Annotated in this window: 36 protein-coding genes and 1 pseudogene; 18 read left to right on the top strand and 19 right to left on the bottom strand. The window is 47.2% G+C overall.

Annotated features, from left to right (window positions below):
• Positions 1-4: 4 nt before the first annotated feature.
• Positions 5-298 (bottom strand): hypothetical protein, encoded by a 294-nt coding sequence (locus O3C43_13380; protein MDA1067485.1) that lies wholly within the window; start codon positions 296-298, stop codon positions 5-7.
• A gap of 192 nt (positions 299-490) precedes the next feature.
• Here O3C43_13380 and nadC point away from each other — a divergent pair, with 192 nt between their 5' ends.
• The 11 genes from nadC (at position 491) to amaP (ending at position 13,807) form a co-directional block, all read left to right on the top strand.
• Complete coding sequence (nadC, locus tag O3C43_13375) at positions 491-1,414, top strand: carboxylating nicotinate-nucleotide diphosphorylase (GenBank protein MDA1067484.1); 924 nt, start codon at positions 491-493, stop codon at positions 1,412-1,414.
• Positions 1,415-1,417: 3 nt separating this feature from the next.
• The gene (locus tag O3C43_13370) at positions 1,418-2,413 is read left to right on the top strand and encodes a biotin--[acetyl-CoA-carboxylase] ligase (GenBank protein ID MDA1067483.1); all 996 of its coding nucleotides are present in this window, start codon (positions 1,418-1,420) and stop codon (positions 2,411-2,413) included.
• Positions 2,414-2,486: 73 nt separating this feature from the next.
• Positions 2,487-3,542, top strand: coding sequence for an ABC transporter ATP-binding protein (locus tag O3C43_13365; protein ID MDA1067482.1), 1,056 nt, complete (start codon positions 2,487-2,489; stop codon positions 3,540-3,542).
• Positions 3,543-3,768: 226 nt separating this feature from the next.
• Positions 3,769-4,521, top strand: coding sequence for an ABC transporter permease (locus O3C43_13360; GenBank protein MDA1067481.1), 753 nt, complete (start codon positions 3,769-3,771; stop codon positions 4,519-4,521).
• Between the two features lie 9 nt (positions 4,522-4,530).
• Positions 4,531-6,015, top strand: coding sequence for a GldG family protein (locus O3C43_13355; GenBank protein ID MDA1067480.1), 1,485 nt, complete (start codon positions 4,531-4,533; stop codon positions 6,013-6,015).
• 11 nt (positions 6,016-6,026) lie between these two features.
• Complete coding sequence (locus tag O3C43_13350; protein MDA1067479.1) at positions 6,027-7,940, top strand: DUF4340 domain-containing protein; 1,914 nt, start codon at positions 6,027-6,029, stop codon at positions 7,938-7,940.
• A 61-nt stretch (positions 7,941-8,001) separates the two neighbouring features.
• The gene (locus tag O3C43_13345; GenBank protein ID MDA1067478.1) at positions 8,002-10,761 is read left to right on the top strand and encodes a hypothetical protein; all 2,760 of its coding nucleotides are present in this window, start codon (positions 8,002-8,004) and stop codon (positions 10,759-10,761) included.
• 195 nt (positions 10,762-10,956) lie between these two features.
• Positions 10,957-11,427 (top strand): acetyl-CoA carboxylase biotin carboxyl carrier protein, encoded by a 471-nt coding sequence (gene accB, locus O3C43_13340; GenBank protein ID MDA1067477.1) that lies wholly within the window; start codon positions 10,957-10,959, stop codon positions 11,425-11,427.
• Between the two features lie 12 nt (positions 11,428-11,439).
• Positions 11,440-12,825 (top strand): acetyl-CoA carboxylase biotin carboxylase subunit, encoded by a 1,386-nt coding sequence (gene accC / locus O3C43_13335; GenBank protein ID MDA1067476.1) that lies wholly within the window; start codon positions 11,440-11,442, stop codon positions 12,823-12,825.
• 2 nt (positions 12,826-12,827) lie between these two features.
• Positions 12,828-13,271 carry an Asp23/Gls24 family envelope stress response protein gene (locus tag O3C43_13330; protein MDA1067475.1) on the top strand — a complete coding sequence of 148 codons (444 nt, stop codon included), beginning with the start codon at positions 12,828-12,830 and terminating at the stop codon, positions 13,269-13,271.
• 104 nt (positions 13,272-13,375) lie between these two features.
• A complete protein-coding gene (gene amaP / locus O3C43_13325) occupies positions 13,376-13,807 on the top strand; it encodes an alkaline shock response membrane anchor protein AmaP (GenBank protein ID MDA1067474.1) in 432 nt (143 codons plus the stop codon).
• Here amaP and O3C43_13320 read toward each other — a convergent pair.
• From O3C43_13320 to O3C43_13305, 4 genes are all read right to left on the bottom strand, one after another.
• A complete protein-coding gene (locus O3C43_13320; GenBank protein MDA1067473.1) occupies positions 13,804-14,706 on the bottom strand; it encodes a 50S ribosomal protein L11 methyltransferase in 903 nt (300 codons plus the stop codon). The genes amaP and O3C43_13320 overlap by 4 nt on opposite strands.
• A gap of 32 nt (positions 14,707-14,738) precedes the next feature.
• Entirely contained in the window at positions 14,739-15,887 is a 1,149-nt protein-coding gene (dnaJ, locus tag O3C43_13315; protein ID MDA1067472.1) for a molecular chaperone DnaJ, read from the bottom strand.
• A gap of 2 nt (positions 15,888-15,889) precedes the next feature.
• Positions 15,890-16,510 (bottom strand): nucleotide exchange factor GrpE, encoded by a 621-nt coding sequence (gene grpE, locus O3C43_13310; GenBank protein ID MDA1067471.1) that lies wholly within the window; start codon positions 16,508-16,510, stop codon positions 15,890-15,892.
• Positions 16,511-16,614: 104 nt separating this feature from the next.
• Positions 16,615-17,568: a class I mannose-6-phosphate isomerase gene (locus tag O3C43_13305; protein ID MDA1067470.1), complete on the bottom strand. Its 954-nt coding sequence runs from the start codon at positions 17,566-17,568 to the stop codon at positions 16,615-16,617.
• 293 nt (positions 17,569-17,861) lie between these two features.
• Here O3C43_13305 and O3C43_13300 point away from each other — a divergent pair, with 293 nt between their 5' ends.
• Together O3C43_13300 and O3C43_13295 are read left to right on the top strand one after the other, a co-directional pair.
• Positions 17,862-20,414 (top strand): DNA translocase FtsK, encoded by a 2,553-nt coding sequence (locus tag O3C43_13300; GenBank protein MDA1067469.1) that lies wholly within the window; start codon positions 17,862-17,864, stop codon positions 20,412-20,414.
• Between the two features lie 98 nt (positions 20,415-20,512).
• Complete coding sequence (locus O3C43_13295) at positions 20,513-21,343, top strand: helix-turn-helix domain-containing protein (protein ID MDA1067468.1); 831 nt, start codon at positions 20,513-20,515, stop codon at positions 21,341-21,343.
• A gap of 6 nt (positions 21,344-21,349) precedes the next feature.
• Here the strand turns inward: O3C43_13295 and O3C43_13290 are convergent, their stop codons facing one another.
• The 4 genes from O3C43_13290 to O3C43_13275 are packed head-to-tail and all read right to left on the bottom strand — an operon-like array spanning position 21,350 to position 25,012.
• Positions 21,350-21,943, bottom strand: coding sequence for a hypothetical protein (locus O3C43_13290; GenBank protein MDA1067467.1), 594 nt, complete (start codon positions 21,941-21,943; stop codon positions 21,350-21,352).
• A gap of 15 nt (positions 21,944-21,958) precedes the next feature.
• Positions 21,959-22,999, bottom strand: a complete 1,041-nt coding sequence (gene floA, locus O3C43_13285) for a flotillin-like protein FloA (protein MDA1067466.1) — start codon at positions 22,997-22,999, stop codon at positions 21,959-21,961.
• Positions 22,996-23,460 (bottom strand): hypothetical protein, encoded by a 465-nt coding sequence (locus O3C43_13280; GenBank protein ID MDA1067465.1) that lies wholly within the window; start codon positions 23,458-23,460, stop codon positions 22,996-22,998. Before O3C43_13280 ends, floA begins: the two co-directional genes overlap by 4 nt.
• 1 nt (position 23,461) lies before the next feature.
• Complete coding sequence (locus tag O3C43_13275) at positions 23,462-25,012, bottom strand: hypothetical protein (GenBank protein MDA1067464.1); 1,551 nt, start codon at positions 25,010-25,012, stop codon at positions 23,462-23,464.
• 102 nt (positions 25,013-25,114) lie between these two features.
• Between O3C43_13275 and O3C43_13270 the strand changes: the two genes are divergently transcribed.
• Positions 25,115-26,041: an aldose epimerase gene (locus O3C43_13270; GenBank protein ID MDA1067463.1), complete on the top strand. Its 927-nt coding sequence runs from the start codon at positions 25,115-25,117 to the stop codon at positions 26,039-26,041.
• Between the two features lie 130 nt (positions 26,042-26,171).
• Here O3C43_13270 and O3C43_13265 read toward each other — a convergent pair whose 3' ends face one another.
• Both O3C43_13265 and O3C43_13260 read right to left on the bottom strand, forming a co-directional pair.
• On the bottom strand, positions 26,172-28,775 hold the full coding sequence (locus tag O3C43_13265; GenBank protein MDA1067462.1) for an ABC transporter permease: 2,604 nt from the start codon (positions 28,773-28,775) through the stop codon (positions 26,172-26,174).
• Positions 28,772-29,449, bottom strand: a complete 678-nt coding sequence (locus O3C43_13260; GenBank protein ID MDA1067461.1) for an ABC transporter ATP-binding protein — start codon at positions 29,447-29,449, stop codon at positions 28,772-28,774. Before O3C43_13260 ends, O3C43_13265 begins: the two co-directional genes overlap by 4 nt.
• Before the next feature lie 185 nt (positions 29,450-29,634).
• On the opposite strand from O3C43_13260, the gene O3C43_13255 reads away from it, so the two are divergent.
• A complete protein-coding gene (locus O3C43_13255) occupies positions 29,635-30,171 on the top strand; it encodes an arylesterase (GenBank protein MDA1067460.1) in 537 nt (178 codons plus the stop codon).
• A 386-nt stretch (positions 30,172-30,557) separates the two neighbouring features.
• Here the strand turns inward: O3C43_13255 and O3C43_13250 are convergent, their stop codons facing one another.
• From O3C43_13250 to O3C43_13220, 7 genes are all read right to left on the bottom strand, one after another.
• Positions 30,558-31,334, bottom strand: coding sequence for an ABC transporter permease (locus tag O3C43_13250; GenBank protein MDA1067459.1), 777 nt, complete (start codon positions 31,332-31,334; stop codon positions 30,558-30,560).
• A complete protein-coding gene (locus O3C43_13245; GenBank protein MDA1067458.1) occupies positions 31,331-32,380 on the bottom strand; it encodes an ABC transporter permease in 1,050 nt (349 codons plus the stop codon). The genes O3C43_13250 and O3C43_13245 overlap by 4 nt, the downstream gene beginning before the upstream one ends.
• A 79-nt stretch (positions 32,381-32,459) precedes the next feature.
• Positions 32,460-33,440 (bottom strand): transposase, encoded by a 981-nt coding sequence (locus tag O3C43_13240; protein ID MDA1067457.1) that lies wholly within the window; start codon positions 33,438-33,440, stop codon positions 32,460-32,462.
• Positions 33,441-33,635: 195 nt separating this feature from the next.
• Positions 33,636-34,232 (bottom strand): c-type cytochrome, encoded by a 597-nt coding sequence (locus O3C43_13235; protein MDA1067456.1) that lies wholly within the window; start codon positions 34,230-34,232, stop codon positions 33,636-33,638.
• Between the two features lie 8 nt (positions 34,233-34,240).
• Complete coding sequence (locus tag O3C43_13230; protein MDA1067455.1) at positions 34,241-35,821, bottom strand: ABC transporter substrate-binding protein; 1,581 nt, start codon at positions 35,819-35,821, stop codon at positions 34,241-34,243.
• A 20-nt stretch (positions 35,822-35,841) separates the two neighbouring features.
• A complete protein-coding gene (locus O3C43_13225; GenBank protein ID MDA1067454.1) occupies positions 35,842-36,249 on the bottom strand; it encodes an OsmC family protein in 408 nt (135 codons plus the stop codon).
• Positions 36,250-36,411: 162 nt separating this feature from the next.
• Positions 36,412-37,140, bottom strand: a complete 729-nt coding sequence (locus O3C43_13220) for a helix-turn-helix domain-containing protein (GenBank protein MDA1067453.1) — start codon at positions 37,138-37,140, stop codon at positions 36,412-36,414.
• 392 nt (positions 37,141-37,532) lie between these two features.
• Here O3C43_13220 and O3C43_13215 point away from each other — a divergent pair, with 392 nt between their 5' ends.
• The 3 genes from O3C43_13215 (at position 37,533) to O3C43_13205 (ending at position 40,859) form a co-directional block, all read left to right on the top strand.
• Positions 37,533-39,671, top strand: coding sequence for an anthranilate synthase component I (locus tag O3C43_13215; GenBank protein ID MDA1067452.1), 2,139 nt, complete (start codon positions 37,533-37,535; stop codon positions 39,669-39,671).
• Positions 39,672-39,675: 4 nt separating this feature from the next.
• Positions 39,676-40,215 carry a DUF420 domain-containing protein gene (locus tag O3C43_13210; protein ID MDA1067451.1) on the top strand — a complete coding sequence of 180 codons (540 nt, stop codon included), beginning with the start codon at positions 39,676-39,678 and terminating at the stop codon, positions 40,213-40,215.
• Between the two features lie 236 nt (positions 40,216-40,451).
• The gene (locus tag O3C43_13205) at positions 40,452-40,859 is read left to right on the top strand and encodes a response regulator (protein MDA1067450.1); all 408 of its coding nucleotides are present in this window, start codon (positions 40,452-40,454) and stop codon (positions 40,857-40,859) included.
• 4 nt (positions 40,860-40,863) lie between these two features.
• Here the strand turns inward: O3C43_13205 and O3C43_13200 are convergent.
• Positions 40,864-41,004 (bottom strand): annotated as a pseudogene (locus O3C43_13200) (TIGR00266 family protein).
• Positions 41,005-41,267: the final 263 nt, after the last annotated feature.

Raw genomic sequence — 41,267 nt, 5'->3', positions numbered from 1 at the left:
GTAGCTAGACACTTTCAAGCCCAAAATAAAGGGTTTCAGCGATACGGAAAGAATTTGTCCTGCACCCGCCAGTCTCGGGCACTTCGTTGTCATTCGCCAAACTGTACTTTATTTTGGCCTTCTTGAAAAATGGTGGAAGCGTGGCAATCTGCTTTTCGGGAAGCCCGCATTCGGCCTTTATGTTGTCCGCGATAGCATCGGGATTTGACCATTCAGCGACTGGCGAGACGAGAAGTTCGCCAAAGGCTGTTGATACGATTGAAGAGATCAAAAGGAGGAAGATTAGCGATGATTTCATTTTCCTTCTATACGTAAAACTCCAAATTCATACAAGACATTTATCTCTAGGGGCAAGTTTCAAACGGGTGCGTCCACGGCTTCGGAATTCGCTTCGTGGACTCGCTCCCGAGCCGTGGCTGAATAAACCCGGCCTTGTCAGGAAGATCATAAAGCTTGAGGGGCAAACTGGCTTAGGGTTTAACCTCAAGCTGTGAATAAAGAGGAGCGTATTCAGAAGTTCTTACATCGGGTTCAATTTGGGGATCTATCTCCTTCGTATCTGGAGCAATTAATCCAAATGGCCCGTGACGAGGATCTGCAGGGTAAGGGTTTGAGGGTCAAACCTGATAAGGTTGGTGATGTAACTTCTGCTGTACTTAATAGAGAGGGAGGCGGTAGCGCACTGTTGCATGCAAGGCAGAATCTGATCGTTTGCGGGATACCGTTGGTGCCCGCAATATTACAAGCTTACGATGCCGGGTTGGAATTCGTGCCGTCGGTGGAAGATGGAGCACCTGTCGTCACCAGAGAGTCTCTGGGCCTTATTAAAGGGCCGGTTACAAAACTGTTGATGGCAGAACGGGTGCTTTTGAATTTCCTTCAATTTCTTTCGGGTGTCGCGACAGAAACAGGCAAATACGTTGATGCATTGGGCAGTTCTTCCACGCGCGTTCTCGATACACGTAAAACAACTCCAGGCTACCGGATGCTCCAAAAATATGCAGTTGCTTGTGGTGGTGGATGGAATCATCGATTGGGGCTATTTGATCGAGTGATGCTTAAGGACAACCATCTTGCCGCTGACAATTCACAAACGGGTGAACCTTTAACCCATCTGGTGAAGCGTTCCAGAGAACAAAATCCAACCCTGCTCATCGAAGTTGAAGTAGATATCCTGGAGCAAGTCCCGGCGGTTCTCGCAGCCGCACCCGATAAAATCATGCTGGATAATTTTTCAATCGACGCACTGAAACAAGCGGTAGCCCTGATTGGAGACCAAACCTGCACCGAAGCAACCGGCGGCATCACTTTGGAAACCTTGCCAGAATACGGCAAACTGGGGCTCGATTTCATTTCAACGGGAGCCTTGGTTCATAAGGCCGGCTGGGTGGATATCGGATTAGATTGGGAATAATACATGTCACATACAGACACGAGCTCCATTACCATTCTTAAAGCCCTTCTGAACGCAAAGGATGGCTTTGTTTCTGGAAATAAATTGGCAGAACAGCTTGGTGTGAGCCGGGTAAGCGTTTGGGGACGCATGGAACAACTCCGGAGCCAGGGTTTTGAATTTGAGGCGGTTACCAGGAAAGGGTACCGGATCCTAAAAAAACCTGAATCGTTAAATGCATTACTGACAACAGCCTACCTCTCAAACCCGGACCAATGCCCGGAAATCATTTTTCTTTCAACCATCGACAGCACGAATGACCACACGAGTCGGCTCCTGGCGAACGACTATGAGGCACCTTTTTTTGTCCTTTCAAATCAACAAACTTTGGGCCGGGGCCGCATGGGCCGCCAATGGCATAGCCCGCCATCATCCAATCTGTACCTAAGTTTTGGCAGTCGTCCGAATGCTCGCCCCGACAGGATGCAGCTATTTACCCTTTGGATGGGTGTCTACGTGGCAAGATACCTGAAAAGTTGGTTGAAGGCAGCTATCGGCGTAAAATGGCCGAATGACATTTATTATGAAGGCAAAAAATTGGCCGGAATGCTGACTGAAGCACGGGTGGATTCAGACTCATTGCGGGAACTGGTATTCGGAATTGGACTGAATGTTAATCAAACCCAAGCTGATTGGCCGGTTAATCTTAAAAAAACGGCAACGAGTTTGAGGGAACTTACCGGCCGAAAACTGGACCTTAATAAAACCGCCGCACTTTTGATTGAGGCCATTTACAGCGGCTATGAATCATTCATCGCAGGTAACATAAGAGAGACTTTCGAAACCATGTGGCCAGAATTTGACATTCTAAAAGGTAAATCCATAGAAGTTGAAACACGGGACGGCATCCTTGAGGGGATCGCTTCCGGCCTGGATAACAGAGGGTCACTCATCCTTATGAAACGGGATCGAAAACTGACTACGCTCAATTCCGGAGATGTGCATATCAAGACGCAGTAAAAGATCTGCCACCATCCAAAATCGACATTGCCAAATGAAGCTGGCCAGCCTTCTCTAACTATTTCTTATCCTGATGGAAGACTCCGTCGAATACAGCATTGAGGTTAAAAACCTTACCAAACAGTATGGCCGCATAACGGCGATCCAAGATATTTCCTTTTCACTTAAGAAAGGAGAGATCGTAGGTTTCCTGGGCCCTAATGGTGCGGGCAAAAGTACGACGATGAAGATCCTCACCGGTCTTATTTCAGCAAACAGCGGTTGTGCTTACATTTGCGGCATTCCCGTTGCGACTCATCCGGAGGAGATAAAGCGCAAGATCGGTTACATGCCCGAAAACAATCCACTTCCGGTGGATATGCGGGTTGGCGAGTATTTAAAATTTCGTGGGAAGCTCAAAGAGATGTCTGGCAGAAAGCTGCGCAAGCGCATCGACTATGTCTTGGAGCTCTGTGACCTGACCCAAGCCAGGAAGCGCGTAATTGAAGGTTTATCAAAAGGCTACCGACAACGGATTGGAATTGCCGAAGCCATTCTCTCGGAACCGGAGGTGATCATCATGGACGAACCGACTATCGGCCTGGATCCTCACCAAATCCTGAAGATTCGAGACCTCATAGGAACGCTGAGGGGCCGAATGAGCGTGATTATTTCCAGCCACATTTTACCAGAAATCGAACTCACCTGTGACCGGGTTATCATCATCAATCGCGGTTTTGTCGTAGCAGCGGGAACCCCGGGCGAGCTCCGCAAAGAGTTTCTTCCAGAGTGTTCCTACCAGTTGGAAATCACTGGGCCCGTTAAAGCGCTTGAGCCTGAAATAAAATTCGTCTGCCCGAAGTTAAACATCATTTCCAGTGAACCCATTCCAGGATCCACCATGAATCGGATCGCTCTCGAAGGACCTGCTGAAAAGGACATTGGAGAAAAATTAATCAAGCACCTCTCATCCTTACCCCACTTAACCCTTCGATCTTTACATAGCACTGAAGCCACTCTGGAGGATATCTTTCTAGCAGCGACCAAACGGTCCTGGGAGGTTTTGGCCGATCAACCGGAAAGACTCACAGCGGTCCCTTTTCAAAAGAATGAGCCCGTTGCCGTAGTGGAGGAGGAAAAAGAAGGCTAAGCCACATATCTCACCAGATGCTCACAAAATTAAGAAAAGTAAAAGGAATGAACGACTTGCGGTTTTATAACAAATTACACTCTATGAACATCTATTTTGCGCGCATCTTCGGGCTGAGATGCCGAGTATTCCTCCCTCCCGGCTTAGTTACGCACAGCAGTGCGCGCCTTCGCCTATCGGTCGTCAGCCTCAACATCTCAACTCCGTGAGAAATGCGGGCTAAGCCATGAAACACTTTTTCACTCTTTTAAAACATGAACTGAGAACCATTCTTCTTAGTCCGACTACCTACCTGGCCGCATTTTTCTTTCTCATCATCATGGGAATGGTTTACCAATTCGTATTGGAGGGTTATAACAAGGAACCTCAAGAGATGCTCCCCTCGAACATCTTTCTGAATGCTTTTTACATACCGGTTGTTTTTCTCGTACCATTGCTCACTATGCGCAGCATTGCGGAAGAACGGCGCCAGGGATTGATGGATAGTTTACTGACGACTCCGATTACTTCCATCGAGTTGGTGGCAAGTAAGTTTTTTGCCGCCTATTTACTCTATGCAGGGCTCTATGGGCTGACTTTGGCCTTCCCTGCCATCACCTACTATTTCTTCCCCGACGATCGCATTCTGGATAAAGCGAGTTTGATCGGTGGCTATTCCTTTATCTGTGTCAGCGGTCTTCTTTTTACCAGCATCGGGATTCTTGCCAGCTCGGTTACTCGCAGTCAGTTGATTGCAGGTATTTTCAGTTTCACCCTGTTATTTGGGCTTCTGTTTGGAGAAAATGCCCTGGGTGGAATCGCAGGTGGCTACCTCGATCGCTTTATTATTCTGGGTTCGTTTCTCGAATTTATTCAAATAAACGGGCATGTGGAGGATTTCAGCCGAGGGGTAATTGATACGCGTCCCATTGTTTTTTATTTAAGCAGTACGATGATAATGCTGAGTATCGCTGTGTTGGCCGTAGATCATAAACGTTAACCAAGAACCATGTCTAAACTAGAAGATTTCAAGTATAGTCGCTGGGTCAATCGAGGGAATTCTCTTTTCCAGCTTTTCTTGGTTATCGCGCTATTTATCGGCCTCAACATCCTCTCGTTAACTCATTTCAAACGTTATGATATTACTGAAGATCGCAAATACGCTTTGTCCCCAGAAACGGTTTCTTATATTCAAGAACTGACGGAGCCTATTCGGATTATAGTAACCATGAACGGCGATGAAAATAGTTCGGAGATGGGCCCCTATTATAGCGACATCAAAAACTTGGTTAAAGAATACCAATATGCAGCCCAGGCAACAGGTGCAGGGCCCATTCAGGCAGAATTCATAAACGTCTACCAGCAACGTCGGCTTGCTCAAGAGCTGGTGGAAGAATTTGGAATCAGCCAGCCGAACCTGGTTATTTTTGCTTCCGAAACCAAGCACCACTCGGTGGTCATTGATGAGCTGTACGAATCGGAAAAACTGGAGAAGACTGCTTTTCGGGGCGAACAGATGTTTACCTCCGCCATTCTCGATGTTTCGAGCCCAAAAGAAAATTCCATTTACTTTCTAAAGGGCCACGGCGAACGGGATCCAAATAGCGTAGATCCGATCGTGGGGCTTTCCCAACTGGCTCAGCAATTGGAACAAAGGAACTTTCAAGTAAAACCGTTGGATCTGACAGTTCCGGAGTCGCGGATTCCCGAGGATGCCAACCTGGTGGTTTTGGCCGGGCCAAGGCAACCGCTAATGGCTAGAGAAGTTAACATTTTAAAAGACTATTTAAATGAAAACGCGGGAAGGCTCATCGTTTTAATAGATCCAGCGATCAATAACAACTTGGGCGACCTGTTTTACCACTGGGGAATTCTCGCCGAAGATATGGTGGTGTGGGATACTGGCTCGGATTCTTTGATGCCTGGAGGAGATTTCTTAATCAGGCGTTTTGATCCTGATCACCCTATCACTGAATCAATCGCAAAAAACAGCGAATCGGTCGTGGTAGGTCTTTCACGGCCCATTCGAGCAGACATCGGTGCACCATTAGACGACAGACTTTCCGTAAAGCCAATTGTAGGCGGTTCCGAAACCAGCTGGGGAGAACGATTTTACCGTGACTCGAAATCGATTGGTTATGACCACGGAGTGGATTTGAAAGGACCTGTCAGCATCGCGGTGGTTTCTGAACGAAGTATTTCATCCGAACTCGGAATAGATATTCCAGGAGGTCGTCTGGTGGTATTTGGCACATCCGAGATCATAACAAACAGTCGACTCACCATTCTGGGAAACTTTACGCTATTCCTGAATACCATAAACTGGTCCTTGGATAGGAATAACCTTTTATCCATCGAGCCTAAACCCATTGAGAAACTCCACATAACCCTGAGCCAGGAGGAGATGTCCAAATTGCGATTAGCCATAATGCTAATTCTTCCTTGTTGTTCTGCGATATTTGGAACGTTTATATACTGGCTGCGTCGAAGCTAATTTCACTACTCATGAGAAAACAACTCACAGTCATCCTGATTTTGTTAAACCTTGTTGTAGTGGCGCTTTTCTATCTGTTTGAACGACCAGGTCCTGATGATGACATAAAGGCTAAACGAAAGATTTTTGGGGAAGAAGCGGTCGACATAGATTACATCCGAATCTCAGGAAGCTCATTAGGGCCCGACCGGGTGCTGAAGAAGGTGGAAAACAACTGGCACCTCACATCGCCCATTGAATGGCCCGCGAACTTTTTTGCAGTGGGTCGTATTCTGAACCAGATCACCTTCCTGGAAAAGGAAACCAGTTTTTTAGTCTCTGAGCTCCAAGCAGCTGGCCGGGATTTGGCAAGTTATGGACTCGAAGAACCGCAAATGAAGCTGGAGTTCGGTAAAGGAATAGCACGTACCTCCATCACAATTGGTTCGTCAACAGAAGTAGGAAACCGGATATACATCCTCTCACCCGATCAAAAAGAAATTATGGTTATCCAGCGGGGTCTATTCGACAGCCTCTTGGTCGACCTGGGTAATTTACGCAGCCAATCGGTTTTCGATATCCCTCTGTTCGAGGTCCAAACTATTAGTTTACAGAAGTCCTACCCCACTCCATTACGGATAAGAATTTCGCGTTTCGGAGAAGACTGGCGTTTCGAGATTCCTTTTAAAACCAGGGCAGACCGCGCTGAAGTGGAAATGGTTATCAACGGCCTGAACAGTTTGAGCGTACAAAGCTTTGAGACCAATCCTGAGCCGGATCTCAGCATTTATGGCCTGGATAACCCAAAATTGTATTTGACGATCGAAGCCACAGATAAAAGACAGACCATTCTAATCGGGAAACAATTGGCAGGCACAGAAGGAGACGCGCTTTATTATGCCAAAGGGAGCGAGAATGGGACCATATTCACCATTCCCGGTCTGTTGATCGATCAAAATTTGAGCAACGCCCAGGAGGAGCTTCGCGAGAGGCAGTTTGTAAAGTTCGACCCCAATAGCCTCAGCACTATAGAAATAACCCAGTCGAACCGGTCCGTCTCCTTGCAGAAATTGGAAACAGGTACCTGGCAAGTAATTCGAAGAGATGAGGACGGTAGTGTAACCGCGGAAGTTGCGGACACTAAAAAATTGGCCAATATGATGAGTACGCTCTACATATTGAGGGCACAAAGTTTTATTTCAGACGCCCCTTCAAATGCAGATTTGGAGACCTACGGATTTACCGACCCGCAACGCACGATACAGTTAAAAGGAGGCACACCACTGAAGCTACTTGTTGGGGATTTGGTTCCTGGAAATTCCAGACATGCGTATGCCAAACTGGAGCAGGAGCCGTTTATTTATGAAATCGACACTTCGATTTTGTCTGAATTTCACACACGCCCATTCAATTACCGTTTACGAATTCTCCACCAAGAACCTGAAGACGCCAAATTGGTTGGAATGACCGTCCTGGAGCTTGCTAGCGATACGACCGTGTACAATGCGGTTCTCAATGAAGTAACTCCGACCTGGAAAGCGATCGCAGCAGCTAACCAATCGGACGAAGAAGGACGCGAGAGCTTGCTCTCATTGGTCAGTCAATCGAAGTCCATTGAAGCGCGTGAGTTTATCGAAGAAGACTTCGATAAGGTGCCATGGAAATACCGATTGGATATGCATTTTAAATCCTCTGAAAATTCGAATACTTCTTCCTGGACGACCCCACTGTGGGTCACTGAACGTCTTACCGGTACAAACACAATTGGTGGGATCAAATCCGAAGGTGGTGTCTTTTATACGACCCAAGCATTCGCTGATGCTTTTTTTAAACTCACTTTTGCGCGCTTTGACCCCGGTCCCGAAACAGAACCCGCACCTGAATCATTGCCTCCCGATGTACCACCCTCTGTTGAACCTGAACCGGTAACCCCACCGAGTCAGTAAACTACCTTACCGTATTCTCAATGCGGAGACTAGAACCAGCCAACATTTAGGCTAACTTATCATGTCTTACCTTGCTAAGAAAAACCGTTCATTTACGAGGCGGTGTTTTATCAAGTTTCAGAACGTGATCATGTTCTGCCTGACGTTCACTTTATTGTTACTTTTAACAGGGTTGGGGCTGAGCATATATTACGATGAAATTCCGGTCCCTCAGCGTATACTCGAAATCGTAAACGCCAAAATCAAGGAACAGGGGCTAACTCTGAAGTACGAAAAAATCATCCTCGATTTTAGAGGAGACCTCCTTATCAAAAAAGCCCGTCTATCCTTCGATAAGTCAGGAGAAACTGCACTCGAAGTAGATCAACTATACCTCGACATCAACTACGCGTCTTTATTTCTGGGAAGGATTCCTTTAAATAACCTGGAGCTCGACAACGCACGCATTTATTACCCTGCCATCGTATCTCCCACCGGCACCAACCAACGGATGTTGGACAAAGTGAATTTGGCACTTTCCAGACGATGGACAAAATGGAATCTCAAATATCTGACCGCTAAAATTCAACATCTCGATATTGTGGCGAGTGGTGATTTGAGCGCACTATTTGCAATTCTTGGTCAAACAAAACCCAAAGAGAAAACCAAAGATCCTTACCTCCAATATTTGCAGATAGCGCGGTCAGTATCCGACCAATCAAAATTTCTGGATATGTTTGATGCGCCGAAGGTAGAGATTATTTTCAATAGTCCTTCCAAAGCGGAGTTCTCCGCGGAGATCATAACCCATATCGAGGGTTTTGAAATAGACGAAATGCCCGAGGTTCAGGGTATTCGGGCTCAGACAAAGCTCCAACTGTTACCCGAACTTCAATTTCAAGAGGCCCTTCAACTATCCGCAAATTCTATTGATCAGCAAGAACAGCAAGTAACTGTTCAACAGGTCGAACTATCTGCCTTTAATAATCAAGTTTTCCGCGGTATTCAAAGTGTGTTCCCTCTGAAGGTTGAGTTAACAACCGGGCCTATCGATATCCAGGGAACAAAAATTGATCAGGCAGTATTCACTGGTAAAATACTCAACCAGAATGAGGTTGAAGGAACCCTTTTAGTTTCTCTATATGAAGGTGTGCTGGAGGCTGCGGTCAATGGCAACTGGAAGGAACAAACGGGCGAAGGGTCGTTGTCCGGATTCATCAATCTTGAGCGTATTTTCGACAGACCCGAATTCGATCATTTATGGAAGCTGCGTTGGTCTAAACAACACAAGCCTGTATACCTCGATGTAGTATTTTCCTATCCTGGAAAACTGGAGAATGCTGCAGCAACCTTTCGGGTGGAAACAAGGGATATTGATATAATCAAAACACCATTCCAGTGGGCGCGGGCACGTGGCACTCTGGCCGGTACAACAGTTGACGTGTATCAACTTGAAGGTGGAGGAAATGGAAACGATCTTCTTTGCACCTTTGTCCAAGATTTAAAAAATCCCTTTTACCGATTCACCATGGCAGGGCGATTTCGCCCTCACGACATCGATGTATGGTGGAGAGATTGGTGGAAAAAGACCTTCGATTATTTGGAAATCAAAGGCGAATTACCCTGGATGGATATGTCCATTCGCAATACCTTTAAGTTTAAAAAGCAGCTTACGCTGTTTGGTTACTCAGAAGCAGAAAATGTAAATTTGAAAGGGATGCACTTCGACAAAGCTTCGGCCAAAATGTTTATCAGACCCAATTACATCGATGTTTTAGAACTGAATCTTGAAAGACAGGAAGGAAAAGCTACTGGCGAACTCCAAAGGCATCTCGAAACAAGCAAATTAAAAAATGTGATCGTGGACATTGATTCGAATCTGGATCTCGAACTCTCAATGAATTTATTTGGTGAAAACGGTTTAAAAATTATCGAACCGTATACCTGGACGGCAAATCCCGGCCTTTCTATTGTTGGGGAATTCAATTTTGAGAATGATTCAAACTGGCAAGACCTGTTGATTGAGATTGAGACTGACCAGTCAATGACCTTCTACGATTTCCCGTTTGATAGCTTGGAGGTTAAATGTCATTACGACCACGGTGACGTACTGCTCGACACAATTAATTTTGGTTTTGCTGGAGGGAAAGGCGAAGGAGAAGCGTCCTACCTAAAACAGAATGACCTCTCCTTCTTACTCTTCGATTTCGATATTGTAGATGCCGAGTTGAAAGAATCCCTCATACGCCTAGCAACTGTTAAGGGGCCGAAACCTGAAAGCATTGAAAATTCAGCTGCGCCAAAAAGCAAATTAGATTCTTTACAAGGAAAACTGAATATTCATGCCAGTGGCATTTCGCCTGCCGGATCCGGGTTAGATCGCGTCATGGCTAAAGGTAATATTGAAATCACGGAGGGCAATCTTGCCCAGATTCCGCTCTTTGGCCCGCTTTCGGCTCTGATGCCATTTACGAAATTGCATTTAACCACTGCCAAATCCTTCTTTGCCTGGGATGAGGGCAAAATGACATTCCCCGATCTGGTTATGACGGGAAGCACTGCCCGCCTCGAAGGTGTAGGAGACTTTTATACAGGTAGCTCCGACCTGGACTTTCAAGTTAGAGTAATGCTCCTCCGTGAAACCGACATACCGTTGATTTCCAATATTATAATGCCAATTTTCGACCCTGTGAGCAAAATGGCCGCAGTTAACCTGAAAGGCAGCCTTTCTAACCCGCAATGGCGCTTTGCAATGAGTCCGTTAAACTTCTTCGACAGTAAGCCGGATGAATCTAATAAAGACACAAAAACAGAGCTACTTGACTTCGAATTCCGAAAATAAAGGAAAAACTTGCAGAATTGCCCAAATTCACAAGCATCCGCTGACCTGATTTTTGTGGATATTTTGATCTTTGCCTATAAAGCTGGCCTTCTACAATTTGCGTAAAAGAATAAGAACCCTTAGAAACAATACCTACCAACAAAGAGCCCACTTAACTATTTAGATGGGACGCAAAACTTTAACCAACATATAAAATTGGACCTAAAGCAGATAAAACAAATCATTGAGGTCATGAAACGTTCCTCACTCACGGAGTTCGAGATTGAGGAAGAAGGCCTTAAACTACGCATTTGTCGTAGCGACGAAAATAAAGGCCATGGCGGTCCTACTGTGCCACACTATCCAGCTCCTGTGCCCATCGCCTACGCTCCGCAACCTGCAGAAGAAGCGGTGCCTCAGGCACCAGCGGCAGAAGAAGAAAAGGGAATCGTTGTGATCAAATCACCCATGGTGGGCACTTTCTATCTGGCACCTTCACCCGAAAGCCCTCCATTTGTGAAAGTAGGAGATACGGTCAACAATGACTCACCCGTTTGCATAATTGAAGCCATGAAGGTGATGAATGAGATCCCGGCAGAGCTTTCCGGAGAAATTAAGCAAATCCTTTTGGAAAACGGAGACTCCGTAGAATACGGACAACCGCTCTTCAAGGTAAAGCAGCCCTAATCGGTCCTTTCCATGATCAATAAGATCCTAATCGCCAATCGTGGCGAAATCGCACTTCGCATTGTTCGTGCCTGCCGTGAGTTGGGCATTAAAACCCTCGCCGTCTATTCTGAAGCGGACGAACAGTCGTTGCATGTCCAGCTGGCCGATGAAGCTATTTGCATAGGTCCAGCCGCCGCCAGCCAAAGCTATTTAAAGTCCGACCGTATCATAAGTGCAGCGGAAATCTCGGACGTTGACGCTATTCACCCAGGCTACGGATTCCTTTCTGAAAAAGCGGATTTCGTTGAACAATGCGAATCCTGCAAAATCATATTTATTGGCCCGAATTCATCCATCATCCGGAATATGGGAGACAAAGCATTGGCGATCGAGTCAATGCGGAAAATCGGAGTTCCAACCGTTCCAGGGAGCAACGGGGTAATAAAGGATGTAAAGGAAGCCGTTAAAATAGCCGAATCCATAGGATATCCAGTTCTTATAAAAGCCGTTTCAGGGGGAGGAGGTAAGGGCATGCGCGTTGCGCATAACAGTGTCGCATTTGGCAAAGAGTTTGAGTCTGCACGTAACGAGGCTGAAAAAGCTTTTGGAGACTCGTCGGTTTACCTCGAAAAATTTATTGTAAATCCGAGGCACATTGAATTTCAAATCCTAGCCGACAATCATGGAAACGTAATCCATCTAGGGGAGCGGGATTGTTCTGTTCAACGGAGACATCAAAAATTAGTCGAAGAAGCACCATCGCCGTTTCTATCTGAAGAACTTCGCCAGGAAATGGGGGCCGTCGCGGTCAAAGCAGCCAAGGCAGTTGGTTACACCAATGCAGGTACCATTGAGTTCCTTGTCGATGAAAGCGGGAACTACTACTTCATCGAAATGAATACCCGTATTCAGGTGGAGCATACTGTGACTGAAGAAGTCACCGATATCGACCTCATTAAAGAGCAAATCCGTATCGCCGATGGACAACACCTTCGCTTTAAACAAGAAGATATTGTGATTAATCGGCACGCCATAGAGTGCAGAATCAATGCCGAAGATCCGCTGCGAAATTTTGCGCCCTGTCCGGGAACCATTGGCCTCTATTACCCACCAGGAGGGCATGGAGTCCGCTTGGACTCGCACATCTACGGCGGCTACCAAGTCCCTCCCCATTACGATAGTATGATCGGAAAGTTAATTACTTATGGTCGTAGTCGTGAGATCGCGATGGACCGGATGTATCGAGCCCTTGGGGAATTTATTATCACAGGGATCAAAACGACAATTCCCTTTTCTAAAGCAATCATGCAGGATCCAGTATTCAGAAGCGGCCAGGCTACAACCAAGTTTGTAGAAGACTTTATAGAACGCTCGAATTTGGATGCATTGACACAATCGAATCATAACCTCGAATAATCATGGACACCGCTAAAACGGATACAAAAAAAATTCCATCTATCACTACCGAAGAAACACATTCGTTGGGTGAGATCAAAATCAATCACGCCGTAGTTGCCAACATCGTGCGACTATCCGCACTTGAAAACCCCGGCGTTTACGCCGTTGCCGGAAGCTTTGTTGACGGTATCGCGGAAATCTTTTCCAAAAAAGAAGCTTCACAAAGCGGAGTCCGAGTCACTGAGAACGAAAACAGCAATTACCTCATAGAGATCAGGCTGATTCTAAATTATGGCGTGGAGTTGGCCAAATGTGCCTACGATATACAATTGGCCGTAAAGGACCGTGTAGAAAATATGACCGGAAAACTGGTTGAGCGGGTCGATGTCGTCATCGAAGGAGTAAAATCGAAAGAGGATCACCCCGGTTCAAGATCAAGAAGTGATTTGTCGGTAGACGAATAAATCAATTTTAAATTTTTACGACGCGGATGTTATGGTCCGCGTTTCTTTTCGACAGCTTGCAGTTTTCATTGCAGGGTCTTCTCTTTCTACAAGCCAAACTCACTATGCAATCCCTGATAGACAAATTCGGAATCCAGCCATTTACGCTAACCCTGATCTTTCTGATACCGCTTGCTATTCTTTTTGTCGTCCTGGTGGTTCTTTATCTGAAATTAGGCAAGGCGAACCTTTTGGTATTCAATAATGCAGATGGAAAAGTTGAAATCTCCAGAACGGCGATTCAGGAAATTATCCAGCGTACTTGCGAACAATTTGTTGAGGTCGGTCGTGCACGAGGAGACATTCGAAAATCCAAGGGTAAGATAACGATCAAAGTCCGTCTCAAATTAAGAGTAAAAACTCGCCTGCAAGATATTTCAAACGAGTTGCAAAACAAAATCACCCGAGCGATTCGCGACGATTTGGGAATTGAGAATCTCGGTGAAGTGAACGTGATTGTTGAAGGCTTTCTGGCGGAAACAAAGCCAAAAGCTTAATCGATATCAATCACCACATCTGACCACTCCCCGAGAGAATGGCTTGTGATAGAGGCGGACTTTCCAATCCGATTCAGCTTCTCCTTATAGGTGGTGCGCACCTCTCTAAGCTCCTTGGTAAGAATCCCGCTTAAGATAAGGCGACCTCCAGATTTCACTGAAGTGATCAACGCATAAGGCTGTTCGATGAGTACCACCGCCAGGATATTGGCGAAGACGAGATCATAGGCTTGTTCCTGGAACCCTGTCTCGAGGTCTCCTTCTAAGAAATCCACTTCCCCAGCAAGATCGTTTAGCAACAAATTTTCATGACTGATACGAACGGCGTCAGCATCATTATCAAACCCAACAACAGTCGAAACCCCTAGTTTCTTCGCCGAAATCGCAAGAATTCCAGACCCGCATCCGGCATCGCAGCAAGAAAGTTTGTTCGAAGAAGCATCGAAATGATCTCTTGTTTTCAAAAATTCTATAAGGGCTTCAATACAAAGACGAGTCGTCTCATGGTTCCCGGTTCCAAAAGCCATTCCCGGGTCAAGCCAGACAACCGCATCACCGTCTGGAATCGGATAGGTTTCCTTTTCCCAAACAGGCACCCAATGCAACCCCTTGAAACTCCACGGCTTAAAGTGTACCTTGTAGCTATCTTTCCAATCGGTGTCTGGCAACTCCTGGAAATCAGGATTCAATTTGCCAAGTAGCTCTTCGAAAAAAGGTTCGATTCGATTCCAATCGTCCTGTGCTTCAAGCTCGGATTCATAAACCCCTGAAGCGACTCCGACTTGGGTGTCCTGGTCGAGGTACATATTCCAACGACCTTCATCGACTTCAAAAAGCAACTCTTCGAGGGCATCAACTTGATCACCAATAATAGAAAACGATACTTGAAAAAGAGACATAAAAATTTACCGAACAGCTAACAGATAGACGTTTAGCGTTCGTCAAAGAATCGTTTGGCCTTATCGAAAAACGATTTACCGATCGGTTCCATATCATCCCCCGACTCGATCGCAAATTTTTCCAGTAATTCCTTTTGTTTCCCGGTAAGGTCCTTTGGTACTTCTACATGCACAGTGATGTATTGATCGCCCACACCATAACCTCTAAGTGAGGTCATCCCCTTTTTTCGCATGCGGAAAGTTGTTCCCGACTGGGTTCCACCCGGTATTTTTAAAGAGGCTTTTCCGCCAAGCGTCGGCACCTCTATGGCACCACCCAATGTTGCCAGGGTAAATTTAATCGGAATCTGGCAATAAAGATCATCGCCTTCTCTTTCAAAAATTTCGTGATCCTGAACGTGAATAACGATAATCAGGTCACCCGTTGGGCCACCGCCTACACCGGCTTCGCCCATGCCAGATAGTCTTAAACGGGACCCCGTATCAACACCCGCAGGTACTTTTACCTGGGTATTGCTCGCTTTCATAACCCGACCTTCGCCGGAGCAGGTCTTGCAAGGCGTTTCTATGATAGAGCCGGATCCGTGACAAGATGGGCAGGCCTGCTTGACGCGGAAAAATCCTCGGGAGGTAGTCACCTGGCCAGCTCCGCCGCAGGTGTTACAAGTCTTCTTGCTAGTGCCTGGTTCTGCACCGGTCCCGCTACACGGGGTGCAACCGACCGCCCTGCGGAAAGAAATTTCTTTTTCAACGCCCCTGGCAGCTTCACCCAATTTGATTTGCAAATCGTATTGTAGATTTGCCCCGGCGCGTGCTCCACCCGATTGGCTGCGGCCGCCGCCGCCAAAAAGTTCATCAAAGATTCCGCCAAAACCGCCGCCGCCGCCACCCTCGTAGACTTCACGGAACATATCAAACGGATCATGCCCTCGACCGCCACCAGGGCCCATACCACCTCCTTCGAAGGCTTTGGGTCCGTAACGGTCATAAGCGGCACGTTTTTCAGAGTCTTTGAGTATCTCGTATGCGTGGGATACCTTCTTAAACTGTTCCTCTGCATCCTTGTCATCTGGATTGCGGTCGGGATGGTATTTGAGTGCCTGCTTACGATAAGCTTTTTTCAGTTCCTCGTTTGAGGCACCCTTATCTACACCCAATAGATTATAAAAATCTTCAGCCATACCTAGCTTTCTCCATCTTCTTCTGTAGCGGGGCCGCTGGATACAATTACATTGGCAGCTCTTAATATACGCCCGTTCAGCGAGTAGCCTTTTCGAACCACTTGAATGATCTTGTGATCTTCCACTTCATCACTCGGCTGAAACGCGACACTTTCATGGAAATTCGGATCGAAGACTTCCCCTACAGGATCAACACATTCCAAACCGTTGCTTTGAAGTATAGAACCCAGTTGTTGGGCAACCATGCGAAATCCTTCTGAAATGGCTTTCGCTTCTGGATGGTTGTCTGCAGACATGAGACCCAGTTCCAGGTTATCCAAGGCAGGCAACAGATCCTCAATCAGTCCCGATAAAGCGAATTTTCGAAGCTCTTCTTTTTCCCGAATAGTGCGTTTTCGGAAATTTTCGAAATCAGCTGCAGCCCGAAGCACCTTTTCGTAAAGGTCTTCTTTTTCCTGACGGCTCTTTTCCAGTAACTCCTCAATTGAAAGTTCCTTCACATCATCAGTCGTGTCCTCTGTGATAGGTGATTCCTCTGATTCAGACGACTCCACGGCAGCTTCTTCCCCTTCCGGTGTTTCCATTTCTTCTTCCAATGTATTGTTTATTTCCTCTTCTTTCATAATTAGGACCCGCTAAGGAAACGAGTTATCCTTACAAGTTCAAGCAATCGTTATACACTTATTTTGGGCTCAAAGATCCCAAAAATTGAGTGGCAACCGACTTTCTACGCAAAGTGATCCGTTATAAGTAACTCGGCAGTAGCCGAAGACGTCACTTCAAAGTCACCCTGATAAGGAAGTAAAAAGGTATCCCCTTTCTGGAAAAGACTTCGATCCTTTCCTTGAACTTCGATATTACCAAAAACTACACTGATTAAAACCGGCGGAGTTTTGTCAGGAAAACGAAGGCTGTTTCCAGCCTCTACCTTTTCTTTTCGAATGCGAAATTCATTACAATCGGCCAAGGTATCTCCCGGTTGTGTGTTGCGCAGCGGCTCTGGCTCAAAATCGTCAAACGCGATAGATTCCATTGATTCCTCCACATGCAGCTCCCGTGGTTTCCCATCGAGTCCCAATCTCCCCCAGTCGTAGACTCTGTAAGTCGTATCCGAGTTTTGTTGGATTTCCAGAATGAAGTTTCCGCCACCAATCGCATGAATTCTCCCGCTCCATACAAATATGGAATCACCAGCCTCAACGATTGGTTTATGAATCAACGGTTCCAGTTCCCCGTTTTTCAAAGCAGCTTCAAAAGTCTCTCGCGTAACCCCTTTTTTCAATCCGACCATCATTTCCGAGCCTTCCTCTGCATCGGCAATATACCAATTCTCGGTCTTGGGTTCACCGTTGAATTTCTTGGCGACGCGAGCAGGAGGATGAACCTGCAGGCTCAATTTCTCCTGACAATCCAACCACTTAATAAGAATCGGAAATGGCTTTTCGGAATCGTAGGCTGGACCCATCACTGTACCGGCATGGTTCTGAAGCAGTTCACGAATGGTCAAATCAGTATAAGGTGGAGATAACACGATTGATTGCGCTTCAGGTCGGTCCACAACTTCCCAACTCTCGCCAATCAATTTTTCGGCAGGGAGCGTGCGATTTAACTTTTTCTCGAGGCCTCGACCACCCCATACGCGTTCCATGTAAAGAGGTTTAAAAACGATGGGTGATGACATGATTTCGTAAAGTTCAGAATAGATACTTTTAATTCAAAGAAAAACCACTATGGTTGTATTTCTTAATGATCCAAAGCCAATTTTTGGAGTCCTAAAGATTAAACTTTCATCCAACATCTCATCTATCACCATCCTAGGGTTAATATGGCCTTGATTCACTTGTGCGGCAACCTGCTATCTTTCTGTTGAATATCAATAGCTTATAGATTATAAAAAGTTGTTAATCTAGCGTCAAAACACAATGCCACCCATTGTCATTCGATCTGCCAATCCTAGTCTTTTCTTAAATCACCATGGCACCTCCCAAAAAACAGACCAAAGGGACAAGTAAAACCACACTAGGATCTTACAGCGGTAAGTCGCGTCCGATAACTGGATTTTTCTTTCTTGTTATAGGCACACTGATGCTCATTTCCCTCATCATATTTGATTTGGACAATAGTTCGTTTAAGGAAGTCCCCTTCGGACTTCCTCCTTCCGAAAATGCATCCAGCGAATTCGTGGTAGGCGTTTTCGGAGAATATATCGCTTTTTATTCTCTATTGATGTTTGGATTTTCAGCCTGGGTCATTTCGTTTTTTTGTTTTTGGTTGAGCTACCTATCTCTTTTTAAGAAATCTCACTTTCTGAAATGGCCCCAGATATTAGCCATTTTTGCTTACACTTTTTCCGTGTCTGCTTTGGGGGCGCTCATTCAGGATTCTTTCTTCCAAGGAAGAGAAGTTGAAATCCACAACGATTGGAGCTACGCTGAAGGCCTTGGAGGTTTAGTCGGGAACGTTTTTTACACTCATGGAATGCGAACTTGGTTTGGGCCGGTTGGAACATCCATTGTGTTGGCAGCTACGCTTTTGCTTAGCCTCATCTTGTTGTTTACATCGGACTTTTCCCATATCCTTGAACGTTCCCAGATATGGTTGATCGACTATCGAGAAAAGGCAGCCCAACGCCGCTTGAAACGCAAAGAGGAAAAAGCACGTCGAAAGGAGGAAGCTTTAAATAATCTGGCCGGGGAAGCGTCGACTGCAGAAACTGTTAAGCCCACAACAGCCAAGTTCCGACTGCGGGAAGAAGATGAAGAAGAATCTATTCTTGAGTCGATAGAGCTCGAAGACGTGGAGGATTTTATTGTACCGAAAACTTCGGATCCAGCAACACCGGTCGAAAAAGGGAAGTCCTTACAGATTCGAGTTCACGGTGAAGGTTTCTCGAAAAAAGAGGCACCTGACACGCCACTAAAAATTGTTGCCACGCAGGCAATGCGAAAGGCGCTAAAAAAATCCGTTCCTCAAAAGCAGGGGAATTACATCTTTCCTACTCTCGCGCTTTTAAAAGATCCTCCGGAAAAAGATCATGCGTTAGATAAGAGTGAGCATGAAGCAACAGCCGCAGCTCTAATTCAAACACTGGCCAACTTTAAAGTAAGCGTACGGATGGGTGAGGTTCATACCGGACCGGTTATCACGCGCTACGAGGTGCATCCCGCTCCTGGAGTTAAAGTTGGGAAAATTCTGGGGCTTGAAAACGATATCGCACTGGGGCTCAAAGCTCTCGCGGTTCGGATCCAGGCACCGGTTCCAGGCAAGGGTACCGTCGGAATTGAAGTTCCGAACAAAAGACCGGAAGCAGTTTACCTTCGCGATATTATTGAGTCGGAAGACTGGGAAAACTCCACTGCCGAGATACCAATAGCTTTAGGCAAGGAAGTAAGCGGACGGCCTCTCATCGCCGACCTTACAAAGATGCCTCACCTACTCGTAGCCGGTGCCACGGGATCCGGCAAAACCGTATGTATTAACACCATTATCGCTTCGCTCGTCTACCATTCGAGTCCTGAGGATATACGGTTTATCATGGTGGATCCGAAGATCGTGGAAATGCAGGTCTTTAATGACCTCCCACATATGATGATTCCTGTTGTTACCGATCCGAAAAAGGTCCCGGGTGCATTAAAGTGGCTGATCGCAGAAATGGAACGTCGCTACCAGATATTTGCCAAACTAGGGGTCCGAAACATCGCTGGCTTTAACGATAAACAGAAACAGTCGCGTAAAGAAGCGAGCGAAAGAAAAGCACAATCTGCCATCGATAGAATGGCTGGTGAGGATTTGCTCGGTATGGACGATATTCCAGAAGCCGAAGCTCCATACATTGAAGTGCCGCGAGATGACAATGTTCTCATTCCCGAAAAATTTCCCTACATCGTTTGCATTATTGATGAGTTGGCAGACCTTATGATGGTAGCTCAACAGGATGTTGAAGTTGGTATCGCTCGTTTGGCACAGTTGGCCCGGGCAGCAGGCATTCACCTCATCATCGCAACTCAACGACCTTCTGTAAATGTGATCACAGGTATCATTAAGGCCAATCTTCCAAGTCGTATCGCCTTCCAGGTCAGCTCAAAGGTAGACAGTCGGACCATATTGGACGAAGGCGGAGCCGAGCAACTTATTGGACGAGGAGACATGCTTTTTAATCCTCCCGGTTCGGGAAAATTATTACGTTCCCAGGGCTGTTTCGTCTCAGACGAGGAAATCAACAATATTGTAGAGTTCCTCAAACAAAACGGCCCTCCTCAATTTGTGGAAGAGGTTCAAAGACAAATTGAACTGGAAGACGGTGAAGATATCGGTGAACTTCAAGAAGAGGAGGATGATCTGTTCCCAGCTGCGATTGACGTGTTGCGAGGTACCGGTCGGGCATCCACTTCAATGCTCCAACGGCGCTTGAAAATTGGGTATAACCGCGCTGCAAGAATAATGGACCTTATGGAAGCACGTGGTATTGTCGGGCCGGATAATGGGTCGAAGCCACGCGATATTCTCATGGATTTAGAGAATCTTTAGGAGCGAGGTAACCCCCCGAAAGGAAAAATGGATGTGTTTTCCAAAGGAAATATAATTTTCTTTGCATTTTCTCTGCGGTCTCACTTAATCAATCCGATATGCAATCTATTGGGGAACGGCTAGAAGAAGCCCGTAAAAAAAAGGGAATTTCCATTCGCGAGGCAGCCGATGCTACCAAGATACGCGGCGACTTCCTGGATTGCTTCGAAAAGGACAAATTCGATATCGGCATTCCGGACGTCTACGTGCGTGGGTTTTTGAGCAACTATTCGAAGTTTCTCCACATCGATCCGGTAAAGATTACTACCGACTACACCTCATTTAAGCTAGGTCGCAGTAAAATCTCCAAACGCGATAGAGGTGAATTACTGGGCCGCCTGGACATGCCAGATTCGCCTCCCGGAAAAGATGCGCCAGCCCAGCAGGATCGATATCAACAAGAGGTTTCCGCTCCCTTAGGCTCATACTCCGGCGGATCAGAAACGCATTCCTCAAGTCTGGTAAAGGACGTCGATACCGAGGTTGATTATTCTCTTTACTGGAAACTCGGCCTTGCCGTTGCTGCTGTATTCGCCGTGTTTATTTTACTCGTATACGTGGTCTGGAATGTGATCACCAAAGAAAGTCCGGGGATAAACCCGGAACTCGTCGAGGCCCCTGCTGTTGATACCTCTGGCACACAAATTCTTCAACCAGCTGAGGAAGTTATTAAGCTGATCGCGTCTGGTGACGTAAATGTTTTGGTCATTGAAAAAGAAACGAACACGAGGCTTTTCAGTGCTCCACTCGCAGCGGGTGAAGAAGTAGAAATCAGGAAAATAGGTCCAGTCACCATTGCTTTCAATGAAGGTCAAAATTTAAGTTACACCAAAAGTGGGCAAACCTTCAGTCCTGAGACTAAAGGCCTGGGTAGAATAACCGTACCCTGATTTAAATTACACGTTCGCTTTCCAGCCAGCGGGACCTTTGACCCCAACTGGAGATCCCAGGATTTCAGCAATAAGAATAGCTTTTTTCTGGCCAAAGGGATGAGCTAGATCCTTGAACAGGTCCTTGCGCAATTGTCCTTTGGGAGTTCGGCGTTTTGCAAGTCCCCATCCTTCAGCTTCACCAGGCTTGGATTTAATTTTTGCCTCCAGCTCACGGACCTTTCGCATCTTTGCTTCGATTTCTGCCTGGTGCGCTTTTTGATCATACAAAGGCGGCACCGCAGTACGAGGCTTTGGGGGAGACTGATCTCGCTCACTGTATTGTGGTCGCCCATAATTCGAAGGCTGAGCGACAGGAGCAGGTTTCGGGGGTGGGGGCGGAACCGCCCTACCTGTTCGTTCGGCAATTTTACGTCGAATCTCCTCCTGGATCTGCTGAACTCGACGCGCTTCTCCAGGCTCTATTTCGACGTTCTCCTCTGACTCACGGGCATCTTGTTCCTGCTTCGCTTTCTTCTGAGAGGCGCTTCCCAGGCCGTACAGAATCATAATGATTATAGGGACAACTACCGTCTCCAGGTTATTGAGGATCCAATCCATGATAGTTTAAATTGATTAGCTGAGGTTAGAGCCTGGAGTAGAAGAATCGCTGTCAGAAATGGACTTACGCATAGAGGTATCAGACTGAATATTCTCCAGACGATAATAGTCCATAATACCTAAGTTACCTGCACGAAATGCATCGGCGATTGCCAACGGCACCTTAGACTGCGCTTCAACAAGCTTTGCATTCATCTCTTCTACTTTGGCTTTCATTTCCTGTTCCAGGGCAACCGCAGCTGCACGACGTATTTCAGCCTGAGCCTGGGCGATCTTCTTGTTCGCCTCCGCTTGGGCTTCTTGTAAATGGGCTCCGATATTGTCGCCAATGTCGATATCGGCGATGTCGATGGATATAATTTCAAAGGCTGTGCCCACATCCAGACCGCGATTGAGTACATTCTTGGAAATGGAATCCGGGTTTTCCAAAACATACTTGTAGGACTCTGCCGAACCGATGGTGGTAATAATGCCTTCTCCCACCCGTGCGATGATCGTTTCTTCCTGAGCACTACCCACATAGCGCTCGAGGTTACTGCGAACGGTTACCCGAGCCCGGGCCTTTACTTGAATTCCGTCTTTGGCAACGCCGTCGATTGTGGTTTTTCCAGTCGATCTTTCAGGACAATCGATGACGATCGGATTGATCGATGTGCGAACCGCCGCAAGAACTGACTTCTCGGTTCCCTTGGTGGCCAGATCTATCACCGTGGCTTGATTCCAATCCAGAGACAAACCCGCCTTCTGAGCATTGATCAACGCCAGGGTGGTCTGCATGATATCACCTCCCGCCATGAAGTGGGTTTCGAGATTTTCGATCGAGAGGTCGATGCCGGCTTTGACCGCCGTAATGCGCGCTTCGACTATCAACCCGTAAGGCAGCTTCCTAAAGAACCGCATGAAAATTAAATTCATCATACTTACTGGAGCTCCAGAAGACCAAGCTTTCAGGTAAACACTGATGAACGACAAAATGATGAAGAAAATTCCAAGGCCCGCGACAATTGCGATGACCGATATTATAAGTGGTAAGGTTACTCCGATTACTGGTATCATATCTCTTTAACTATTAGTTTTAAGTGTTCCGAGCGCACCACCTCAATGGTTGCACTCTTGTTAATTAAACCACCATTCGAGGTGGCTTCAAAAATTTCGTGGCCGATTCTAATTTTTCCGGTGGGCGCCATGGTTGTTAATGCGAGACCGGACTTACCAACTAATTCCGCCCGACCCACTGGTTTTGTCGTAGCAGTCTGTTGCTGTTGGTGTTGGATGCGTTTTCCCAATCGAGTTTTGCTTATTAATTTTATCTCTACAAAGAAAAGGACCATACCCACTAAAATACCTCCACCAAGAATCGCACCCGAACCCATAATGCCCGTGGTTTCATAAGCAAGTGCAGCCGCAGCGATTAAAGAGCAAACACCTAAAAACCCCAGAATGCCTCCGGGGGCAAAAATCTCCAGGAAAAACAGGAGGAAAGCCAAAACAATCAGGGTTATTTCGAGCGAGGTCATATTATTGCTTTTTATCCACAAGCAGGGAGTAGTTCTTATATCCTACCACCAAAATGTGGTCGCCTTTTTTCAGGTCGCCCAGGGAGGTTGTTGCTTCGAAGCGCTTGCCATTTATTTCAACCAGCCCAAGCGGATGCAGATCGGAAACAACCACCCCTTCGGTTCCAATATCGGGCAGTGAATCACCGTCGGCGTAGCGGCCCCCTCCTACGATCACGGGGCTCGGGTTTGCAATTCTTCCATCCGAGACCACTCGCCTGAGAAGGGTTGAATTGGGTAAATATTTCCAGAGCACGGCGATCACGGAAGAAGCAATTGCCAGACTGATTGCAAGATTGATGACACCTGCCTCCAGAGATGCGGTGTTGATCTTCCAATCCACAGGCTCCAGTCCCGGGCCGGGAACCACTGGCCAGATGTCCGCAAATGACCAGACCATTCCACCCAAAATACAAAACACCCCCAGAACTCCGAAAATAAAAGTTCCAGGTAGGACAAAAATCTCGACGGCGACCAACACAACGCCTCCTAAGAGCAACAGAATCGCCTCAAATCCCGCGAGGCCCGCGACATTGTGGCCAAATACTGCAATAAGAATCAATCCGATGCCCACACCTCCCAGCAATCCAAAGGCCGGGGTCTTCATCTCAACTACCAGCATCACAATCCCGATACCAAAAAGCACAGGAGTCAGCCATTCAAGGAAGGAGGCAAAATCTTCGGACCACAAGGGTTCATATTCCGTGACGACGATATCCTTGGTACCAAAGCCATATTCGAAAATTTCCTCCAAAGACTCCGCGATACCATTGGCAATTAAAGGTCTGGCCGGGTCGCCAAACTTTACCACCGACTTGGAAGCGGTTAATGATAACAACTCGCCTTTGGGGCTGATAAGAATGTTGTCCTCAACAAATTCAATGTCGGTATCCATCATCGCTTTGATGACCTTGTTTCGAAGTTGGTTGTTCTGTTTATAGGATTCAATCCGGGCATCCAAATAGCTCTTGATCTTGGCTTGCATGGTTTCCGGAATTTCCTGCCCACCGGAAGAAACCGCAGCGGCCGCACCCATGATTCCCAATGGAGCAAAGTAGATATAGTCGGTTACCGAGGAAATAATTGCCCCAGCGGAAATAGCCTCGTCGTTGATGAAAGTAATGGTAATGCCCGAAAATTCATTGAGTACTTCCATGATCTCCAAAGTGGTGTCTAAACGGCCTCCCGGGGTATCCATGTCGAGCACCACTACGTCTGCCCCATTGGTCATTGCATCCTTGATGGAACGGCGGAGAATATACAAAATCGGATTTCCGATATCTCGTTTGACGGGAATGACGGCAATCTTCAATGGTCCTTCTTCTGGCAATTCCAGTCCTTCTATAAACGGAATCAATTCTTCTTTGGACATCTCAGAGGTATCAACTCCAACAAACTCCTCGTAATCCGTTGAGTCTTTTCCTTCTGCTTTCACGACATCAGCAGCAAAACCGATCGTTAAGGACAACGCAGTGATGAGGTAAACTAAAATTTGAAAAGGGAATCGGCTCATAGCCAGTTTTGAATCATGGTAAGCATAGACCGAATTGCAAGAATCGTCGAACGATTATTCGAAAGTGTTGGCAGGGAGGTTTTCAAGTATCAAGTTTGAATCATGTTATCGAAAGAAACCATTCAGGGTCAGAAAATATTCAATTGGAGGCTTGGCCCTTCCCGGTTTAGCATGCTACCCACACTGGGTGCTCGTCTTATCAAGTGGGACCTCAGTCTTTCCGGCAACCAGACCCGCTCCGTCATCCATTGGCCGGACGATGCAGATCTGGCAAACCCCGCCTCCGTGCGTGGGGGTAATCCAATTCTTTTTCCTTTTTCAGCCCGCACCTTCAACAAGGGTAAAATCCATACCTGGAAAGCCCCACAAGGAGACGTGTTGCCGATGCCGATGCATGGTTTTGCGCGTGACAGTCGATTCGAGGTGGTCGCTCAGGATGACAACTCGATTGCTATGAAGCTAATTCCTACCGGGGAAAACGCACAGGCGTATCCCTTCGACTATGAGTTTCTGGTACTCTATCGATTCGAGATGTTGGCCATCGAAGTTGAGTTCGTCCTTTCAAATCTTGGGAACGAAAAAATGCCATGGAGCGCCGGACATCATTTTTACTTTACCCTACCCTGGCATGCCGGTTTCAAACGCGAACATTATCGTATGGTTTTGCCGGGAACCAAAGCCGTTTACCAAGCCGCTGACGGGTCTCTGGTCCCAGGTGAATTCAAAGGAGGCGAAGTTTCCATGGACGATCCTGCCCTGGTGGATCGAATCCATTTCCGCCTTAAAGAGAATCGCATTAAGTTCGGTCTTAAGAACGGAGAGGAAGACGTGACGATCCTGGTTTCAGACGCCGCTCGACCCCTTCCCGGAGCGACGGTGGTAACCTGGACAAAATCGCCCGAAAGTCCGTTTTACTGCGTAGAACCCTGGATGGGTCCTCCAAACAGTCCTGAACATAAAAAGGGACTTCATTGGGTCGAACCGGGCGAAACGGATAGTTTTAAGGTCCGAGTGACTTTAGAGGAGTGAGGGGATTTTTATGGTGTCAGTGTTCAGGTGTCAGGTAGTAACTGGACTAACTGGAAACGGCATCGCGAGGACGCGATTGCCCTACCCCTTGTTGAAGGTTATTGGAACCCCTGAACCCTGAACCCTGAATTTACTCTTGTCGCAGGATTTCCAGGGGCGATTGATGGGTTATCCCCCTGGTATTTAATAGTCCGGTACCCGTTGTAAGCACCATCATCGAAAGCATGCCATAAACGACCATATCCCAGGCGATTACCAATGGTAGTTTGAATAGAAAAGTCATCAAGGCCCAAGTGGCTCCCACCGAAACAAAGCCACCAACCAGGGCGGCCAAAAAACCAACTGCCGCGAATTCTATAAACAGGATTCGAATGATTATTTTCGAGTCTGCACCAAGGGTTCGCAGTAACACACTCTCTCGAATGCGTTGATACCGACTGGTAATGATGGTTCCAGCCATGACTAATAACCCCGCGCATATCGTAAAGAGCGCCATAAACTGAACGACCCAAGCAATCTTGGTTAGAATAGAATCTACGGTTGCCAGGATGAGGCGTAGATCAATTACGGAAACATTGGGAAAACGGGTGATCAATTCCGCCTGAACCTTCGCGGTCACCTGAGGATCAGGTGTACGGGTCGCCAGAATAAACATAGAAGGCGCTTCCTCGAGAACACCCGTTGGGAATACGAAAAAGAAATTAGCCCTGACTTGATTCCAGTCCACTTCGCGAATGCTGGTTATCTCTACATCCAACGGCAGTCCCTGGATATCGAATACAAGCTTGTCACCTATACCGAGCTTCATGTCTTCGGACAATCCCTTGGAAATCGAAACCGGCACGTAGTCGACATCCATGGAAGATGCCCCGGTAAACACACCTTCGATCAAGGTTTCGGAATCGGTGAGATGGTCTCTGTAGGTTGACCGGTATTCTCGGCGCAAGGTCCACGATTCCGGACGGCTTGACTCTTCGTTTCTCGCTTGGTCCTTGCCTCTATCTCTATCTCGATCTCGATCTCGATCACCTCGAGAAATTTCCTGTACCGTTTTTCCATTAACCTCTGTGATCCGCATATTCACCAGCGGTGCCTTTTCTATGATAGGTAATTCGTTTTCATTTATCACCTGAGTAACTCCCTCGAGCTGCTCGGACTGTATGTCGAAAAAGATCATGTTCGACGCATTAGCTCCACGATCAACGATCAACTGGTCCAGAATCGCCTCTTTGGTGAGGAAAAGGGTAAGCACAATAATAAATCCGAGGCCGAGCGATGTAATCATTAACAAGGTCCGATTATTGGGCCGATACAAATTTGCGATGCCATAACGCCAGGCAAACGGTAAGCGTTTTGGCACCAATTTCTTTACCCCGTTGAGAAACAACCAGGAAATCAGAGCCAATATTGCTAACACCGCCACAAGGCCTCCGCAAAACGCCAGGTACATTTTTTCCTTATCTGTCTGAACTAATCCAAAACCAAAGATGGTAATTCCCAACGCGCCCAACACGGCTAACACCCAGGGATCTTTCAATAAGTTTTCCGGTTTCTCCACACCGGCTCGCAGCACGCGAAGAGGGGATATTTTCCTCAAAGGCAACAACGGCAACAGAGTAAACAAAAAGCAAACGAGCCAACCAAAGAGAAGACCGACAAAGAGATCCACCCAGGCAAAACGCGGTAACAATTCGAAGGGCAGGAAATCCTTAATAACCAGAGGGACGAAGTATTGAATCGCCGTGCCGGCTAGGGAACCCACCAAAGCCGCAAGCAATCCGAGCCCGGAAATCTGCACAAGAAAAATGGATACTCCGATGGATGACTTCGTTCCGAGGCAGCGCAGTATGGCAATGGTATCCATTTTCCCGCTGAGGTAAACATGCACCGCACTGGTTACACCCACCCCACCCAAAATCAGAGCCATAAAGCCAATCAGATTCAGAAGATCGGCAACGCCTTGAAAAGATCGGCCTAATTGATCTTGTTCTTCTTTTACCGTGTCATACGAAACGCGGTTCTCGCGAAAAAACCCACGCTCTCTACCAAGATCGGCATCAATGGTAACTGCATTTTCAAGTTGAACATACGCGCGGTAAGAAACCCGGCTGCCAAATTGAAGGAGCCCGGTTGCTTCGAGATTATTTTTTGAAATATAAACCCGAGGCGCCACCCAACCGGTAAGATTGGACTCACCTGGAATGCGATCTACTATCCCTAGCACTTCAAAATAAATCTCCCCTATTTTTACCCGATCGCCCTCTGCAACGGAGAATTGGAACATCAGGCTTTCTTCCATCATCACATAGCGGCCATCGTGAAAACGCTCGATGATACCTTCGGGACGTGTTTCAGGAACGCCATAAAACGGAAACGCCCGCTCAAAGGCACGAACTTGAACCAACCGACTACCTCCGTTGGATTCAAAGAGCGCCATCGTTGACATACGAACTTCGTCCACCCGCTTTCCTCCAAGATCACTAATAAAGCTTTCCATTTCATCGGAATAAGGCGCATTGGAATGAAACTCGACATCCGCACCCAGCAACTCCTTGGATTGTGCCTGAATCGCATCTTCAACATTCGTGCGGAATCCGCGAATCGCTACCATCGCAGCCAGACCAAAGACGATCGACAGAACGAAGAGTACTAACTTCAGCCGGTTGCGACGGCTGTCCCGCCAACTCATTAATAACACCCATTTCCAGGATGGGCCTTGGGAAGTCTGCTTCATAAGGAGTCGGATCCTTCGACTGCGCCTTGATGGATTTTATAAATACGCTCCGTCTTGCGGGCCAGATCCAGATTGTGAGTTACAAGAACCAGGGTAGTTCCGGATTCGCGATTCAGATCAAAAAGGAGCTCTTCAACCAACGCCCCGGTTTCTCCATCGAGATTACCCGTTGGTTCATCAGCGAAAAGTATGGATGGCTTGTTTATAAACGCTCTGGCAAGGGCAACGCGTTGTTGCTCGCCACCCGAAAGTTGAACAGGAAAGTGATCCAGTCGGTCACCGAGGCCAACACGTCCCAGCAGATCTTCGGCTAATTTCTGAGGAGTGGATCGACCACGAAGCTCGAGCGGCACGAGCACGTTTTCCAATGCCGATAGAGAAGGAATCAACTGAAAGTTCTGGAAGACAAAACCCACTTCCTGGTTTCTTATCTCGGCCAGCTCATCTTCACTCGATTCATGCAGGGCATGTCCATTAAGCAGGATGCTTCCCCGGGAGGGGCGATCCAATCCGGCGCAGAGGCCGAGCAAGGTGGTCTTGCCGCTTCCGGAAGGCCCGAGAATGGAGCAGCGACTGCCTTTCTCGATGGAAAAAGTGACGTCCCGAAGTACAGGGACTTCGTGGCTTTCAGTTTTGAAAGTCTTAAATACGTTTGTAACTTGAAGTATGTCCATAGGTGGAAGCCAAATAATTCTTCGTGCTAATAATCTCGAAACCTTGGAAAAAGTGAACCTTAGTTTGTCATGTCTGTCACGAAGCTCCTGTGAAAGGTTTCATTTTAAGTGTTAAAACTATCCTTCTCCTTACGTTAATTACGTTCGGATTTCATTCCTTATCTGCAGATAAGACGATTGTCTTTATGGGCGACAGCCTAACGGCTGGCTACGGTGTTGGTAACGATCGTGCGTTTCCGGCCTTAATTCAGGACCAGCTCGACGAGGAAGGTTTCGCCTACAGGGTCATGAATGCGGGCGTCAGTGGCGAAACCTCAGCTGGTGGGTTAAGCCGGATTAATTGGCTACTCAAAAGACCCATTGACATTTTTGTTTTAGAGTTGGGGGCCAATGATGGTTTGCGTGGTCAATCAGTTAAATCCACCAAAACAAACCTCACCGCCATTCTCAAACGAGTGAAAGAAAAATACCCGGAGGCACAAACCATTCTGGCGGGCATGCAAGTCCCGCCCAACATGGGACCCGATTATGCCGGGGAATTCAAATCGGCATTTGCAGAAGTCGCCGAAGAAACGGGAGCCTACTTGATTCCTTTTATCTTGGAAGGCGTAGGGGGCATTGAGGGCCTGAATCAAGCAGACGGTATTCACCCCAATCCTGAGGGCCACGTGATTATTAAGGACTTGGTCTGGAAACATTTGGAACCGTTTTTAGAAAAATAATCTGAGTCCAGGATCAAACTCCGCACCTGAACAATACCACTGACTCAGGTAGGGCGACCTCGCCGACGGTGTCAGGGTGTAGCCTAGTGCGGAGACTGAGGGCGCAGATTGCAGGACGGCTCGCTCGGCGATCAAGCCCCACCATTTTTTGATAGCTGTTGGTCGGACCTGAAGGGAACTAGGTTAGGCCAGGTTATTTATAAATTATCGCATCAAGTTGGGCGTCGGGGTCATCATGTCTAGCCATAGCCCTTGGGCGACGGCTGATCCTTGGAATCTTGACAAAGCTTGCTTAGTCAACCGATTCAAGGTTTGACCCCCTCAAACGGAAGCTGAGTGTAGATTTGTCCGAATTCTGCTTAACTTAGTGTCATTCGGGGTAGCCCCTATTCCGCTTCGGATCTGGATAGCTGAACCAACCACAAAACGGCGGATAAAAATGCTCCGGGCCAAATGACCTGCCACGGATCGGCAAGCAGGTAGCTTTTGTTCTGACGAAGAATGGATCCGAGTTCTGCAAAGTCGGGATCACCGATCAGTCCAAGAAAGGCCAGTCCACTTACCTCAAGGAGGGAAAACGCAAAGATGAGTTTACTGAGCCCGACCACATCGGGCCGCAAGTTTGGCCAGATGGTTTTGCGAAATAAATTCCAGGACCGCGAACCCAATACCCTGCTGGCCTGAACGTAGAGGGTTTCGCGCTGGTGACGCCAAAGCACTCGCAACTGACGGAAGGTAAATGGCACGTTTCCCAACGCAGCGGCCACAATGAGGGTTCGGGGCCCTTGATCAAAGTAAACGAGCAATAAGAGCGCGATGAACAACACGGGAATGGCCAACCAACCTGATATGAACGAGAGTAAAAAACGACTTACCCAGCCTGGCGATTTTTGCTCAAGGAATAGCAGAAGACCGGCAAGCGAAAGATTTCCCAAGGTTGCCAGAACGCCCATGCCTATCGAGTGACCAGACCCTAACCAGATTCTGCTGAACAGATCACGACCAAGGCCATCGATTCCCAACAAATGGCTGGCGGTTGGACCTGTGAGTCGATCCTCGGTGAAGGCTTGGGATTGCGGATCGTACGGTGTGTAAAAAAGTCCGATAAAGGCCCATAAAAGCACAAGCCACAGTAGAGCATCGAACAAGCGATTCTTCTTCATGAATCGCCTCCACTCAGTGTTGGATCCATGGTATTCGCTATTGTATCGGCAACCGAAACCACCGCAAAAACGAGCAGTATAATAAACAGAAATCCATGTTCTATGACGAAGAGATCCTTCTCCAAAATAGCTCCCACCAGAAAACTCCCCATGCCAGGCCAGGAAAACACGGTTTCAGTCAAAACTGCACCGCCAAGCAGGGCGCCAAAATTGGTTCCCAACGCGGTTATCAAAGGTGCACCGGTTAGTTTCAATAAGTGTTTTAGCCACAAGCGAACCGGTCCAAAACCGCGGGCCTTGAGAGCGACAATCAGGTTCCGCGTTACAGGATCCTGCAGACGCGGATGAATCACGTTGATCACCACCGCAGCTGGATAGAACGATAAACAAAACGATGGCAGAAATAAATGCCTCAACACCACTCCCATCAAATCCCATCGCCCGGTCAAAATAACATCCAGTATCAAGAATCCGGTGACATCGGGTTTATCAAAGGTGTAATCAAAGCGACCTTCCGTCGGAAATATATTCAACCACACACTGCCAACAACGATCATGATAAACCCCAACCAGAAAATCGGTATCACAACACCTATGACACCCAATCCGTGAGAAATTTTCCTATAAATCCAGGCCGAGCTCGAAGAGGCGAACAATGCTATCGGTATCCCGTACAACAGGCCCAAGGTCATCGCGGACAGTGTCAGCTCGAGTGTGGCAGTCAGTCGTGAAAATACATCCTCCGCCACCGGACGTTGTGAAATAAGACTCCTTCCCCAGTCACCCTGCACGAAGCTCGTGACGTACTTTACATACTGGGTTGTAACCGGTTCATTTAACCCAAGCCGGTCCCGCTCCGCAGCCACCGTTTCCGGATCCGGATTTTTCAAACGCAAAGCAATCGGATCTCCCTCCAGCATATGGATAGCCGTAAACAGCAAGATACTGGCCCCCATCAACACCCCGATCAGGACGCCCAATTTCTTCACGCTCGTTAACAACATATCCACCCCGCCATTGAGTGGCACTACCCAGGGAACTGACAAGAGTAAGTTATACCCGGGAACGCTGAGCCCCAGCTCGGCAATTGAAAGGAAGTACTCGTTTCAGGGAAGCGCAAAAGGGTCAATGTTCATATTTCATATTCTTTAGCTGCTTCGCGTATTCACAACGGATTTCTTCCTCTCTTTGGTAACGGCCGCAGTTATTACTCACGGCGTTGGGTACGCCCATATTCAACCGTTTACTTAGCCAAGGGTTGGGGGCCGAAGAACTCCTTTTTAGATGATTGGCAATCGCCAGTTTCCAGCGAACTGAATAAGAGCTTTTGGAAATGTCTTCTTCACTAAAGTTCAGCTCAGAAAGGGCTCTTTGAACAAACTTCTCCCATTGAAGTTCATTAAATTCCTTCAGCTCCTTCTTCTCCATTCGCAGGGGCCCTTTTGTTAAAAAGTACTCGGAAGCCAGATCCTCTTTGAATTCCTTACTTCCTATACACCAGCCACTATTCAGTTGTTTTTCTAGTTTAGCTTGAAGCTTCGGATTTGTTTCCCACCTCAATTTTAAGGTATTAAGGTAACGCACCCATCCTCCTTTGCTATCGTCACAATCCTGGCTGTAATCCAACCAAGAAGCATCCATGAAGAACGGTCGGATGGATCGTTTGGGAAAATGCCACAGGCTCGACCAGTGGTAACTGGCAAGAGATTCACGGTCGACAATTCCTGCATTGAGTGGATTCAAATGAATGTAGTCTATTAAGCTAAGCCAATACGAGCCGGGTTCCACCACCAATGACTTGAAACGTCCTTGAAATAAATGACCGTGCACTTTTCGGCACTTGTGAAATCTAGCGGCAAACGTCGCCTGCAACCAGCGCATCCCTTCAGACAGGTTTCCTTTGGGGGTACCTATACAGAGATGGAAATGATTCGACATAATGCAGTAGGCATAAAGTCGCCATCCACTTCGTTCGCAGGCTTCGAACAGGGTTGTTTGAAAGGCCAGCCGTGCCCCTTCTGTTTCAAAAATAGAGGCACGGTAATTTCCGCGATTAATTACATGGTAAAGTCCATCACTACTTTCGATTCGTGGATTGCGGCTCATCCAACCAGGTCAATCCTGAAAGGAGAATCTGTCAAATATGAAATATGAACATTGACCCTATCTCCTTCCTGTGAACATTGACCCTATCTCCTTCCTGCTATCTCCTTCTTCTCGTTTAATCCCCTTTTCAAACTGCTCCCTGAAGCAACAATATTTACCGCGAAAATACGGCACAAGAACTGGACCGAATGGAGTTTATAAAGAACTGATCCAGGCAATAATATCGGCCATGTCTTTTTCTGATAATGTCAGTTTGTCCGAATCAAAGTGAATGCGTTTGGCCGAAGTAAAATTCCCCATCTGTCTTAACAAATACCAATCTTGTTGGCTGGTAAGCGGGGGAACCCGCTCCTGGCGATTTCCTTCAGCGGACTCACCGTGGCATTTGAGGCAGTTTTGTTGGTAGAGTTGTTTTCCGGCTTCAAGGACTGGAGCCTTGAGCGTATTTCTGTTTAGGTTGGGAGGCAGGTTCTCAATGTGTCTTCCAAGAAAAGCGATGGAGCGTTCGTCGAGGGCTGATGCGTTGGCCTTCATGAGATTTCCTGAAGAATCTTCATCATCAAAGCCACGCTCATCTCGGCGGAATTTCCTCAATTGATCCGAAATATACCACCGGGGAAGACCGGCGATGGAAGGCGCATTCATTTCGCGAATGCCCATGCCGGTTTGAAGGTGGCAAGCCATGCATCGATCCCGGAATGCAACAAGACCTGGGTCCACTTTTGGCACAGTTTCATCCCCAAAAACGAAAGGGGTGAAAACGACGAAGAGAAGGAGGGTGCGGATATACATGATTGTTTCTATTTAGAGGTAGCCTGTTTTACGGGTCCCAAATAAATGTCACCCGTTTTCGAAAGAGTAAAGCCTTTCAGATCGGATCGAAGAACTACAATAGATTCTCCGTGAACGAGTGGAAGAACGGGAAGGTCGTGGCGCCAAATGGCCAGAGCCTCTTCATAAATACGTTGGCGGTCACGCAAGGCACTCGCTTTGCGACCTTCGATGAGCAGACGATCCATTTCGGGATTTTTATAAAAAGCGATATTTGTGGCACCGCCCATGTTCGCGGCCCAGCTTCCAAGATGAATACTGAGAAAATTATCGGGGTCGCCGTTATCCCCCATCCAACCAAGGAAACCGAGCTCATGACGACCATTGCGGGTGTGGTGCAGGTGGTTTTTAAAATCACGCACTTCCACTTCGATGGTGAGACCCACTTGTTTAAGGTCTTCACGAATCAAGGAAATCATGTTTACCGGATCCGGGGCATACAACCGTGCTGCGTTCATCACGCTGATTGAAATGGGGTTGGTCCAACGATCTGAATATTTACTTAGAATCGCGCGAGCGGTGTCGGGGTCGAAGGGAACAGGATCGAATTCGGCGGGTTCACCCAACAAACCTTTTGCCATGGGGAAGTGAGCCACCTGACCCAATCCATCCAAGGCGACCCGGACCAGTTTCTTGCGATCGATAGCCATATAAATGGCTTCGCGGATTTCCGGTTCTCGAAGCCGTTCAGCTGTTTCGTTGATGGCCAGGTAACAAAAATTCATACCGGGCTCATGGTAGACATCGAAATCCGGATCCTCAATGAGTGGCTGCACTTCAGCGGGTTGAAGTCCGTCAAGGCCTTGGGTTTTTCCTGCTTTAAGATCGAGCAGTCGAACCGCGTTTTCGGGAACGGTCTTTATTACCAGCCTATCAAAGCCAGCTGGCTCGCCCCAATAATTATCAAACTTCTTCAGGATGATTGCTTGATTAGGTTCCCAGCTATCAAATTGATAGGGGCCCGTGCCAACAGGATGTTGCACCATATCTTGCCCGTAATCTATGAGTGATTGTGGGCTGATGAGATAAGCCGGAAACGCCGCGAGGGAAAAAAGGATGGTGGCATTGGGTTGGCTGAGACCCAAAGCGAGGGTCATGGGACCTTCGACAGAAACGGATTCAATATCACTGTACAAGGAGGTCCAGTATTGGAAGATCGCTCCCGGTAAATGTCCCGGATGATCTTTATCCATTTGCCGGAGAAAAGAAAAGGCCGCTGCCTCCGCTGTGAGAGGAGTTCCATCGTGGAAAACAATACCTTCGCGAATTTTGAGAGTAATTTTCAGACCGTCATCGGACAACGAATAGGATTCAGCAAGCCAAGGTTCCAGCTCGAGCGTCCCGGGTTTGAAGCGTATTAGACCTTCACAAATCTGATTCAGCGTTTTTACGGACTCGCCATCATCCACATCTGCCGGATCAAGTTTTTGTGCATCACTGCCACGAGAAAACACCAAGGTGTTTGAGTGAGCCGAAGAAGATTGTTCTCCTCCGCAACCAGCCAAAGTTAACGAAACAATTAATAGCAGAGCCGGTAAGCAGAAAGTCATAATCGAAACTAAAAAGCCGTTTATACCCAATCCAGGGAAACGTTTAACTGAACGTCGGGATGGAGGCTTTGATGAACCGGACAAGCGTGAGCGATATTAAGCATGTGCTTTTTGTCCTGATCGCTAAAACGGTCGGGAATCTTTACTTCCACATTCAGTTGGCCAATGCGCCGAGGTGTATCCGAAGACATGATTTTTTCAACCTTCACAGTGGAGCCCTTGAGGTCCCAACCCTTTTGAAGACCCTTGATGGCAATCGTCGTGATAATGCACGAACCCAGGGCCGTTGCACATAGATCGGTAGGCGAAAAAGATTCTCCTTTGCCTTGGTTATCCGTGGGAGCGTCCGTTTGAATGACCGTTCCGGAAGGTTCATGTAAGGCGGTCGTGCGAAGATCGCCGATGTATTCAATATTCATTGTAACCATAATAGCTAAAAATTGTTAGCGGGTTGTATCCAAGGCGTAAAGCCACTCTTTTCTGAAAGATGAATTCAGAGTGAACCGATATCATCACCTTAAGGACGCTGCTTGCTGCAAGAGTTTTGAGAAATGAGTGGAATGGGATAAAGGATGGAAAAGAAAGCTCTCTCAGGGAGCCTTGGGAAACATGACCACCAAGGCTTTGTTTAATTCTTCGAGGAGTTCAGGAATTCGTCCTTCTTCAATTGCACCTCCTAGGGCCACTCCCGTGTAGAGGTTGTTAGGAGACATGGTTGCGAGGGAGAACTCATTGTTTCCCGTATGCATTTCTACAAAAGCGTAGCCCCGTTTTCTGATCTTGTGAAGCTCATCAATGACCATTTCAACGCCGCCAGTATAGGCAGGAATTTCATCAACTCCATCAAAAAACTCACGAACCTCTTCGTCTGTTTTTTTGGAAAGTAGCATCATTCCAATGCCGGATTGAGTAACGGGTTGTAAACGCATGCAACTAACCGCCTCTTCTGGCGACATACCAGGCATTAAATGATACAAGTAATAAACGTTGCGCTCCCAAAGCATGCCAAAGGCAGTTAACAAATTTAATCTTTTGTGCAGATCCAAGAGCGACTTGGTAGTATTTCCAATCAAGCCAGAAGAATAGAGACTTTGTGCGGCCATAACTTGCATGGCGGGACCCGGCATGTACTTGGAGTTTCTATTCTGGCGGGCCATTCCCATATGGGCCAGAGTCTTTACCAGGCGATGCGCACGAGTGGTTTCCATGTTCAACCGTCGTGCCAACTCGCGGGCCCCTATAGGTCCTGGGTTGGCGGCCAGGATTTGCAGACAGCGAATACCGTCCATCAAACTTCTATTGGGTTGGGCAGGCAGCATAATAGGTGGGAACTCAGTTACTTTAAGGCAAATTGTTGCTATAAAATCAACAATAATACCTGCACAGCAAAATTGCTGCGTGGGACAAAGCACCCCATATTTAGGAATGATTGCTGAGCACAGGTAGGTAGACCATAGGAGTTGGCGCTTGACGTTTGAGGGTCCAAACTGGAAAAGACAAATTATGAAGCCTGAGAAAATCCATTCCAGCAAAGCTCCAGAGTCGTTTGTCGACAGGGATGAGCAAAGCTCCGCAATGGGTAACCTTTGGTGGTGGTCCGAAATGTAGGACCGCCTGTTTCAATATGCATTACGCGGTTCCACCCAAAAGGACCGCGTTTTTTATTTTCCAAAACTCACAAACCAACATAAAGCATACAACCACTTTCAAGATGTCTAAAATCGAATATCAAACTCCTGGAGGAACCACCGTCATATGCGAGACGGATGCCCTTCCTTATTCTGAAGCATTGAATGAAGCTTTTGATGCCATTGATCATAATCAAGGAGCCCTGTTTTGCAGCGGCTACGAATACCCGGGTCGTTACAGTCGGTGGGACATTGGTTTTATCAGGCCTCCCATTGAAATCATTGGGCGGCATCGCAAATTTGAAATCAACGCCCTCAATGACCGCGGCAACCTAATCCTGCCGATGATCTGCCAAGCCATCGAAGGCAAGGCCTACATCAAGTGTTTGGAAATCGGGGAAAGCTCCGTGAGCGGGGAGTTAGTTCCAATGCCGGATTATTTTCCTGAAGAAGAACGAAGTAAACAGCCGGGGTTATTTTCCATGCTTCGATCCATTCGTGAGTCGTTTGGTTCTTCGAATGATGAGTATCTGGGATTTTTCGGTTCCTTTGGTTATGACCTGGTTTTTCAGTTCGAGCCCATTCAATTGAAACACGAACGACCGGATGATTACGCCGATGCCCACCTTTTCTTACCCGACCAGCTGTTTATCGTGGACCACCGAAAAGAAACGGCGGAAGTCAGAAATTATGATTTCAAGTCTGGTTCAAATTCGACTATAGGTCTAAGCCGAACTGGCAAATACGTAGAATTGCCGCCTTCGCAGAATAAGGAAATTGCAAGTGACAATGCTCCAGGGGAGTACGCTGAAAAGGTTGAAAAAATAATCAATGGCACGCGGAAGGGAGACTTCTTTGAAGTCGTGCTAAGCCAGGTTTTTGAAGGTGGAACCAAAGACACCCCGCGCGAGTTGTTCGACAAGATACGGGTTGTTAACCCAAGCCCTTATGAATTTCTAATCAATCTGGGAAATGAACAACTGATCGGCGCCTCACCAGAGATGTTTGTGCGCGTGAAAGGGACGACCGTTGAGACCTGCCCCATTTCGGGAACAGCTCCTCGCGGGAATAATGCGATCGAAGATGCCGAGCGCATACTCGAGCTGATGACATCCAAAAAAGACGAGGCCGAGTTGACGATGTGCACCGACGTTGACCGCAATGACAAATCACGTGTGTGCAAACCGGGATCAGTAGAAGTAGTCGGGCGCCGCCTGATTGAGGCTTATTCCCGCTTGTTCCACACCGTGGATCATGTGGAAGGTGAGTTGCTGGATGGTTACGATGCATTTGATGCTTTGCTCTCTCATATGTGGGCCTGCACGCTCACCGGAGCACCCAAGCCGGCAGCCATGCAACGAATTGAAGACCTGGAAAACTCACCACGGGAATGGTATGGAGGGGCGGTTGGCTTTATCGGTTTCAACGGAGATATGAACACGGGCATCACCATCCGAACAATTCACATGAAAGACGGTCTGGCCAAATTCCGGGTCGGGGCCACTTTGCTTTGTGACTCAGACCCCGTTGCCGAAGAATTGGAATGTCGCACCAAAGCGAGCGCATTTCTCGACGTGCTGGCCGGCAAAACCCGGGACGTAGAACAAGGTTTTGTGGTTCCTCACATTGAAGGCTTTAAGCCGCGCGTGTTCTTTGTCGATAACCAGGATTCTTTTGTGCACACGCTGGCAAATTATTTCCGCCAGGCCCAGGCAGAAGTGATCACCATCCGTGCGGGGTTTCCATTGTCCATGATCGATGAATACAATCCGAATCTCGTTTTCATATCACCTGGTCCGGGGACTCCCGAAGAGTTCAAAGTTCCAGAAGTTGTCAATTATTGTGTGGCAAAGGGGATTCCCTGCTTCGGAGTATGCCTTGGACTGCAAGGAATGGTTCAGGCGTTTGGTGGAAATCTAAATTTACTTGATTATCCGATGCATGGTAAACCTTCCCAGATTAGCAATAACCAGTCAGGACTGTTTGAAGGGTTTCCTGAATCTTTTCGGGCAGGACGTTATCACTCGATCTACGCCGATAAAGCGAGCTTGCCCGAATGTTTGGAAATAACCGCCCAGACAGAAGACGGAATCATTATGGGTATACAGCATAAGGACCTTCCCTATTCCGCCGTTCAGTTTCATCCGGAATCAATATTAACTCTCCGCGGACACCTTGGGCTAAAACTGATTCACAATGTGTTAAAATCCCTGACCAAGTAAGAACATGAATAAGGAAACTCAACCCGGTAAAGCCATAGGTACCGTAATTGGAATCAGTGCCGCTATTTTGGTGTTTTTATTCTGGCTCATTTATTTCAAGACACCTGGTCAGAGCGAATCTGATTGGATATCGAATCTTCCGACTGTTTTTACCACTTTCAATGCCATATCGGCCTGCTGTTTGCTGGTGGGTTTTATGGCAATTAAGCGAGGAATCAAAAAGCTTCATATAACGATGATGATTTCCGCCACCATTTCATCGGGCATATTTTTGATTTTGTACGTTATCTACTCAAACTACCACGGAGACAGTAAGTTTTTGGGAGAAGGGATTATTCGGCCATTCTATTTTTTCATTTTGATAAGCCATATCATTTTGTCGGTAGCCGTAGTGCCTCTGATCCTGCTAACGCTCTGGTTCGCCATTAAGAAGCAATACGATAAGCATAAGCGAATCGCCAAATGGACATTTCCCATTTGGATGTATGTTTCGGTAACAGGAGTTTTGGTATACCTGATCCTCAACAATTTCAATCATACCTAGGGATAACTGGGAAAGGCAGAGATTTTGAAACGTTTCTGCTCCTGTGGGTTTTGTCATAGGGCTTATCCCTCACGCCGTATATAGGGGAAACTCGTAAATTTAAATAGTAGAAGCTTTGTGCTTTATTTATTGGGAACTTGTGTCTTATTAGGGGGTTATTACTTGGAGAAGGACGAATAAAAGAAATCAAACAGTTCTCAAGTAAGCTTGATATAAATAACATCCACACCCATCAAATGGACCCATTCACATCTACAGAAATCAAAGGCCTTCGCATTTTGTTGGCCGACGATGAGGTATTCATTCGTGAAATGGGTTCTGATGTCCTCACCATGCTGGGCTGTAAACCAACCGTCGCTCCCGATGGTCGAAAGGCCTGGGAAATTTTCCAGGAAGATCCAAACGGTTTTGATGTCATTATTTCAGATTACAATATGCCGGAAATGACCGGTATAGATCTGGCATCCTGTGTGATGACCTTAAGGCCTAACATGCCATTTATTGTAAGCACCGGTTTCGCCAGTGGTTTTACAGAGAAACATGCAGAGGACTTGGGCATCTCGTGTATTCTTCCTAAGCCGTATATCATCCAACAACTGAAGGATGCGATTATCGAGGCACGGACGAATGCTGCAACGGCTTAAGCGTTTAGAATTTTTTGTCTCCGCTGATTAATCCGCCGAGAAAGTCTCCTCCGAGACCTGCCACACCTTTGCTTTCACCCCGATTTTGAAATCTCGCGGCCGCCATAATACGATCGGCCAATCGTGAAAACGGTAAGCTTTGCAAAGTTTGCAAACAACCCATTGTTTCCAGAGGATGAACAGTCGTCAGGGTTCGTCGAACTCGACCTATCGGCTTTCGGTATTAACCTAAGGCTAAAGTTCCGGTTCGCAAAGCTCCTCAAGAATTCGTTTGAGGTCTAATAGCTGGTAGGGCTTTGCTAGTGTAGTGCGTCAAGCAGTCTGTAACATATCAAGCTTTGCTCGAGCACGCTTTACTTTTTCCAGAATGTCCTTCGCGCTGGCGGTCCAGACGAAGGGTTTGGGGGC

It is taken from the genome of Verrucomicrobiota bacterium (assembly GCA_027622555.1).
In the GTDB taxonomy this organism is placed as follows: Bacteria; Verrucomicrobiota; Verrucomicrobiia; order Opitutales; family UBA2995; genus UBA2995.
This window is presented reverse-complemented; position numbering and strand designations above follow the sequence as displayed.

What these genes read in the sequence shown, in the direction of transcription:
- O3C43_13380 (MDA1067485.1), bottom strand. Translation starts at nt 298, where the DNA reads ATGAAATCATCGCTAATCTTCCTCCTTTTGATCTCTTCAATCGTATCA.
- O3C43_13370 (MDA1067483.1), top strand. Translation starts at nt 1,418, where the DNA reads ATGTCACATACAGACACGAGCTCCATTACCATTCTTAAAGCCCTTCTG.
- O3C43_13365 (MDA1067482.1), top strand. Translation starts at nt 2,487, where the DNA reads ATGGAAGACTCCGTCGAATACAGCATTGAGGTTAAAAACCTTACCAAA.
- O3C43_13360 (MDA1067481.1), top strand. Translation starts at nt 3,769, where the DNA reads ATGAAACACTTTTTCACTCTTTTAAAACATGAACTGAGAACCATTCTT.
- O3C43_13355 (MDA1067480.1), top strand. Translation starts at nt 4,531, where the DNA reads ATGTCTAAACTAGAAGATTTCAAGTATAGTCGCTGGGTCAATCGAGGG.
- O3C43_13350 (MDA1067479.1), top strand. Translation starts at nt 6,027, where the DNA reads ATGAGAAAACAACTCACAGTCATCCTGATTTTGTTAAACCTTGTTGTA.
- O3C43_13345 (MDA1067478.1), top strand. Translation starts at nt 8,002, where the DNA reads ATGTCTTACCTTGCTAAGAAAAACCGTTCATTTACGAGGCGGTGTTTT.
- accC (MDA1067476.1), top strand. Translation starts at nt 11,440, where the DNA reads ATGATCAATAAGATCCTAATCGCCAATCGTGGCGAAATCGCACTTCGC.
- O3C43_13330 (MDA1067475.1), top strand. Translation starts at nt 12,828, where the DNA reads ATGGACACCGCTAAAACGGATACAAAAAAAATTCCATCTATCACTACC.
- amaP (MDA1067474.1), top strand. Translation starts at nt 13,376, where the DNA reads ATGCAATCCCTGATAGACAAATTCGGAATCCAGCCATTTACGCTAACC.
- O3C43_13320 (MDA1067473.1), bottom strand. Translation starts at nt 14,706, where the DNA reads ATGTCTCTTTTTCAAGTATCGTTTTCTATTATTGGTGATCAAGTTGAT.
- dnaJ (MDA1067472.1), bottom strand. Translation starts at nt 15,887, where the DNA reads ATGGCTGAAGATTTTTATAATCTATTGGGTGTAGATAAGGGTGCCTCA.
- grpE (MDA1067471.1), bottom strand. Translation starts at nt 16,510, where the DNA reads ATGAAAGAAGAGGAAATAAACAATACATTGGAAGAAGAAATGGAAACA.
- O3C43_13305 (MDA1067470.1), bottom strand. Translation starts at nt 17,568, where the DNA reads ATGTCATCACCCATCGTTTTTAAACCTCTTTACATGGAACGCGTATGG.
- O3C43_13300 (MDA1067469.1), top strand. Translation starts at nt 17,862, where the DNA reads ATGGCACCTCCCAAAAAACAGACCAAAGGGACAAGTAAAACCACACTA.
- O3C43_13295 (MDA1067468.1), top strand. Translation starts at nt 20,513, where the DNA reads ATGCAATCTATTGGGGAACGGCTAGAAGAAGCCCGTAAAAAAAAGGGA.
- O3C43_13290 (MDA1067467.1), bottom strand. Translation starts at nt 21,943, where the DNA reads ATGGATTGGATCCTCAATAACCTGGAGACGGTAGTTGTCCCTATAATC.
- floA (MDA1067466.1), bottom strand. Translation starts at nt 22,999, where the DNA reads ATGATACCAGTAATCGGAGTAACCTTACCACTTATAATATCGGTCATC.
- O3C43_13280 (MDA1067465.1), bottom strand. Translation starts at nt 23,460, where the DNA reads ATGACCTCGCTCGAAATAACCCTGATTGTTTTGGCTTTCCTCCTGTTT.
- O3C43_13275 (MDA1067464.1), bottom strand. Translation starts at nt 25,012, where the DNA reads ATGAGCCGATTCCCTTTTCAAATTTTAGTTTACCTCATCACTGCGTTG.
- O3C43_13270 (MDA1067463.1), top strand. Translation starts at nt 25,115, where the DNA reads ATGTTATCGAAAGAAACCATTCAGGGTCAGAAAATATTCAATTGGAGG.
- O3C43_13265 (MDA1067462.1), bottom strand. Translation starts at nt 28,775, where the DNA reads ATGAAGCAGACTTCCCAAGGCCCATCCTGGAAATGGGTGTTATTAATG.
- O3C43_13260 (MDA1067461.1), bottom strand. Translation starts at nt 29,449, where the DNA reads ATGGACATACTTCAAGTTACAAACGTATTTAAGACTTTCAAAACTGAA.
- O3C43_13255 (MDA1067460.1), top strand. Translation starts at nt 29,635, where the DNA reads ATGGGCGACAGCCTAACGGCTGGCTACGGTGTTGGTAACGATCGTGCG.
- O3C43_13250 (MDA1067459.1), bottom strand. Translation starts at nt 31,334, where the DNA reads ATGAAGAAGAATCGCTTGTTCGATGCTCTACTGTGGCTTGTGCTTTTA.
- O3C43_13240 (MDA1067457.1), bottom strand. Translation starts at nt 33,440, where the DNA reads ATGAGCCGCAATCCACGAATCGAAAGTAGTGATGGACTTTACCATGTA.
- O3C43_13235 (MDA1067456.1), bottom strand. Translation starts at nt 34,232, where the DNA reads ATGTATATCCGCACCCTCCTTCTCTTCGTCGTTTTCACCCCTTTCGTT.
- O3C43_13230 (MDA1067455.1), bottom strand. Translation starts at nt 35,821, where the DNA reads ATGACTTTCTGCTTACCGGCTCTGCTATTAATTGTTTCGTTAACTTTG.
- O3C43_13225 (MDA1067454.1), bottom strand. Translation starts at nt 36,249, where the DNA reads ATGGTTACAATGAATATTGAATACATCGGCGATCTTCGCACGACCGCC.
- O3C43_13220 (MDA1067453.1), bottom strand. Translation starts at nt 37,140, where the DNA reads ATGCTGCCTGCCCAACCCAATAGAAGTTTGATGGACGGTATTCGCTGT.
- O3C43_13215 (MDA1067452.1), top strand. Translation starts at nt 37,533, where the DNA reads ATGTCTAAAATCGAATATCAAACTCCTGGAGGAACCACCGTCATATGC.
- O3C43_13210 (MDA1067451.1), top strand. Translation starts at nt 39,676, where the DNA reads ATGAATAAGGAAACTCAACCCGGTAAAGCCATAGGTACCGTAATTGGA.
- O3C43_13205 (MDA1067450.1), top strand. Translation starts at nt 40,452, where the DNA reads ATGGACCCATTCACATCTACAGAAATCAAAGGCCTTCGCATTTTGTTG.